At 45.4% G+C, this 57,671-nt stretch carries 58 protein-coding genes (2 of these 58 only partly in view); 26 read left to right on the forward strand and 32 right to left on the reverse strand.

Translation table 11 applies throughout. The features are described 5' to 3' along the window. The 4 genes from MSG38_RS08820 to norW form a co-directional block, all read left to right on the forward strand. Positions 1-267: the 3' end of a glycerol kinase gene (locus tag MSG38_RS08820; protein ID WP_248336358.1), read on the forward strand. The gene continues 600 nt to the left of window position 1, outside the view; the window shows 267 of its 867 coding nt (coding positions 601-867); the start codon falls outside the window, past its left edge; the stop codon is at positions 265-267. A gap of 291 nt (positions 268-558) precedes the next feature. Then, positions 559-1,215, forward strand: a complete 657-nt coding sequence (locus MSG38_RS08825; RefSeq protein WP_048610277.1) for a nitroreductase family protein — start codon at positions 559-561, stop codon at positions 1,213-1,215. 277 nt (positions 1,216-1,492) lie between these two features. Continuing rightward, entirely contained in the window at positions 1,493-2,992 is a 1,500-nt protein-coding gene (norV, locus tag MSG38_RS08830) for an anaerobic nitric oxide reductase flavorubredoxin (protein ID WP_248401636.1), read from the forward strand. Position 2,993: 1 nt separating this feature from the next. Beyond that, entirely contained in the window at positions 2,994-4,163 is a 1,170-nt protein-coding gene (norW, locus tag MSG38_RS08835; protein ID WP_248401637.1) for an NADH:flavorubredoxin reductase NorW, read from the forward strand. 201 nt (positions 4,164-4,364) lie between these two features. On the opposite strand, the gene gltS is transcribed toward norW, so the two are convergent. After that, complete coding sequence (gene gltS / locus MSG38_RS08840) at positions 4,365-5,591, reverse strand: sodium/glutamate symporter (protein WP_048610056.1); 1,227 nt, start codon at positions 5,589-5,591, stop codon at positions 4,365-4,367. Positions 5,592-5,907: 316 nt separating this feature from the next. Beyond that, complete coding sequence (locus tag MSG38_RS08845) at positions 5,908-6,264, reverse strand: YibL family ribosome-associated protein (protein ID WP_017060971.1); 357 nt, start codon at positions 6,262-6,264, stop codon at positions 5,908-5,910. A gap of 327 nt (positions 6,265-6,591) precedes the next feature. Here MSG38_RS08845 and MSG38_RS08850 point away from each other — a divergent pair, with 327 nt between their 5' ends. Then, the gene (locus MSG38_RS08850; protein ID WP_248401638.1) at positions 6,592-7,389 is read left to right on the forward strand and encodes a DUF4344 domain-containing metallopeptidase; all 798 of its coding nucleotides are present in this window, start codon (positions 6,592-6,594) and stop codon (positions 7,387-7,389) included. A 105-nt stretch (positions 7,390-7,494) separates the two neighbouring features. On the opposite strand, the gene MSG38_RS08855 is transcribed toward MSG38_RS08850, so the two are convergent. Continuing rightward, a complete protein-coding gene (locus MSG38_RS08855) occupies positions 7,495-7,881 on the reverse strand; it encodes a tautomerase family protein (protein ID WP_017070218.1) in 387 nt (128 codons plus the stop codon). A gap of 252 nt (positions 7,882-8,133) precedes the next feature. Here MSG38_RS08855 and MSG38_RS08860 point away from each other — a divergent pair, with 252 nt between their 5' ends. The 16 genes from MSG38_RS08860 (at position 8,134) to MSG38_RS08935 (ending at position 20,759) form a co-directional block, all read left to right on the forward strand. After that, positions 8,134-8,754, forward strand: coding sequence for an LON peptidase substrate-binding domain-containing protein (locus tag MSG38_RS08860; protein ID WP_248401639.1), 621 nt, complete (start codon positions 8,134-8,136; stop codon positions 8,752-8,754). Positions 8,755-8,864: 110 nt separating this feature from the next. Continuing rightward, entirely contained in the window at positions 8,865-9,512 is a 648-nt protein-coding gene (locus MSG38_RS08865; protein ID WP_017060967.1) for a sigma-70 family RNA polymerase sigma factor, read from the forward strand. Then, positions 9,505-10,185: a ChrR family anti-sigma-E factor gene (locus MSG38_RS08870; RefSeq protein ID WP_050651217.1), complete on the forward strand. Its 681-nt coding sequence runs from the start codon at positions 9,505-9,507 to the stop codon at positions 10,183-10,185. Before MSG38_RS08865 ends, MSG38_RS08870 begins: the two co-directional genes overlap by 8 nt. Positions 10,186-10,328: 143 nt before the next feature. Continuing rightward, complete coding sequence (locus tag MSG38_RS08875) at positions 10,329-11,276, forward strand: DUF523 and DUF1722 domain-containing protein (protein WP_248401640.1); 948 nt, start codon at positions 10,329-10,331, stop codon at positions 11,274-11,276. Then, positions 11,273-12,688 (forward strand): deoxyribodipyrimidine photo-lyase, encoded by a 1,416-nt coding sequence (gene phrB, locus MSG38_RS08880; RefSeq protein ID WP_248401641.1) that lies wholly within the window; start codon positions 11,273-11,275, stop codon positions 12,686-12,688. Before MSG38_RS08875 ends, phrB begins: the two co-directional genes overlap by 4 nt. 14 nt (positions 12,689-12,702) lie before the next feature. Beyond that, positions 12,703-13,134 carry a nuclear transport factor 2 family protein gene (locus tag MSG38_RS08885; RefSeq protein ID WP_009846086.1) on the forward strand — a complete coding sequence of 144 codons (432 nt, stop codon included), beginning with the start codon at positions 12,703-12,705 and terminating at the stop codon, positions 13,132-13,134. Then, entirely contained in the window at positions 13,134-13,865 is a 732-nt protein-coding gene (locus MSG38_RS08890; protein ID WP_248401642.1) for an SDR family NAD(P)-dependent oxidoreductase, read from the forward strand. The genes MSG38_RS08885 and MSG38_RS08890 overlap by 1 nt, the downstream gene beginning before the upstream one ends. Positions 13,866-13,867: 2 nt before the next feature. After that, the gene (locus MSG38_RS08895; RefSeq protein ID WP_050643592.1) at positions 13,868-15,139 is read left to right on the forward strand and encodes an FAD-dependent oxidoreductase; all 1,272 of its coding nucleotides are present in this window, start codon (positions 13,868-13,870) and stop codon (positions 15,137-15,139) included. After that, positions 15,136-15,942: a DUF1365 domain-containing protein gene (locus MSG38_RS08900; RefSeq protein ID WP_248401643.1), complete on the forward strand. Its 807-nt coding sequence runs from the start codon at positions 15,136-15,138 to the stop codon at positions 15,940-15,942. The genes MSG38_RS08895 and MSG38_RS08900 overlap by 4 nt, the downstream gene beginning before the upstream one ends. A 105-nt stretch (positions 15,943-16,047) precedes the next feature. Then, on the forward strand, positions 16,048-17,328 hold the full coding sequence (locus tag MSG38_RS08905) for a cyclopropane-fatty-acyl-phospholipid synthase family protein (RefSeq protein ID WP_048610077.1): 1,281 nt from the start codon (positions 16,048-16,050) through the stop codon (positions 17,326-17,328). Further along, positions 17,306-17,827: a DUF2878 domain-containing protein gene (locus MSG38_RS08910; RefSeq protein ID WP_017061278.1), complete on the forward strand. Its 522-nt coding sequence runs from the start codon at positions 17,306-17,308 to the stop codon at positions 17,825-17,827. The genes MSG38_RS08905 and MSG38_RS08910 overlap by 23 nt, the downstream gene beginning before the upstream one ends. A gap of 3 nt (positions 17,828-17,830) precedes the next feature. After that, positions 17,831-18,406 carry a chalcone isomerase family protein gene (locus tag MSG38_RS08915; RefSeq protein ID WP_248401644.1) on the forward strand — a complete coding sequence of 192 codons (576 nt, stop codon included), beginning with the start codon at positions 17,831-17,833 and terminating at the stop codon, positions 18,404-18,406. After that, on the forward strand, positions 18,403-18,945 hold the full coding sequence (locus MSG38_RS08920) for a DUF3833 domain-containing protein (protein ID WP_248401645.1): 543 nt from the start codon (positions 18,403-18,405) through the stop codon (positions 18,943-18,945). The genes MSG38_RS08915 and MSG38_RS08920 overlap by 4 nt, the downstream gene beginning before the upstream one ends. A gap of 246 nt (positions 18,946-19,191) precedes the next feature. Next, the gene (locus tag MSG38_RS08925) at positions 19,192-19,458 is read left to right on the forward strand and encodes a hypothetical protein (RefSeq protein WP_048610083.1); all 267 of its coding nucleotides are present in this window, start codon (positions 19,192-19,194) and stop codon (positions 19,456-19,458) included. Between the two features lie 255 nt (positions 19,459-19,713). Continuing rightward, a complete protein-coding gene (locus tag MSG38_RS08930; RefSeq protein WP_048610247.1) occupies positions 19,714-20,388 on the forward strand; it encodes an SDR family NAD(P)-dependent oxidoreductase in 675 nt (224 codons plus the stop codon). A gap of 131 nt (positions 20,389-20,519) precedes the next feature. After that, positions 20,520-20,759: an RNA-binding protein gene (locus MSG38_RS08935; RefSeq protein WP_017061273.1), complete on the forward strand. Its 240-nt coding sequence runs from the start codon at positions 20,520-20,522 to the stop codon at positions 20,757-20,759. A 144-nt stretch (positions 20,760-20,903) separates the two neighbouring features. Here the strand turns inward: MSG38_RS08935 and MSG38_RS08940 are convergent, their stop codons facing one another. The 5 genes from MSG38_RS08940 to MSG38_RS08960 all read right to left on the reverse strand — a co-directional run bounded on the left by MSG38_RS08940 (position 20,904) and on the right by MSG38_RS08960 (position 24,712). Further along, positions 20,904-21,248: a ribosome recycling factor family protein gene (locus tag MSG38_RS08940; RefSeq protein WP_048610245.1), complete on the reverse strand. Its 345-nt coding sequence runs from the start codon at positions 21,246-21,248 to the stop codon at positions 20,904-20,906. Between the two features lie 176 nt (positions 21,249-21,424). Continuing rightward, the gene (locus MSG38_RS08945) at positions 21,425-22,657 is read right to left on the reverse strand and encodes a PatB family C-S lyase (RefSeq protein WP_048610243.1); all 1,233 of its coding nucleotides are present in this window, start codon (positions 22,655-22,657) and stop codon (positions 21,425-21,427) included. 122 nt (positions 22,658-22,779) lie between these two features. Continuing rightward, a complete protein-coding gene (locus MSG38_RS08950; protein ID WP_048610240.1) occupies positions 22,780-23,247 on the reverse strand; it encodes an OsmC family protein in 468 nt (155 codons plus the stop codon). Between the two features lie 29 nt (positions 23,248-23,276). Continuing rightward, the gene (locus tag MSG38_RS08955) at positions 23,277-23,669 is read right to left on the reverse strand and encodes a GFA family protein (protein ID WP_017057647.1); all 393 of its coding nucleotides are present in this window, start codon (positions 23,667-23,669) and stop codon (positions 23,277-23,279) included. 113 nt (positions 23,670-23,782) lie between these two features. Next, positions 23,783-24,712, reverse strand: a complete 930-nt coding sequence (locus MSG38_RS08960) for a LysR family transcriptional regulator (RefSeq protein ID WP_248401646.1) — start codon at positions 24,710-24,712, stop codon at positions 23,783-23,785. A gap of 173 nt (positions 24,713-24,885) precedes the next feature. Here MSG38_RS08960 and MSG38_RS08965 point away from each other — a divergent pair, with 173 nt between their 5' ends. From MSG38_RS08965 to MSG38_RS08975, 3 genes are all read left to right on the forward strand, one after another. After that, complete coding sequence (locus tag MSG38_RS08965; RefSeq protein ID WP_248401647.1) at positions 24,886-25,569, forward strand: SDR family oxidoreductase; 684 nt, start codon at positions 24,886-24,888, stop codon at positions 25,567-25,569. Positions 25,570-25,654: 85 nt separating this feature from the next. Beyond that, positions 25,655-26,848, forward strand: coding sequence for an MFS transporter (locus MSG38_RS08970; protein WP_248401648.1), 1,194 nt, complete (start codon positions 25,655-25,657; stop codon positions 26,846-26,848). A 58-nt stretch (positions 26,849-26,906) separates the two neighbouring features. Next, positions 26,907-27,995, forward strand: a complete 1,089-nt coding sequence (locus tag MSG38_RS08975; RefSeq protein ID WP_248401649.1) for an alkene reductase — start codon at positions 26,907-26,909, stop codon at positions 27,993-27,995. Positions 27,996-28,281: 286 nt separating this feature from the next. Here MSG38_RS08975 and rlmJ read toward each other — a convergent pair whose 3' ends face one another. The 18 genes from rlmJ to MSG38_RS09065 all read right to left on the reverse strand — a co-directional run bounded on the left by rlmJ (position 28,282) and on the right by MSG38_RS09065 (position 51,916). Beyond that, positions 28,282-29,148, reverse strand: a complete 867-nt coding sequence (gene rlmJ, locus MSG38_RS08980) for a 23S rRNA (adenine(2030)-N(6))-methyltransferase RlmJ (RefSeq protein WP_050632610.1) — start codon at positions 29,146-29,148, stop codon at positions 28,282-28,284. A gap of 201 nt (positions 29,149-29,349) precedes the next feature. Further along, positions 29,350-30,273: a protein translocase subunit SecF gene (gene secF / locus MSG38_RS08985; RefSeq protein WP_017108000.1), complete on the reverse strand. Its 924-nt coding sequence runs from the start codon at positions 30,271-30,273 to the stop codon at positions 29,350-29,352. Positions 30,274-30,275: 2 nt separating this feature from the next. Further along, positions 30,276-32,075 carry a protein translocase subunit SecD gene (gene secD / locus MSG38_RS08990; RefSeq protein ID WP_248401650.1) on the reverse strand — a complete coding sequence of 600 codons (1,800 nt, stop codon included), beginning with the start codon at positions 32,073-32,075 and terminating at the stop codon, positions 30,276-30,278. 334 nt (positions 32,076-32,409) lie between these two features. Next, positions 32,410-32,874, reverse strand: a complete 465-nt coding sequence (locus MSG38_RS08995; protein ID WP_248383249.1) for a hypothetical protein — start codon at positions 32,872-32,874, stop codon at positions 32,410-32,412. Positions 32,875-33,159: 285 nt separating this feature from the next. After that, positions 33,160-35,928 (reverse strand): M16 family metallopeptidase, encoded by a 2,769-nt coding sequence (locus MSG38_RS09000; RefSeq protein WP_248401651.1) that lies wholly within the window; start codon positions 35,926-35,928, stop codon positions 33,160-33,162. Positions 35,929-36,224: 296 nt separating this feature from the next. Further along, positions 36,225-38,987: a M16 family metallopeptidase gene (locus MSG38_RS09005; protein WP_248401652.1), complete on the reverse strand. Its 2,763-nt coding sequence runs from the start codon at positions 38,985-38,987 to the stop codon at positions 36,225-36,227. 175 nt (positions 38,988-39,162) lie between these two features. Next, positions 39,163-40,011, reverse strand: a complete 849-nt coding sequence (locus MSG38_RS09010) for a response regulator transcription factor (RefSeq protein WP_248401653.1) — start codon at positions 40,009-40,011, stop codon at positions 39,163-39,165. A gap of 72 nt (positions 40,012-40,083) precedes the next feature. After that, positions 40,084-41,118 carry a sensor histidine kinase gene (locus tag MSG38_RS09015; protein WP_052879367.1) on the reverse strand — a complete coding sequence of 345 codons (1,035 nt, stop codon included), beginning with the start codon at positions 41,116-41,118 and terminating at the stop codon, positions 40,084-40,086. After that, entirely contained in the window at positions 41,118-42,410 is a 1,293-nt protein-coding gene (locus tag MSG38_RS09020) for a hypothetical protein (RefSeq protein ID WP_248401654.1), read from the reverse strand. Before MSG38_RS09020 ends, MSG38_RS09015 begins: the two co-directional genes overlap by 1 nt. A gap of 9 nt (positions 42,411-42,419) precedes the next feature. After that, positions 42,420-43,196, reverse strand: a complete 777-nt coding sequence (locus MSG38_RS09025; RefSeq protein ID WP_248401655.1) for an outer membrane lipoprotein-sorting protein — start codon at positions 43,194-43,196, stop codon at positions 42,420-42,422. Continuing rightward, positions 43,189-44,487: an FtsX-like permease family protein gene (locus MSG38_RS09030; RefSeq protein ID WP_248401656.1), complete on the reverse strand. Its 1,299-nt coding sequence runs from the start codon at positions 44,485-44,487 to the stop codon at positions 43,189-43,191. Before MSG38_RS09030 ends, MSG38_RS09025 begins: the two co-directional genes overlap by 8 nt. Further along, positions 44,475-45,173, reverse strand: coding sequence for an ABC transporter ATP-binding protein (locus MSG38_RS09035; RefSeq protein WP_248401657.1), 699 nt, complete (start codon positions 45,171-45,173; stop codon positions 44,475-44,477). Before MSG38_RS09035 ends, MSG38_RS09030 begins: the two co-directional genes overlap by 13 nt. A gap of 66 nt (positions 45,174-45,239) precedes the next feature. Beyond that, a complete protein-coding gene (locus MSG38_RS09040) occupies positions 45,240-45,920 on the reverse strand; it encodes a hypothetical protein (protein ID WP_086969089.1) in 681 nt (226 codons plus the stop codon). 199 nt (positions 45,921-46,119) lie between these two features. Then, entirely contained in the window at positions 46,120-47,565 is a 1,446-nt protein-coding gene (locus MSG38_RS09045) for a sugar porter family MFS transporter (RefSeq protein WP_248401658.1), read from the reverse strand. Positions 47,566-47,607: 42 nt separating this feature from the next. Next, positions 47,608-48,264 carry a hypothetical protein gene (locus tag MSG38_RS09050; protein ID WP_248401659.1) on the reverse strand — a complete coding sequence of 219 codons (657 nt, stop codon included), beginning with the start codon at positions 48,262-48,264 and terminating at the stop codon, positions 47,608-47,610. Further along, positions 48,243-49,097: a PfkB family carbohydrate kinase gene (locus tag MSG38_RS09055; RefSeq protein WP_061040086.1), complete on the reverse strand. Its 855-nt coding sequence runs from the start codon at positions 49,095-49,097 to the stop codon at positions 48,243-48,245. Before MSG38_RS09055 ends, MSG38_RS09050 begins: the two co-directional genes overlap by 22 nt. Positions 49,098-49,115: 18 nt before the next feature. Next, complete coding sequence (gene fba, locus MSG38_RS09060) at positions 49,116-50,168, reverse strand: class II fructose-bisphosphate aldolase (protein WP_086969087.1); 1,053 nt, start codon at positions 50,166-50,168, stop codon at positions 49,116-49,118. Between the two features lie 224 nt (positions 50,169-50,392). Continuing rightward, positions 50,393-51,916, reverse strand: a complete 1,524-nt coding sequence (locus MSG38_RS09065; protein WP_059017939.1) for a glycoside hydrolase family 32 protein — start codon at positions 51,914-51,916, stop codon at positions 50,393-50,395. Between the two features lie 223 nt (positions 51,917-52,139). Here MSG38_RS09065 and MSG38_RS09070 point away from each other — a divergent pair, with 223 nt between their 5' ends. After that, positions 52,140-53,369, forward strand: a complete 1,230-nt coding sequence (locus tag MSG38_RS09070) for an ROK family transcriptional regulator (protein ID WP_059017936.1) — start codon at positions 52,140-52,142, stop codon at positions 53,367-53,369. A gap of 83 nt (positions 53,370-53,452) precedes the next feature. On the opposite strand, the gene MSG38_RS09075 is transcribed toward MSG38_RS09070, so the two are convergent. Beyond that, on the reverse strand, positions 53,453-54,328 hold the full coding sequence (locus MSG38_RS09075; RefSeq protein WP_248401660.1) for an NAD(P)-dependent oxidoreductase: 876 nt from the start codon (positions 54,326-54,328) through the stop codon (positions 53,453-53,455). 12 nt (positions 54,329-54,340) lie between these two features. Further along, positions 54,341-55,243 carry a LysR family transcriptional regulator gene (locus MSG38_RS09080; protein ID WP_048610205.1) on the reverse strand — a complete coding sequence of 301 codons (903 nt, stop codon included), beginning with the start codon at positions 55,241-55,243 and terminating at the stop codon, positions 54,341-54,343. Positions 55,244-55,328: 85 nt separating this feature from the next. Here MSG38_RS09080 and MSG38_RS09085 point away from each other — a divergent pair, with 85 nt between their 5' ends. Beyond that, the gene (locus tag MSG38_RS09085) at positions 55,329-55,580 is read left to right on the forward strand and encodes a DUF2798 domain-containing protein (RefSeq protein ID WP_248401661.1); all 252 of its coding nucleotides are present in this window, start codon (positions 55,329-55,331) and stop codon (positions 55,578-55,580) included. A gap of 151 nt (positions 55,581-55,731) precedes the next feature. Here the strand turns inward: MSG38_RS09085 and MSG38_RS09090 are convergent, their stop codons facing one another. The 4 genes from MSG38_RS09090 to phhA form a co-directional block, all read right to left on the reverse strand. Next, positions 55,732-56,448, reverse strand: coding sequence for a YebC/PmpR family DNA-binding transcriptional regulator (locus tag MSG38_RS09090; RefSeq protein ID WP_017057670.1), 717 nt, complete (start codon positions 56,446-56,448; stop codon positions 55,732-55,734). A 96-nt stretch (positions 56,449-56,544) separates the two neighbouring features. Continuing rightward, positions 56,545-56,754: a DUF3283 family protein gene (locus MSG38_RS09095; RefSeq protein ID WP_004732615.1), complete on the reverse strand. Its 210-nt coding sequence runs from the start codon at positions 56,752-56,754 to the stop codon at positions 56,545-56,547. A gap of 254 nt (positions 56,755-57,008) precedes the next feature. Further along, positions 57,009-57,347 (reverse strand): 4a-hydroxytetrahydrobiopterin dehydratase, encoded by a 339-nt coding sequence (locus tag MSG38_RS09100; protein ID WP_004732613.1) that lies wholly within the window; start codon positions 57,345-57,347, stop codon positions 57,009-57,011. Continuing rightward, positions 57,337-57,671 carry the 3' end of a phenylalanine 4-monooxygenase gene (gene phhA / locus MSG38_RS09105; RefSeq protein ID WP_248401662.1) on the reverse strand. 460 nt of this gene lie beyond the right edge of the window, so the window shows 335 of its 795 coding nt (coding positions 461-795); its start codon lies off the right edge, out of view; the stop codon is at positions 57,337-57,339. The genes MSG38_RS09100 and phhA overlap by 11 nt, the downstream gene beginning before the upstream one ends.

The following is a 57,671-nucleotide window of genomic DNA, read 5'->3' on the forward strand; positions in this document are numbered from 1 at the left end:
TATATGGCAGGAGTGGTTCATGCGTACGAGCGTCCGCTACCAATATCAAAAGAAGTGATCAGCGATTTTTATCTACCAAGTGGCAAAGTATACATCCAGTTCTGGGGAACCGATTCTGCGCCAATCGCCGAAGATAAACGTGAAGCGACGAGAAAAATCTATGAAGATCATGGTTTTGGTTTAATCGAAATCACGCCAGAAGATATCCCCAACCTAGACAGCGTACTTCCGCCATTATTGCGCCAATATGGTATCAAGGCTTACTAAGCTACTGAATCTAGAGATTCCACCTCCATTAAGATCACATTTATCGAATCATTATGGACATTATTAACCATAGTGATTTGATATGTTCGCTATTTTTCCCGAGTCATTCTTCTATTATCTTACACCCATCGACTTGAGCTACCGCAGATACTCGATTTATTGGGGCATGTTCGATAACTATTTAGACGTTCAATCTATAGAGATTCGTTTAAATTCGTTATCCGTTTATTGTTGACGTGACTGAACATAAAACCCTACAACATTTATTATTGATAGATATTAGGATTCAACATGACTCATCCAATCATTACTGATCTAAACACTCGTTACACAGCTAAAAAATACGATGCAGAAAAACGCATCTCTGCGGAAGACATGGAAGTAATCAAAGAAGCACTTCGCTTGTCAGCTTCTTCTATCAACTCTCAGCCTTGGAAATTCATCATCATTGAGAGTGACGCAGCAAAACAACGCTTCCACAATACTTTCGAAAACATGTTCCAGTTTAACCAACCACATGCGAAAGAAGCGTCACACACGATCCTGTTTGCTCACGATCCTAAGTACACTAAAGAGAAATTCGCGAAGCGTGCTGATACAGAAGTAAGCTCTGGTCACCTGCCAGCTGAAATGTACGAGCAATTCTTAGGTGCTTACGCATTCGCAGAAATGAACACAGACGAAACAGGTTTCAACGGTAACTGGACTAAGTCTCAAGTTTACATCGCACTAGGTAACACACTGCACACACTAGCTCGTCTAGGTATCGCTTCAACACCTATGGAAGGTGTAGACGCAGCTATGATCAGCGAAGAGTTTGCTGACGAACTAGAAGGTCACATTGTTGATGTAGCGCTAGCTATCGGCTACCACAAAGACGGCGAAGACTACAACTACGGCAAACCAAAAGCGCGCCTAGCTCTTGATGAAGTCATTACTACGCTGTAATAGACACTGATCTGTAATAGCTGACACAAACAAATCGCACTGCTTTATTTGGCCAGACGCTCGTCTGGCCTTTTTTATATCTGTTATTTATCCAAGCCACTACCCACCGACAAGTCATAAAGACACATTAAAATCAATATGATTACAAAAACCAATAAGTCATAAAGACACAAACTAGAGCTCAAAAAGCAAACAAATACAAACAAAACAACTACTTAAAAACATGGCACAACTAGTGCAATGAGAGCCTTAGATATTTCAATAAGGTATTATCATTATGACTATTCACGTTAAATCAAATGTTCATTGGGTCGGCGTCCACGATTGGGAAACCGAGCACTTCCACGGTAAGGAATACCACATGAACAAAGGTACGAGCTATAACTCATACCTGATCCGTGAAGAGAAGACAGTGCTTGTCGATACTGTCGATCATCGCTTTACTGAGCAATTCCTTGCAAACCTAGAGATGGAAATCGATATCAATGAGATCGACTACATCATTTGTCAGCACGCTGAAGAAGACCACGCAGGTGCTCTTTCTGCTCTGCTTGCTAAAATCCCCAACACGCCGGTTTATTGTACTGAAGCTGGAGTGACCTCCATTGTTGGCCATCACCACCAACCAGACTGGAATTTCAGAACCGTCAAAACTGGCGATACGCTCGATGTGGGTAACGGCAAGCAACTTATCTTCGTTGAGATGAAAATGCTGCACTGGCCAGACTCAATGGCGACTTACTTAACCGGTGATGAAGTCCTGTTTAGTAACGACGCTTTCGGCCAACACTACTGCGACGAAAACCTATTCAATGACCAGCTAGACCAAGTCGAACTACATGAACAGTGTCTGCGTTACTTCTCGAACATCCTGACGCCGTTTGCGCCGCTGGTTAAAGCAAAGATTGAAGAAGTACTGAGCTTAGGCGTGCCGATCGATGTCATTGCTACTTCTCACGGCTGTATTTGGCGTGACAATGCGACTCAAATCGTTGAGCAATATTACGAGTGGTCGAAAGCCTACAAAGAAGATCGTATCACGATTGTCTACGACACTATGTCGAACAACACTCGCATGATGGCTGATGCCATCGCAAAGGGTATCCGTAAAGGCAGCCCAGAAACGGCAATCAAGGTGTTCAATATTTCTAAGCACGACAAGAATGACATCCTTGCTAATGTCTTCCGCTCAAAGGGTGTGCTTGTTGGCTCATCGACCATGAACAACGTGATGATGCCGCAAATCGCCGCGCTACTTGAAGAAATACACGGCTTGCGCTTTGCAGGAAAAAGAGCCGCTGCATTTGGATCTTCAGGTTGGACTGGCGGCGCAGTAAAACGCATCGATGCTCGCTTACGTGAAGCCAGCTTCGAGGTTAGCGCACCTCAGCACATCCACTGGAAACCAGATACAGACGCACTTCGTCAATGTATTGATTACGGGATGACACTGGCCGAGGTTTGGCGCACCGATGCGGACGAGGTTAGTGAGCCTAAACAAGTTGAGCGCAACGTTCAACGTATTGAATCAGCACCGACAAGCACCCCAACAGGGCTAAAAGACACGGCTGAGCAGAAGCCAGAAGAAGCGCAAGATAAGCCTGTACATAGCGCAGACTGCACTTGCTGGCGCTGCACGGTGTGTGAATGGGTGTATGACCCACAACTGGGTGAACCCTACCAAGGCGTTGAACCAGGAACACCATGGACACAAGTGCCGGATGATTTCCTTTGCCCAGAATGCCATTTAGGCAAAGAAGTGTTTGTGGAGAAGTAACATGTCGAACATTGTGATTGTGGGCGGTGGTTTCGCCGCCCTACAAACCATAAAGATGGTACGTAAAATTGACCAAGATGTCGCGATTACCATGATCACGGCAGATGCAGGGGTTGAGTACAGTAAGCCGAATCTTTCACACGCATTCAGCCAGGCTCAAACACTACAGTCGTTAGCCGTTAATAACGCTCAGCAATTGGCTGAGCAGTACAACGTGGTTATCAAAACCAAGGCTTTAGTCAGTGAAATCGATACCAAGCAGCAGTGTGTTCATGTTGACGGGCAAATCATCCACTATTCGAAGTTGGTATTAGCAACGGGGGCTACACCTTTCATACCACCAGCGGAAGGGCTTAAACGCAGCGCGACCATTACGCTAAATAGCTTGGAAGAGTTCGATAAACACAAGGCTCAGGTTGATGACGCCCAACGTATCACTGTGATTGGTGGAGGCTTGATTGGGGTCGAGCTTGCATTCGACCTTCAAACTGCGGGCAAAGATGTCACGATTATCGAACCCGCAAGTTATCTATTGAACAGCCTTGTGCCGCCTTTCGTTTCACTTGAGTTGGAAAGGGAGCTGGCAAAAGCAGGGGTTACCGTCGAAACCGACTCTGCGATTTGTCGAGCGACTTACCTCCACGATGGAGTCAGGCTACAAACTACCGCCTCTCGATTAATACGAGCAGATATCGTGATTGCCGCAGCAGGATTAAGGCCAAATACGACTTTAGCCACGCAAGCGGGAATAGACATCAACAGAGGCATTGTGGTCGATGACACCCTGAAAACCAGCGCCAACAATGTGTATGCGATTGGTGATTGCGCTGAAATTGAAGGTCGTGTGATGGCTTATCTGCAGCCAGCAATCTTGTCGGCAAACGTGTTGGCGAAGCAGCTGACTATGGATACAGGAGAGGTCAAAGTGGGTGAAGTAAAGCTCAGCTTGCCTCATATGATCACCAAGGTGAAAACACCGAGTTACCCGATTCAGCTCGCAGGGCGCAATATTCACACAGCTCAGAGCTGGGAAACTCGATTCGATCCTAAAGGCATTGTCGCCAAAGGCTTCAATGAAGATAACCAGTTGGTTGGATTTATTGTCACAGGAGAGCACATCAAGGCTGCATTTCCTTTACTAAAGGAGTTGCAAATAAGTTCACCATCATAAGTACAAAGGTGTAAAAGCAGTCGACTCATTACATAGTTCGGCTGTATTCAACACAAAAATGCACATCAAATTCGGGAAAATTTGATGCTTATCCTAGAGCAACTCGAGTATAAGCAAGCAATAAAAAAGCCAGTCAACAGACTGGCTTTCTTGTGTTCATCTTAGTGCGATGAGCTCATCGCATTTAAGCACAGGCGAACATTAACCGATAAACGAGATGTAACCCTGAAGGATAATCAGGTTAACGATATCGATAAAGAAGGCACCAACAATTGGCACAACCATGAAGGCTTGTGGCGATGGACCGTATCGATTCACCAAAGAGCCCATGTTCATTACCGCTGTTGGTGTTGCACCTAGGCCGAAACCACAGTGACCACCCGCCATAACCGCTGCGTCGTAGTTAGAACCCATTACTTTGAACGTCACAAAGTAAGAGAAAATACCTAGTACAACCGCCTGAACTGCAAGAATAGCCAAGAACGGAATCGCAAGGTCAAAGATATTCCAAAGCTTAAGGCTCATTAGCGCCATTGCTAGGAACAGTGACAATGACACCGTACCAAGAATATCGACCGTTTCGCTGTCAGTCTTATGCAGCTTAGTCACTTCAAACACGTTAGTGATGAACACACCGATAAACAACGCGTAAACGAAGTCAGGAATCATCAACCAAGAAATTTCAAAAGTCGCCACCCACTGCTCTAGGTACTTCGCACCCGTGATACAGATAAGAAGGATGAACAACACTTCAATCACCTTCTTCGCCGTCACTTTATCTTCTTCATACTCGTTGTAAGTAACAAGTTCAGGGAAGCGTTCGTGCGTTTGCGTGCCAGTACCGTACTCAGATTCAAGCTGGTTTTTATCAATAAGCTTTTGCGCCACTGGGCTACCGATAATACCACCGATGATCAAACCAAAGGTCGCTGAAGCCATTGCGATTTCTAGCGTATTTGCAATGCCAAACGTGTCTGCAAAGGTTTGAGACCAAGCCGCGCCTGTGCCGTGACCACCCGAAAGCGTGATAGAGCCAGCAATCAAACCCATCAAGGGTTCAAGGCCTAGTGCCGTTGCTAAGGTTACGCCTACACCGTTTTGGATAATGATGTAAACCGACGCTACCCCTAAGAATAGGAATACCTTAGCACCACCTTTTATCAGCTGCGTGTAGTTCGCCGCAAGACCGACCGTTGCAAAGAACATCAACATAAACGTGTTCTGCAGGGGCAAAGAAAACTCAAGATCAAGGCCGTTAAAGTGCAGGGCTGTAATAGCAAAAGCGACAATCAAGCCGCCGACAATGGGCTCTGGAATGTTGTACTTTTTGAGAATCGGAAGCTTTGCATTGACGAAATGACCTAGAAACAAAACACTAATCGCGATTAGGAAGGATTCTAATGGTCCAATTGAAATTAATTGATTCATATAACCTCTATTTTTTTACGTTCTCATCTTCCCTAATGAGTCTAGTTTTATCTGTAATTATTTGTGCTGCTCTACCTATATTTATACAAACTGGAGAGAAAGTGTGGATTCGAAAAGCGAACACATTACTGCGATCGCTTAGTGCCATGTTAGTAGCACGTTAACTTTTATAGGAGATAAAAGGATTTGTGACAACAATCACCTCCTAAAAGTTGAAAACGGCGTGAGTATCTATGCCGCTGACTCTGCTTTCTTAATACCTAAAAAAGCAAAAAGGAGCTATTTCTAGCTCCTCTTTCATCACCATCGCTGGTAATTAGAATTTTTTCGGTGCGTAACCAGTCATAACCTCAATGCGAAGTTCTTTACCGATCTTCGTCATTGGGTGAACAATTACGAGTCCTTTAACAGACTTTTTAAGTTTACCCATATCCGCTTGCTCAGCCTTAGTAATTTCACGGCTAAATGGCATATCAACCAGAGACTTACGCTCTTGGTTCACATCGTAGCTTTCTTTGTGTTTAAGCTGGGCAATTTTCTTAGTTAGCTTCTTAATCTCTTCCTCGAACTGACGAACAACAGGACGATCATTACGAGTTTTAGCAGCATCTAACTTGTGGCGACACTTGTCTAGACGGTTGTTAATTTGTTGAAGTTCGTTTTTAACACTCATAATAATTTCCTAAGATTAAACAAGCCAATTCGGATTGGGGCGCGGAGTATAGCACAAGGGTTCTGTTGAACCGAAATTTATCTGTTGATTACCAACAGAAACGAATCACATCGACACCGATTATTCAGCCCACCTATTCTTTGTGGCGAACCTCTAAGCGGATAATTCATTGATAGGATAGCGCCTACATCAAAAATTGCAGTTCTCGATGCATCAAAATTCCGTCTAAACTTATACTCTAACGCAATAACTAAATCAGGGTACACAGCTTGGCTGTTGTTACCCCCAGCACGACTCTGATTCACCATGTAATCACAAGGATAGCCGATGACATTATTGAAACGAACATTGACCTGCAGCCTAGCCCTGAGTGCAATGTTTGCCACAACTTATGCATCTAGTGAACAAACAACTCAAAGTAACCTGCTCGTCGAGTACTCTACACCGCAAAATACCGAAGAAGAGCAGCTCAAACGCGAGATTCAAAGCAGTGGCGTTAATGACACCGTGGTCGACCTATCAAACCAACTGTTCATGTTTGAGAAGCCATTAACCATTCAATATGGCGGGGAAGAAGGACCCCTCTACGATCCGCAAACCCATCAAGTGCTGATCCCTTATAGCTTTTACGCTGAGTCACTCAATTACTTTGAGAAGAACCAATACGAAAAAGAGTATGGAAAATCCGCGCAAACTGGCGCTATTGATACCTTGCTGCACACACTATTACACGAAGCTGGGCATGCGTATATCGAAGATCAGAACATTGCGATATTGGGTAAAGAAGAAGATGCGGTTGATAACCTAGCGACTTTAATACTGCTTAACTACGTAGAGCATGGGGCCGACGCCGCTATCAGCGCTGCAGACATGTTTGCTTTCGAGTCAGAAGACCGCCCGGAGTATTACGACTTGGGGGAGTACATCGACGAGCACAGTTTCGACCTGCAGCGTTACTTCTCCACGCTATGCTTGGTGTATGGCAGCGATCCCGATGCCTATAAGAACTTGCTCGATGAAGTGGAAAACGACTATTTGAAAGATAGAAAAGAGTTCTGCGTAGAGCACTTTGATGTGATCAATGAAAATTGGCATCAGTATTTAAAAGAGAGTGACGATGCTTAAATGCTTAAATGCTTAAAAGTTAGTGTCGAGAACTAGCAAAACGGCTTTGGCATCAAATTCCAAAGCCGTCACTCGATAGGTGTGCTTAAGCCTTACGTGTTAACCCTATACCTTCACTTTATACTTCAGATCTTGAGCTTCATCGCCGGTCATGCCTCGAAATCCCCAGCAGTGCGATGGCTGTTCCTTAATGGTGATTTCAATATCAATTGGAGAGATAGCTAACTGCTTCTCTATCTCAGAAAATATCTTCTTAATTAAGCGCTTTTTGGTGTTTACCGCTCGACCTTCCATCATATTTATCTCAATGACGGTATAGGCTTCTGTTCTTCCTTCCGGGTAAAAGAAGTCATCTCGTTCCAATGGCACAAACCGATGTGCTCGCTTGTCATCGGGTAAACCCATTTCACTGTTCAAGCACTGCTGCAACACATTAGAGAGCTGCAACTTAATTGGATTTAAGCACTCTTTGATACCATAAATAACAATCATGACCATTCCTTTGATGCGATGTTAGGTATAGAAGAACGTCAGATAGAAGCATCGTCTGGCGACTACCCACTCGCTTACTATTTGTACATATATTACCTAATGACGCGTATGAAAAAAGGTAAAAACAATGAATTTATGAACAGGTGCAACAAAATACCTATCCCTTTGCCAACATAAGCCGAAGCGAATTGATCGAACACCACCCTCCCCGCGTATATCTTCTCAAATCACATCTGAACTAAGGAGTACTATGTGCCGAATTCACCTAGGAAGACCACGCGGACAGACGCCGAACCAGAAACACCCGTAGAGTCTTCTCTAGAGCTCGCTGTGTTTCCTCTCCCCATATTCCTTTTACCGGGAGGGAGACAAAGACTGCGCATTTTTGAGCCAAAGTATCTCGCGATGGTCGCTCGCGCAGCGCAGGGCGGTGGTTTCATTATTGCCACTCAAGACAACTCTAACTCTGATCATCTCAGTTCTTGGGGAACAAAGGTGACCATCGTCGACTTCAATATGTCGGATGACCAGATCTTAGAGATTGATGTTGAAGGCGAAAAGTTGGTGCAATTGCATGGGTCGTTTCGAGACGACGATGACCTGATTAAAAGTAAGTTCAGATCGTTGCCACACTGGCCAGCCCATGAATATAAAGTGCCTAACGTGTTTACCGCTTTTTTGGTTCAGTTGTTTCGCGACCACGATTCGATAAGAACACTCTATCCCACTCCAGATTTCGAGAGCCCACAATGGATTTGTGCGCGATTGCTCGAAATGATGCCTATCCCATTGGAAAAGAAAACAGAATTTACTGAGCCAGCCAGTTTTCCGTCTCTAGTTCCTTTTTTGAATCAAATCATTACGGGGCAATAAGCACTTTTCTTCACTATAATTTTGTATAGTAGAAATTAATTTAAATTAAAGTGATCCCGACTTTCTCCTTTCACGTAGTGCCTATCAAATTCGCATGATGGTTAGTTACTATGCAAGTGGAAAGCAGAAGTTCAGGGAACGGCAAGGAGCATGTCATTATTCCCGATAACAAAGTACCTACAGACAACAAAGTACCGACAGAGCTCTCGAGCTGGTTGGTGTTGGTTGGTACAGACCGAGACAAGCAGGCATTCACCTGTTTGTTTAAGTTCTTCGCTCCTAAGATTAAGCGTTTTGGCATTAGTAAGTTAGGCGGCGAAGCTGCTGCCAACGAGCTAGTTCAAGACACGATGACTAATGTTTGGAAGAAAGCACATCTCTACAATGTAGATAAAGGCGCTGCGACCACTTGGGTCTACACGGTAATGCGTAATGCAGCGTTCGACATGTTGCGCAAAGTGAAAGCGAAAGCCGAACAAACGATAGCCGACGATATCTGGCCGATAGATGCGATGGTAGCCGAATCTCAAAGTGAAGATTTGCCATTCGGTGATCATTTGATGAGTCGACATGTAATGACTCAGATAGAGAAATTGCCTCTCGCTCAGAAAACCATCGTCAAAGGTGTCTATTTTCAAGAGCTCTCTCAAGAGCAACTCGCTCAGCAACTTGGCGTCCCACTTGGAACTGTGAAATCACGTCTGAGACTCGCTTTAGCCAAATTAAAAGTTCACATGGGGGAACAAGACCATGATTAAACATCACCCAAACGCGGCAATCTTGAAAGACTTCGTCGATGGCACGCTGGCTGATTCAGTTTCTTTGATTGTTTCTAGCCATGTAGAACTGTGTGAACACTGCCAACAACAAGTTAAGCAGCTCACTGCTGAAGCGGCGAATAGTGCATTTGACGCAGAGCCAGTCTTCTCAAATGAAGATTTAGACAACTTCTCAATGGACGACATGGACTTTGATTTTGACGCGATTGAGCAAATCACAGCCGATGCTTCACAGTCAGTTGAAGTGACTCCAGAGGTTCAGAAAGTAACCGTCGCAGACACAACATTCACAATTCCTCGCGCCCTCAACTCAGTCGCGAGAAAGGACTGGATGAACCTAGGCAAAATTTCACGAGCAAGACTCGATTTTGCTGACGAAGCACACCACACCAGCTTGTTGCACATCGACAAAGATGGACAAGTGCCTTGTCACACCCACAAAGGCTTCGAGATCACGCTTCTTCTAGAAGGCAGTTTCGAAGACGAAATGGGCGTCTACAACAAAGGTGACTTCATCTGGTTGGACGGCAATCACACTCATCAACCTGCAACAAAAGAAGGTTGTGTCTGTTTAACCGTTTCAAGTGATGCGTTGTACTTCACTAAAGGCGTGAGTCAACTGTTCAACCCACTAGGTAAATACATTTATTAGATTGAAGTATTTACTGGGCTCGTCACAAGACTCGCACAGTTGGCTAGGTAGAAAAGTAAAAACCGAACTAAAGTAATGTGGAATAAGCAACAAACCACATAATATAAGAATAACGATGAGCAATGATCGTAAGGAATTGACCAATGGATAAAAAAATAAAAATAGGCATCAGTGCATGTGTCGCCGGTCATAAAGTTCGGTTCGATACAGGACACAAACGTTCTCGCTTCTGCACAGACGATCTTGCAGATTATGTAGAGTTAGAACCGGTTTGTCCTGAAATGGGCGTCGGCCTTCCAACTCCTCGCCCAACCATTCGTCAAACAAGAATGTTAGATGACATCATTCACGTTTCTCGCCCAGATGGTTCAGGTGATGTGACCAACGAACTGATCGAGTTCGGTCAAAACTACTCAAAGAACAACCAACACATTGCTGGCTTTATTGTGTGTCAAAAAAGCCCAACCTGTGGCATGGAACGCGTGAAGGTGTACCACCACCATGGTCGCGGCTCTGAATCGACTGGCGTAGGCATGTTCACCCAACAAATTATGGACGGTAACCCGTTACTTCCCGTTGAAGAAAACGGCCGCCTTAACGATCCCATTTTGCGTGAAAACTTCATGACTCGAGTGTTCACTTACCAAAAATGGCTCGATCTCGTAGATGAAGGCATAACTAAACACAAACTGATTCAGTTCCACAGCGCCCACAAATACTTAGTCATGTGTCACCACGTTGAGGGTTACAAAAGCTTAGGCAAACTGTTAGCGGGTAATGAGTTAGACATCGACGAATTGGCGGCTCAATACATCGAAGGTTTGATGAAGGCGTTATCGCATCACTCGAATCGAGGCAGTCACGCCAATACGCTGCATCACTTGCAAGGTTACTTTAAGAAACAACTGAGTAGCGCTCACAAGCAAGAACTCACCAACCAGATAGATTCTTTCAGAGAGGGCGTGATTCCACTGCTAGTGCCGCTGACACTGATCAATCACTACCTGATGGAATACCCAAACGAGTACTTGGAATCACAGGTTTACCTAAACCCGCACCCACAAGAACTTAAGCTGAGATACGGATATTGAGCGACATTTTATGGATACGACGAGACCTGAGGATTCACGATAACCCAGCGCTCGTCGCAGCAATTGAAAACGGCGTATCTATCGCCGTTTTTATTTCAACCCCACAGCAATGGCAGCAACACCACCTTGCACCGATCAAAGCTGATTTCATCTATCGTCACCTAAAACAACTCAAATCCCAGCTCGCTGAGTTTGGGATAACGTTGCTTCACCTGAAAGCTTCCGACTTTGACGATCAATCCAGACAGCTCATCGACTTATGCCAGCAGCTTGATGCCAAGTGCGTCTACACTAACTCTGAGCCAGAGGTCGATGAACAGGCTCGCGATAAAAAGCTGATTTCAAGCGGCTTAAACCTGAAGATCAGCGATTGTGACGTTATGCTGCCACTCGGTAGCGTTCTCAATAAACAAGGCGAGATGTTCAAAGTCTTTACGCCCTTTAAGAACGCTTGGTTAAAAGAAGTTCAGGTGAAAGGCATCATCTGCAGTCCAGCTCCTGTCGAGCCGACTGAGATTTCACAAACACAGCTTCCTGACGACTTACAAACCTTAACCCTCTCCGCTGACTATGATTTCGACTTTCCGCGTGTTGATTCAAGTCGCTGGCCATTAAGCCAAGATGTATTGGGCAATGTGATCCCCAATTTCTTAGGCAATAAAGTCAACGACTACGCACGTCTGAGAGACATTCCCTCAGTTAAAGGGACATCGGGGCTATCGCCTTATTTAGCGATTGGCGCCGTGAGCCCACGTTGGTTAGCGATTCAGTTGATTCAACAACAGCCGGACTTGTTATTTGATACTCAGTTGCCAGCCTTTTCTTGGCTTAATGAATTGATTTGGCGAGATTTTTATAAGCATTTGATGTTTCATCATCCTAAATTGGTTAAAGGTGCGAACTTCCAACAAAAATACAACGGCTTAGATTGGTATCACGACAACCCTAGCTTCAAGGCGTGGTGCGAAGGAAAAACAGGCTACCCATTAGTTGATGCAGCGATGCGTCAATTGGTTGAGACAGGCTGGATGCACAACAGGCTAAGAATGGTGGTGGCAAGCTTCCTAACCAAGCACCTGCTGATCGATTGGCGTTGGGGTGAGCGTTTCTTTATGTCGCACCTTATCGATGGTGATTTCAGCGCGAATAATGGTGGCTGGCAGTGGGCCTCAAGTACTGGCTGTGATGCTCAACCCTACTTTCGAATTTTCAATCCAATCACTCAGAGTGAAAAGTTTGATCCAAAAGGAATTTTTATTCGTAAGTACATACCAGAGCTGCAAAATATCCCAGATAAACATGTGCATTTCCCACATGACTTTATCACTAAAAACGGAATAGACAGCGAATACTGGCAACCCATCGTTGAGCACAAAGAAGCACGATTGAGAGCCTTAGCCTTCTTCAAATAATTAGAGTGAATATTATGGATAACTCTCTATGGCTTGATAACTTTCTCAACATGTATCGAGAACTCGGAACCGACAATTTCGACGTGCTTAAGACGGTTTATCACCCTGATATTGAATTCCAAGACCCGCTGCATCATGTCAGCGGTATTTCGGCGCTTACGCACTACTTCGAGAACCTCTACACCCAGGTAACGAGCTGTTACTTTCATATCGAACACACTTTCGAAGTGAACGACGAAGCTTCGGTGTATTGGACGATGCAATTTTCTCATAAGCAGCTGAACGGTCAAAAGCCGATCGAAGTGCAAGGACACAGCCACCTCAAGATGCTCGACGGTCAAGTGGTCTATCACAGAGACTATCTTGATGTCGGCTCTATGTTGTACGAACACATTCCAGTTCTGGGCTGCGCCATCAAATCCATCAAAAAGAGAGCGAGCCAATAATGCGTATTATGATCACAGGCGCGACCTCAGGTATCGGCCAATCACTCGCTATCGATTACGCTCAACAAGGGCATCAGGTGATTGCTTGTGGCCGTAACCCAGACAAACTGCAAGCCTTGGTTGATTCTCATGAGACAGACATCGCACATTCATCCATTACGCCGCTCTGTTTCGATCTGACCGATTACCACAACTTCCCAGAGCTCGACCAAGACAAGCCGCTTGATCTACTGATTTTAAATGCGGGTGATTGTGAGTACATCGACGACCCAGTGAATTTTGATGCCGAGCTGTTCGAGCGCGTCATCAACATAAACCTAATTTCAATTGGCTACGCCCTTAAAGCCTGGTTAAAAAACATCAAACCCGGCGGCCGTTTGGTTTTAGTCAGCTCCAGCGCCAGCTTTTTACCTTTGCCAAGAGCCGAGGCTTATGGCGCTTCAAAGGCAGCCCTCACTTACTTAGGCAGAACACTTTCGGTTGATCTGGCAACGCACAACATTCATGTCTCAATTGTGCACCCAGGCTTTGTTGAAACGCCATTAACCGAGCGAAATACGTTCTCTATGCCTATGATTATTAGTAGTGAGGCCGCAACTCAGCGAATCGTAAATGGTATCGCTCAAGGAAAGAGTGAAATCGATTTCCCAAGACGATTCATCATGTTGATGAAGCTACTAAGAATGCTTCCAACTCCAGTTTGGCAAAAACTCGCTTCAAGGATGGTATAACAATGAAGAAAATCGCCATTATCGGTTCAGGTATCTCTGGACTCACTTGCGCGCATATATTAGATAAGCACCACGACGTAACAGTATTCGAAAAGAACGATTACGTAGGGGGGCACACCGCTACCGTTGATATTGAACATCAAGGCTCGGCGTTTTCGATAGATACAGGTTTCATCGTATTCAACGATCGAACCTACCCGAATTTCAATCAGCTTCTAGAACAACTCGGTGTCGAAAGGCAACCGACTGAGATGAGCTTCAGCGTCCACAACACCACCACTAAGTTCGAGTACAACGGTCACAGCATTAATTCGTTATTCGCGCAGAGGAGTAACATCTTCAAACCTCAGTTCTGGTCTTTAGTGTCTGACATTCTCAAGTTCAACAAACTGTGTAAGGCTCAGTTTGAAAGCAATGAATTCACACCAGACGTTACCCTTGGCAGTTTCCTACAAGATAATCAATTTTCCGATTTTTTCAGCCAGCACTATATCCTACCGATGGGCGCGGCGATTTGGTCGACAAGCTTGGAAGAGATGGAAGAGTTTGAGCTGAAGTTCTTCATCCAGTTTTTCTACAACCATGGATTGCTCGATATCGCGAACCGTCCTCAGTGGTATGTGATTCCAAAAGGATCGCGTTCTTATGTTGAAATCATTCTTTCACGCCTAAGTAAGCCTGTTGCACTCAATACATCGATTAAACAAGTGACTCGCCAAGAAACGGGCATCACGATTGAATTTGAAGATGGCAGCACACAAGACTTCGACGAAGTAATCTTTGCCTGCCACTCAGACCAAGCCTTGCGCCTGCTTGGTGACGCGACAGAACAAGAGCAACAGGTACTGGGCGAAATCCCATACAGCCGCAATGAAGTGGTTCTGCACACCGATACTCGCTTACTCCCAGATAGAAAACTGGCTTGGGCAAGCTGGAATTACATGTTGGATGGCGACAGCAAACGACCTGCTTGTGTCACGTACAACATGAACATTCTGCAAGGCATCGAAAGCCAAGACACCTTCTGTGTCACCTTGAATCAAAGCGAAGCCATCGACCCAGAAAAAATCATTCGCAGCTTTGTTTATCATCACCCGGTACTTAATTCGAACACGGTCGAAGCTCAGCACAAGCGTGAGCAGATCTGTGGCAAAAACCAGACGCACTTTGCCGGCGCGTACTGGTACAACGGCTTCCATGAAGACGGTGTCCACAGTGCACTCGATGTGACCAAACGCTTCGGTCTAGATTTGAGTACGAGTTCAGCGCTATGAACAGTCAAACCCTGACACCCGAGATGGGGATCGCATCCGAAAAGAGTGAAGAGCTCAGCGGTATCTATTGGGGTAACGTCAGACATCGCCGCTTTGGCGACATCACTCATGAGTTCAGCTATCAGCTTTATATGATGGGGTTAGATCTTGATGAGCTGCCCCAAACCACAGCGCGCAGTGCGCTGTTCGGAACTCGTTGGTTCAACCCGATTCGCTTTGTCGAATCGGATTATCTCGCTGAAAAAAAAGAAAATGTCACCACGGATGAACCAAAATCACTTAAGCAACGTATAGCTTCCAAAGTGCAACAACTTGGTGGGGTTTGGTCTGATTTAAACCGTGTGACGATGCTGGCTCAGTGCCGCTGTTTAGGCATCTATTTCAGCCCAATCAACTGTTTCTTCTGTTACGACGAAACTGGAGATTGCAAATACATGTTGGCTGAGGTGAGCAACACGCCTTGGCGAGAAAGACACTACTATCTCATCGACATGCACCAAGAGTTGAAGGTAAAAAAAGAGTTTCACGTTTCGCCGTTCATGGATTTGAACATGACTTATTTTTGGAAAATTAAGCCACCAGCGAAACGCACGTTAGTTCACATCGAAAGCCGCCGAGACGATAAGCTTTTCGATGCGACACTGGCTCTGACGAAACAGTCAGTAACCAAGACAAACATTAGACGAACGGTATTCAAGATTCCGGCGATGACGATAAAAGTCGTGATGGGAATTTATTATCAGGCTCTCAAATTATTCCTGAAAAAAGTACCGTTTGTGGCGCACCCAGACTCAACGTCTTAAGCGCACATGAAAGAACTCAATTGAAGCTTGGGTTCGCTCCAACCAAGGAGCAGAACTCAGCTTAGTTGGCACAAAATATTAGAATGAGTTATCAGCGAGGTTTACATGGAACAGCTTGCCAAACAAAACAACAACATTGAACAACAAGCTAAAGCCGTTGCTGTTTCAAGCAACTGTAAATATCGAGCTTTAATCTTCAAGGTTTTAGAAAGCCTGCAATTCGCGACGCTCGAGATCATTGAGCGCGACCAGCATTCGGTGTTCGGTGATCGAGAAGCCGAACTTAAAGGTCGAATCGTGATTCATGATGCGACCTTTTTTAGAGATGTGGTCATCAACGGCAGCATTGGGGCATCTGAAGCCTATATCGATGGTAAATGGACCAGTCCAAATCTCACGCGTGTGATTCAAATCATGGCTCGCAACCAAGCCCAATTAGATGAGCTTGATGACAAGACACAGTGGATTTCTCGCATCAAAAACCTCTTGCTGCGTCGTAAGAATGCCAACACCGAACAAGGCTCTAAGCGCAATATTCTCGCTCACTACGATATTGGCAACGAACTGTACGAGCGCTTCTTAGATAGCTCGATGCAGTACTCTTCCGCTATCTACAGCGAAGACGCAGAAACCTTGTCGAAGGCTCAGCAAAACAAAATGAAAACCATCTGTGAACGATTAGAGCTGTCGGAGAAAGATAGCGTGGTCGAGATAGGCACAGGTTGGGGCGGCTTAGCCATCTTCATGGCGCAACACTACGGTTGCCATGTCACCACTACCACGATTTCAGATGCCCAACATGCGCTTGCTGAACAGAGAGTAAAAGCGCTTGGTTTAACCGACAAAATCACCCTGCTTAAAGAGGATTATCGCAATCTCACTGGTGAGTACGACAAGTTGGTTTCGATCGAGATGATAGAAGCGGTCGGCCATGAATATCTACAAACCTTCTTTGAAAAGTGTTCGTCGTTACTTAAGCCCTCAGGCAAGATGCTGATTCAAGCAATTACTATTGCTGACAGCCGTTACGACAAATACCGCAAAGGTGTCGACTTTATTCAGAAGTACATCTTCCCCGGCGGTTGTTTACCTTCAGTTTCAGTGATGACCCAACACCTTGCGACCAGCACCGATCTTGTGGTTCAAGAAATTGATGACATTGGCCTGCACTACGCTCGCACGCTAAATGATTGGAACATCGCCTTTGAAAATAGTTGGGAAGAGTTAGAGTCCCTCGGCTATTCAGAAGAGTTTAAGCGCTTGTGGATCTTCTACTTCTGCTACTGTGAAGGCGCATTCAAAGAGCGCGTGATTAGCACTCATCATGTAGTCGCAAGAAAACCTCGTTACTTTGGAGCAAAAGATGAAGCGGTTTTGGATTATTAATCTCGTACTGTTTCAAGCGACCTGGGTTTGCAGTGCCTTCTTTACCGCGCAAGCCCCGTTCGTCACACCACTGATTGTAGTGGTTCACTTCCTTCTATCACCGACTCGCAGTAGCGATCTGAAGATACTCATTTTATTACCATTGGGGCTATTGCTTGATAGCCTCTTACTTCACTTCGGCGTGTTTGCCGTCGACTCTGAAATTGCTAATCAATCGTGGTTCCCGGTGTGGCTTGTCTGCCTGTGGATCATGTTCTTAATCAGTTTTAACCACAGCCTAAATTGGCTATTAAAATGCTCGAAAGTGATCTTGTTTGTCATAGGGTTCGTAGCAGGTACTAGTAGTTATTGGGGAGGGATCAAAGCAGGTGCTCTTCTTACTACTTGGCCAGATGCATCGGTAGTTGCTGCCCTTGCAATAAGTTGGGGGATTTTGTTGCCCTTACTCGTGGCCGCCTACTCCAACTTAATACAACCTAAAATGGCAATAACGAGGTGACTTATGGCTTATCCACGCAACCCGACACAAACGTTCGAACCTGAGCGCGGTATTGTTCGCACTCATCAGCAAGCAAAAAACACACTTCTAAGCTTTATTACTCTCTCGTTAATTTTTGCTGCGCTCTTATTTGCCGGAAGCGTTAAAGCCTCTGCAGTCGATGATCTGAACAAACGTGGGCAGGGTGAAATGAGTTACCTGTTTTGGACTCTCTACTCCGCAGAATTTTACGCGACTCCAACCAACTCTGAACGAGCTTTGAAGCTTGAGTATTACCGCTCTATCGATAGCAAAGACCTCGTAGACGCGACCGAAGATCAGTGGAACAAGCTTGGCTACTCTAACAGTAACATTCAACGTTGGTTGAAACCCTTGTACGCGATGTGGCCGAACGTGGAAGAAGGAAGCACACTCACGATTCGTGTCGCTGAAGACAACGTGAGTCGCTTTTATTTCGATGAACAACCGATCGGCATCATTCAAGACAAGCAATTTGGTGAAGCCTTTCTAGCGATTTGGTTATCTGAAAACACCTCTGAACCCGGTCTTCGTAAACAACTTTTAGGTTTGAACAAATGAATCCAAAAACAACAATAATAAAATTCGCTCTGGCATTTCTTTCTCTCACTTGGCTAGTGGGCTGTGGTTCTGCAAGTTTAGAAGACCATGTCGACACTACGCCAGAGCTCAAGCTTGAAACCTTTTTTAATGGCGAGCTCATGGCCTACGGCATGGTGCTCGACCGCTCTGGTAACCTACTGCGCCGCTTTGATGCCAAACTGATCGCGACTTGGGACGGTGACAACGGAGAGATAAAAGAGTGGTTCTCTTTTGCTGATGGGGAGCGCTCTACTCGCGTTTGGAATCTGCTCAAAACCGGCGAAAACACCTATTCTGGGACTGCCAACGATGTCGTTGGAACCGCTTATGGTGAGACCCAAGGTTCAGCGCTGTATTGGAAATATGATCTAGAAATTGAAGTAGACGGCAGCACCTATGAAGTGGTGCTCGATGATTGGATGTTCTTGATGGACGACAAACGCTTGTTCAACAAGACTGAGATGTCCAAGTTTGGCTTTAAAGTCGGAGAGGTCATCTTATACATCGAGAAGATTTGATTTAGCTGCCGTTTCTGATTCTTAGTTTTAAAACGATGACTACATCTACAGTACGTAACGAAACAGCCCATAACGAAAATTGTGGGCTGTTTTGTTTAATACCTCGAATAGCATACCTGCATGCTCAAGCCACTGTGCTAAGATGCGCCACCAGCATACAAATGGACTAGACTGACACTAAGCAGTTCCCATTTGTTTCGCTAAGCGTAGATTCCCTACCATGAATAATTGAAAAGGCTTTAAAGCATGAGCAAGTTGACCTCAGCGGAGCGTAAAGCTCGCGACAATGAACGTTTCTCACAACGCGTAAACGACCGCAGAGAAAAAGGTGAAGACGTAGTTGCTTACGCACTGACCAACAAAAAAGCTGTAAAATTCCTGACTAAGTCAGAGAAAAAACGTTTCAACGAAACGAGAGCGACTCTGCAAGAAGAGAAGCGAGTGAAAGAACAAGAAGAGCTTAACCGAATCGAAGACGCGTTCACGATCAAACAGTTCGACGACGAAAAATAATCACTTATGATTACTCAAAAGCGCTGGCTCTTATGGCGGCGCTTTTACTTGTTAGTTCTGCTACTTTTTAGTGGTATTATTTCTTGCCAAACAAGTCGATTCTTAACGACTTTCCCCACTCTCTTATCCAGCCTTACCGCTCGACCGATCACCCAAGCTATCAACCAGGCTATCGATCAACTTTAGCCATAGATCTCAGAAAATCTTAGCCTAGCCCCTTACTATCTCGAATCAACTCTACAAATTGAAGACAGTATGATTTTAATTACCGGATCAAGCAGCGGTTTAGGCGCAGCTCTCGCGAAACAATATGCTAACGCCGCAACAGACGCTCAGCGCGTAGCCATCACAGGTCGCAACGCACAACGTTTAGCAGAAGTGGCGCAAGGCCTACCTGCGAATACCATTAGCCAAGCGTGTGATCTCTGTGATCCGCACTCAGTGAGTGAGTTATTGGATGCGTTACCTGAAATGCCTAAACTGGTGATCCACAGTGCTGGCAGTGGCTACTTCGGTAAGATAGAACAGCAAGATCCAACCATCATCAGCGACATGCTGAAGAACAATATCGAGTCTTCGATCTTTTTGATTCGCGAGCTTGTGCAGCGCTACAAAGATCAATCAGTCACCATTGCAGTGGTGATGTCGACGGCGGCACAAGGTGCTAAAGCGGAAGAGTCCACCTACTGCGCGGCAAAATGGGCCGTGAAAGGCTTTATCGAATCGGTAAGGTTGGAGCTAAAAGGTCACCCGATGAAAATCGTGGCGGTTTATCCTGGAGGAATGGCGACCGAGTTTTGGAATACAAGCGGTAAAGACATGGATACCTCAAGCTTTATGACCGCGCAAGAAGCCGCTCAAATGCTGCAACAGGCATTGACCAGCACAGAGCATGGATTCGTATCAGATATTACGATAAACCGCGGCTAGCAGGTAAATAGCTCGCTTAATCAGCAAATAGAGCGACGCGTTACCAAAGAAATGATTAGAACAATTATTTGTGAGGGTGAGCATGAAAGTGTGCGACAATGCTCGGCGTAAATTCATATTCAAGGTTTATTATGAAACTTCTAGTTCGTAACCTATCACGCTCTACATCTGAGCAAGACATCCGTGTGCTATTTTCTGAGTTTGGCTCAGTAAAAGAGTGCAGCCTAGTTTTAGACCAAGAAACTGGCGACTCAAAAGGCTTTGCTTTTGTTGAAATGCCAGAGCAAGAAGAAGCTAAAGCAGCACTAAACAAGCTGAACTTGTCAAAGCTTGGCAAAAACACGATTCGTGTAAAAGTAGCGAACTCTTAATCGAGTCAATGCTTCATAAGCCGCATGGCTTAGCTTAACAGCAGCACAGATGATAAAGCCCGTAACGATATGACGTTTTCCAGCGCAATATCGTTACGGGCTTTTTGCTGCTCGCAATTCTCTTTTCACACGATTTGGATACGCCTACAGACCTTCATGTTCATCAATAGCGCGTCTTGCTTCAGCCATTGAACATCCAGATTCCATCACCAGCTGAGCCACAGTCATTGAAGGTGTCGCGGCCAACAGAGATGCCAAACACACCACAGGTTTAGGTAATACTTTGTCGATTGCAATTGCTATCCAACCGTCTTTTTCATGGGTTAGCATCGTTTTAAATTCAATGAGTTGACGCTCTTGAGCGACCAAAAGCCAATTACGCGAACGACGAACTCGTTTCAACTGACACCCACATTCCACAGCATTCGCCATCACTTGGCTTTTATCACTCACACGATGTACAAAACTATTCAATGGGACGCTAAACATAACTCTCTGCTAATCAATCTATTCCTACCATTCAAAAGCTCTCTACCTATCTCTCAGAACTTTCTAACTGTCACTCAATTAAAACCGTACGTAGGATTACACAGACACAAAAAAACCGCCAGTGATGCACTTAGCAGCCTCGCGGTTTTTCGTTCTTTAGAGCCTAACGCTCAATATCAGCAGCAGCTTTTTGAAGCGCCGCTATCACAACAAGTTGAAGAAGTCTGACTTCCTCGCTCAAAGCCATCAATCGCGTCTGCTAAAGCCGTAAATGATTGCTCGATATTGTCGCGTGAAGTGGCAATGTTCATTCGCATGAAGTGAGGGCTTTCAGCGCCAAACCAACCACCTGGGGTTAAGCCCATCTTAGCCTGCTCAAACACCACATTTTTTAGCTCTTCTTCCGAAAAACCCAAGCCTGAGAAATCAAACCACACTTGGTAAGTGCCTTGCGGTTGGAAGACTTTTAACTGAGGAATGCGCTGCTCCGCAAACTCAGTGATCCATTTCACCGTGTCTTGCAGATACACCAACATGCCATCTAGCCACTCACCACCTTTCTCAAAGGCCGCCACGGTTGCAAACGTACTGAACGCATTACCATGGTCAAGATACATCGCCACCACATTGGTTTTGAACGCTTCAAATAACTCATTATTGTTGGTGTACACATAGCCGTTTGAAATGCTGTGCATGCCGAAGGTTTTCGCCGGAGAACCAATCAAGGCAATGACCTTGTCGTAATCAAAGCTGGTTAAGCTCGTAAAAGCGTGACCTTCAAAAATAATGTCGGAATGGACTTCGTCGCTGATGATCAGCACGTCGTGGCGCTTAGCAATTTCGATGACTTGTTCAATCTCTTGAGCTGCCCACACGCGCCCAGTCGGGTTGTGCGGATTGCAGAAAATCATCGTCTTCACTTGTTGTTCGATGATCTGTTGCTCCATACCATCGAAATCAATCTGATAACGCTGTCCGTCATTAGTCAACGGGCTATTCACGACCTGACGGCCTGCCTTATTCACCAAATTAGCAAACTGATGGTAAGCCGGCGTATGAATAAGCACACCATCACCCTCATTGGTAAACTGGCGCAGTAACAACGCGATGCCTGGTAAGACTCCCGGAACCTGAACTAATTTGTCAGCAGACAGGCTTAAACCATGACGCTTTGAATACCATTGAGATAGCGCCTCAAAAACCGCCTGTTCATTGAACTCATACGAGTACACTCCACGCTCAACCAAGCGATTCAGCTCTTGAGTGATCGGTTCCGCCACCTGAAAATCCATATCGGCAACCCAGTAAGGAAATACATCGGTGGTGTTGTAAATGCTCTCAAGCATCTCTGGTTTGCTTTTGATAAACGCATTTTCACCGTAATTCGATGCACTGTTAAACGCTGTCATGGAGGTGTCCTCAAATAGTGTGTTCGGTCTTTTTGCAATCAACTGGATTGCATGAATACCCTTAAGACGATAGCGAGATAAAAAGGACGAAGCTTTTAAAGAAATCTTGTGATTGTTTTAAATTAATCTCTCATCTCGACCACAATCTCTGTTTTTACTGAGTTCGCGATAAAGCAGTTTTTGTGTGCCAAGTGATGCAGTTTGTCGAGCTGCTTGGCGGTGGGCTTTTTGGTACCTAAAAACACAATCTTAGGGCGCAGAGTCACCTTAGTGACAGACGAGCGGCCTGAATCATCTTCTTCCAACACACCAATCGCATCATCCACATAAGAGTCGATCACGTACTTCTGCTTTGCGGCAATGCCCAAAAACGTCAGCATATGACAGCTAGAAAGTGCCGCAATAAACGCTTCTTCTGGATCAACATTCGCTTCCACCGAAAACGGCAGTGGAACAACATGTGGAGAGGACGAAGCAGGCACAGTGACACCACCATCGAACTCCCACGCATGGCCGCGACTGTATTGATTGTCGCTAAAGGCTTCATCTTGCGCTTTTTGCCAGCGAATGACCGCTCCATATTCAGACATAATTCCTTCCCTTTTTAATGCTCCATAAATTAACGATCAGCTGGATGGTTAACACCATCGTTGGTCACCACATCACCAATATCAAAAGGGTTTACCCCTTCCAAACAGCCGATGTTAAAACCGTATTCATTTGGGCTAGAACGGCGTTGATGATGGGTATAGATGCCGCAGTTTGAGCAGAAGTAATGCTTTGCGGTGTTGGTATTGAATTGATAAAGCTTAAGATGCTCCGCACCTTTGAGGATCTTGATGCCATCCAGCGCAACAGAGCCCACAATCGCTCCCCTGCGACGACAGATAGAACAATCACAGCGGCGTGGTTTTTCTATCCCGTTAGGTAAGCTGAGCTCTAGTTCAACCGCACCGCAATGGCAGGTTGCCTTGTGAAAAGGTTGGATGACCGTATCTCCGACGACTTTCATTTTTCTCTCCAATCACATCCTTATGTTGGTCGTATCATAACCAGTTCAATACTCTCTGTCCGTAGCCGGGTGTTGAGTTCGAGAGATCTGTCATGCGCTGCTTCTCGGCTAATCTAACTAGACTTTTCAACCAAATTGCCAAAGCGTTCAAACAGAAAATCAAGAAACAGCCGGATACGCTTCGGCTGATACTTCTTGCTGATATACACCACATTCAAATCGGCACTCGACACCGACATCGCGGTGTTGAAGTTCTTCATGTAGCCATTAAGCAGCGTCACAAGGCGCTGGTTATTGATGTCGTCTTGCACATCCAGCACCGATTTAAGCGCAATGCCCTCGCCTTTTAATGCCCAATAACGAATCACTTCGCCATCGTCTGAAAATCGCTTCGGAACAACGGTAATCGACTTCTTCATATCATGATCTTGGAAGTGCCATGTCTTGAGCTCTTCATTGCTGCGCAGCATGGCTAAACAATCGTGATCAACCAAATCTTGTGGTGTTAACGGTGTTCCATGCTTGGCAAGATATTCAGGAGAAGCACACAGCACACGTCGGCTTGGTGACAAGCGTCTGGATATCAAACTGCTGTCGACCAATTCACCATAACGGACCACGATATCCATGCCAGATTCAGCAATGTTCGACAGGTTATCGTTCAAGTAGAGGTAAGGGATCACGTCGGGATATTGCTGACAGAACTCAGAGAGAATCGGAAGAATGTACTGTTTCCCGATGTCTTTCGGCGCGGCGATTTTGAGTGAACCTTTGACCTCTTTGACGCCATTTTGAATCAGGTTTTCGGCCTCACCGACATTATCTAATATCTCCAGACACGCCTTGTGATACAGCTCGCCAGAGTCGGTTAAAGACACATGGCGCGTGCTTCGATTCAACAACTTCACACCATAGCGCTCTTCAAGTGCCTGAAGCCTTGCTGTCATGGTCGCAGGTGATAAACCCAGTTCGCGCCCCGCCGCCGCTAACCCGTGATGCTTAACAATACTGACGAACATCGCCATATCTGAAAACTTATCCATACGATTCTCGCTTCCGCCTCTTCGTCTTACTTCTCGCTCTTAATGCTCGATCTCAACACTTAGCCACATTATTCATATTATCCGAATAATGAATTTATATTTTAGCCAATTATCAAATTTAGTCGAATACATATAATGACAAACATCAACAGAACAACGCAGGAATTCAGAGCATGACTAACGAATCGACTAATCAAGAGCAACGCACTTTCGTCATCATTGGTGGCACATCAGGCATCGGTAATGCACTCGCGATGAAATTGAGAAACGAAAACAACACAGTGCACGTCGCTAGCCGACATACAGGCCTTGATATCAGCAATGAAAAGTCAATTTGTGAATACTTCGAATCGATTGGCGTGTTTGACCACTTAATCGTAACGGCTGGCTCATCCGCTCCCGCAGGAAAAGTAACAGACGTCGCAACCGCAGACGCTAAGACAGCTTTTGACACTAAGTTTTGGGGCAGCTTAAACGTAGCCAAACATGCCGCACGCTACATGACGCCAAACGGCTCTATCACGCTCACGACGGGCATGTTGTCACGCAAAGTAGTGGCTGGCACTTACGTAAAAACCGCCATCAACGCCGCACTTGAAAGCGTCACTAAAGTGCTTGCGAAAGAGCTCGCACCAATTCGAGTGAACGCCGTAAGTCCGGGCTTAACCATGACAACAGCCTACAAAAACATGGACGACACAGCTCGCTCAGCCATGTACGACAACGCAAAAAACAATTTACCTGCAGGCAAGGTTGGCGAAGCCTCAGAAATCGCTATGGGTTACCTGTTCGTGATTACTAACCCATACGTGACTGGCTCAATCATCGACATCGATGGCGGTGCGTTGCTCGGCTAAAACATCTCGCCAAGACACAAAGAACAATCGTTAGGACGTGTCTCTAAACGTCCTAACAAACAAGAATTTACACAGGTAACTCATCATGAAACAAGAAAAGATTCCATTCCAAGTTTGGATACTGACACTCGCAGCTTTTGCCATTGGCACCGCTGAATTTGTTATCGCAGGCATTCTTCCACAAATTGCGACTTCCCTTTCAATCACTGAAGGCCAAGCGGGCTATCTAATCAGTGCGTATGCGCTAGCTATCGTTATCGGCGGGCCAATCTTAACCATCTACCTTGCGCGCTTTAATAAGAAGGTGGTGCTAATTGGCTTAATGGCACTGTTCATTATTGGCAACGTCTTATCCGCCTTAGCGCCAAGCTATCCGCTTCTACTGGCGAGTCGTGTTATCGCAGGCTTAGTGCAAGGCCCTTTCTATGGCATCGGTGCGGTTGTCGCAACCAACTTAGTGTCTGAAAAAATGGCAGGTCGCGCGGTCGGTCAAATGTTCGCAGGCTTAACGCTCGCTAACGTTCTTGGCGTTCCAGCTGGTACATGGGTGAGCTTGCAATTCGGTTGGCACACCACCTTCTTTACCGTTGCGGCACTTGGCACGATTGCGATGATTTCTATTCTAACGTCAATCAAATCGAATGGTCACAGTGAAGCAAAAGACATCAAAACTCAGCTGTTAGCGTTCAAAAATCCAATGCTGCTGATCAGTTTGGCAATCACTGCTTTTGCTTGGTCTGGCTTCATGACGCTATACGGATACCTTGCGCCAATCGCTATGCACATCACCGGCTACGGTCAAGAGTCTGTTACTTGGATCTTAGTGATTGTGGGTGTCGGCTTAATCATCGGTAACACCTTGGGCGGACGATCTTCAGATAAAAACCTAGGCAAAGCTTCAATGTTTTGGGCAGTCGCAATGATCGTTTCATTGGTGGTGGTTGGCCTTGTGGTAGACAACAAAATCCTATTCGTTGTAGCGGCATTTGTCTTTGGTATTGCATCATTTGCTAACGTTCCAGCCATGCAACTTCGAGTAATGAGCCACGGTGGCGAAGGCCAAGAGCTAGCAGCAACCGCGAATATCTCAGCGTTTAATTTAGCCAATGCCTTCGGTGGATTCCTTGGCGGCATGGTTCTCGACAGCCAACTAGGCGCAGGCATGATTCCATTCGCAGCCGTTGTTGTCCCAGTGATTGGTTTGCTGCTTATCGCCAAAGCCAACCGAGCGGGCAAGCCACAAAGCAACTCTATTTTCAGCCCAGCAGAAAGCAAATAACACGGCTATAGCCCCAATAAAAAACGAAAGATCACAGCATTAAAACAAGGTAGAAACCATGAACAAATTATTCGAAACATCAGAACTGAAAGGCCTAGAACTGCAAAACCGCGTGGTTATGGCACCTATGACACGCGCTCGTACTAGCCAACCTGGAAACGTGCCAAACGACATGATGGCAACCTATTACCAACAACGCGCAAGTGCAGGGCTTATCATCACTGAAGCGACCCAAATTTCAGATGACTCTCAGGGTTACTCTTTCACTCCCGGCGTTTACACCGATGCACAAATCGAAGGTTGGAAGTCAGTAACCACAGCAGCCAAAGAGCAAGGTGCCGCGATATTCTGCCAGCTATGGCATGTAGGCCGAGTATCACACCCTACCTTTCAAAAAGGCGAGTTACCGATTGCACCTTCTGCATTAGCTCCAATAGAAACGCAGGTTTGGATCTCTGATGAAAATGGTAACGGCAACATGGTCGATTGCATCCAACCAAGAGAGATGACCCAAGCAGACATCGATCGTGTTGTTCAAGATTTTGCTAACTCAGCGAAAAAAGCGGTCGAGGCAGGGTTTAACGGCGTCGAGATCCACGGTGGTAATGGCTACCTGATTGACCAGTTCTTAAGAACTAACTCAAACAAGCGCACCGACAACTACGGCGGTAGCCGCGAGAACCGACTTCGCTTCCTAATCGAAGTGGTGGATGCAGTGATTGATGTAATTGGCGCAGACAAAGTAGGTGTACGCTTGGCTCCGTTCATCACCTTCAAAGACATGAACTGCCCAGACATCGTTCCAACGATTTTAGAAGCGTCAAAGGAACTGCAAGTTCGTAATATCGCTTATCTGCACCTGTCAGAAGCCGACTGGGATGATGCTCCAGTTATCCCTGAAAGCTTCCGTGTCGAACTAAGAGAGTTGTTCTCTAACACCATCATCGTCGCTGGCAGTTACACACCACAACGCGCCGAAGAAGTGTTAAGTAAAGGCTACGCCAACCTCGTCGCATTTGGTCGCCCATTCGTCGCCAACCCAGATCTCGTATCACGCCTACAAAACGGCAGCGAACTATCCGAACTCGATGGTGCCACCCTATTCGGCGGCAACGAAAAAGGCTATATCGATTATCCAGCGTTGTAGTGGATTTTGAAGTGATAGTGATGCCTTGAGTTTTACGACAGGCAAAAGAAAGGCTCGCATGACTAGTGCGAGCCTTATGCAGTTTAGGGGGTAAACCACAATCTAGTTTAATTATTTAACTTATGAGCCATTATGCACTTGTGCGCATTGATATTCTATTTTTAAATGATTCACTGCAATTAATCAATCGATAAAAGTTAGCGTTTGGTCAATTTAAACCACATAGATAACAGTGATTTAGTGATTGATGTCTAGAAAACCATCATAAAACCCATAAAAATCAGATCTATAAGCTTCTCATTTGCCAGTAACCTTCACCATTAGTCGCGAGTTGGCTGTGTAAATAATCGAGCGTATCTGCGACCGTTCCCGCAATGCCTTGTGGTGGATTAAACAACAGCAAACCACTGCCGATCAGGCGATCATCACCCTTGGGATCTCGAAGGCGAAGCTCCGACTTAATCGGACTGGGTAGCAAGCCATCTTTCACCGCTGTCACACAGTGGTTCAGAATCAGTGAGCTCTTATCATCCGTGTAAAGCGGATACCAAATTAATGCTGATACCTTCTCAGACTGCTGATACGCCTTAACCAAAGCATCGATCACTGCGAGATATTCAGAATCGGTTTCATAGGGTGGATCGATAACAATCAGGTGATGATTGTCGTGCTTTGCTATGTCGTCAGGCAGTGCTTTCAAGCCATCGCCCGCGGTAATGGTGAGCTTACTTGAGACATCAAGATCGCGTTGCAGCTTCTCAATGTTGGTTTGTAATAAGTCGGCTTCATCTTGCTGAATGTCTGAAAAATAGAAGCTATCTTGGCTGCGGCCTTGTTGGTAGGTGATGGCTGCAGAACCCGGATAAAGAGAGATAAGTTGATTCGGATTGTAGTATTCCAGCACCGACATAAAAGAAGCAAATGCCGGAGGAAGATAAGCCTTGTTTCGCCACAAGTACCCGACCCCTTCAGCAAACTCACCAGCATGATTACTGGGTGCAGTAGTGAGGTCATAACACCCTGTACCAGAGTGCGTGTCGATAACATTGAGGCGTGAATGTTGCTGCATTAATGACTGAACAAGTGCACTCAATACTGGATGCTTTAGCGCATCCCCATGGTCGCCTACATGACATTGATGTCGATATTCCATTCCTTTGCCTCATTTCTACTGACGTCATCTAAACATACTTCATATCATGGGGGCTTGCCTGCTGAATCCATCGTTTTTTGAAATAGGCTCTCTTTTCTGTAACTGTTTGACTCTTATCAAAAATAAAGCCCCTCGTTTTGTTATAAACGAAGGGCTTTATTGACGTTACTGACTCAGTCGTCTTGTGAACGAATAGATAACCTAAGGGTACTCACCCTCAACTTCTACTGGCGCTTTCACTTGGTAGTGACAAGGCTGTAGGCCAAGTAACTTAGGCAGTGTGATACCTACAGAAACAGAAGACCACGTACCGCTGACAATGCCGACAACCAATGCAATAGCAAAACCTTGCAGCGCAGCGCCACCAAGTAGCCAAAGCGCAGATACGGTGATTAGCGTTGTTCCTGAAGTCACCATGGTGCGTGAGAAGGTCGCTTTAACCGATTCGTTAAGTAAGTTGTCAGTGTCACCGTTTGGATTGCCGCGCAGCATTTCACGAACACGGTCAGCAATGATGATCGAGTCATTCAATGAATAACCGAGAATCGCTAGTACGGCCGCTAATACAGTCAGGTTGAACTCAAACTGAGTAAACGCGAACAGACCTAAAATAAGCGTCACGTCATAGATGATCGCGGCAAGAGCACCAAGTGCCAAACGCCATTCAAAACGCACACTCAGGTACAGCATGATCATTAGGAAACACACCAATACCGCCAAGCCACCTTGGTCAACCATGTCTTGACCCACTTGAGGGCCAACCACGCTGCTGTTAAGCACTTTTACTTGATCACTCACCGATGACAAAGCATCCACTAGGTTTGGCTGTGGCGCGTCTGTCAGTTGGCTGTAACGGATTGTCCAGCGATCTTGCTCTGCCATACCAACCACTTGCACGTCTTGTTGGAAAGCCGTATCAAGTTTGGTTTTTAACGCATCTTTGGTGACTTGATCAGAGAGCTGAACCTCGGCAACCACACCGCCGGTAAAGTCCAAGCCCCAGTTAAAACCTTTCACCGCCACCAGCATCACAGAGCTCATGAACAGCACAATAGAAATCACAGACATCACCTTACGAAGGCGAGTCATGCTGCTGTTTGAAATAGTCATATTTGAAATACTCATGCTTAAATCCTTACATCGTGGCGTTGGTCACGCCCCCAAACCAAATTGATGATCGCTCGTGAAGCAAAGATGCCCGTGAACATACTGGTTAGAAGACCTAAGCCCAGTGTCAGAGCGAAGCCCTGAATCGGTCCATTACCAATGGTATATAGAGCCACAGCAACGATCATGGTGGTGACGTTAGCATCGAAAATAGAAGAGAACGCACTGTCAAAACCACGGTCGATGGAGCTAGCAAAGCTGCGGCCTTCTTTCATCTTGTCTCGAATACGTTCGAAGATAAGCACGTTAGTATCCACCGCCATACCGACGGTCAGTACCAAGCCTGCAATACCTGGCAGAGTTAAGACGGCACCCGGTAGCAAGGCAATCAAACCAAACAATGTGGTCATGTTGACGACCAATGCAGCGTTCGCAACCCAACCAAGGCGGCGATACCACAGCGCCATAAACGTTAGAGTCAGACCAAGGCCAAGCGCCAAAGCAGCAAAACCGTTAGTTACGTTTTCCGCACCCAAAGACGGACCAATGGTACGTTCTTCAATGATGGTCACTGGCGCAGTCAATGAACCCGCACGCAGCAGTAACGCAAGCTCTTGTGCTTCTGCCATGCTGCCTGCACCTGTGATTCTGAAACGGCTACCCAGTTGAGATTGGATGTTCGCAACACTGATCACTTCACTGGTTTTTTCGCTGTTACCGGCTCTGTCACGGCTGTATTCGCTGTAAACGGTCGCCATTGGCTTGCCGATGTTATGGCGAGAAAACTCAGACATTTTCTTACCACCAGAAGAATCCAACGTGATGTTTACTTCTGCACTGCCCATCTCACCAATGCCACTGCGTGCATCGATAATGTGTTCACCGCTCAGCACTGCTTTGCGCGCAACCACGACACGATTACCATCTGAATCTTTCAGAGTTTGAGTATTGCGCGTTGCGTTGTCGTACACAGAGTAGAACGCAAGCGAAGCAGTAGCACCAATCACATCTTTCGCGGCTGCAGGGTCTTGTACACCCGGTAATTCGATACGGATACGGCTTTCACCTTGGCGTTGAATCGATGCCTCAGTGATGCCTAGCTCTTCAATACGGCTGCGCATGATTTGCAGGTTTTGTTGAACCGTTAGGTTGCGTAGCGTTCTTTGTTCTTCTTCAGACTGAGTTAACGTTAGCGATTTATCTGAACGGTCACGTTGCCATTGTGGGAACTCTTCACGAATCAGTTTCTGTGCTTTCTCGAAATCTGCATCAGTACGGAAGTTAAATTCAACTTGGTTGTTCACCACTTTACCGCGTGCATAACGCACTTGGCTGGTGATCTCGTCGACCACAGATTGCGCTTGTGCGTGGTAAACCGGTTCCATGTCCACTTCTAGTAGGAACTGCACACCACCGCGTAAATCAAGGCCTAACTGAATCGGTGCGAAGCCCATGTCAGTCAGCCATTTTGGAGCTGCTGGCTCCATCGCTAGTGCAACCGTCGCGTTGTCCAATAGGCGCTCATTCAGCACCTCTTTAGCTTTCGCTTGTTGTTCTGCGTCTTCCAAGATCACGACTAAACGTTGGTCTTTTTGAAATGCCGATTTAGCTTGGATGCCTTCGCTCGCAAGGTATTGGGTAATTTGACTCGCATCGATGGTCTGTTCGGAACGATTGTTAATTTGAACCGATGCATTCTCGCCATACCAAGAAGGTAAAGCACTCAGAACCATGATGATGATAGTGGCGATAAGCACTACGTATTTCCACTTTGAGTAGTGGTTTATTTGTTTTCTTTGAATGCGTTTTTTCACAGTCAAGATCTCTTCTTTTTACCAATCACGGTGAATAAATGATCGACACTAGCGAAGGAAAAAGGCTTGAGAACAAGGCAGGATTTTTCGATAAGTAGCTATTCTACAATCAAAAATTCTAACGCAGTTATCGAGCATTTTAACCAGCTAGGGTGTTCAGTTATTTACTACGATTGGTATGTCTAATGTTTTGCAAACACGAGCAATGGCTAATCGCAACCAGAACAAGCTGATTGAACGGTAGTGATGCTAAAGCTGATGTCGCTATGTTTGTTTTGGTTAATTGGCGAGTTCAACGGGCACAAGTGACCATCGATACAACCAATTTAGGGTCAAACGATTAGCTAAGAAGTTCTCGGAAATGCGAGTATTGGATGTTGCCCTCTTTCCACCCAGAAAGCCGGGAGGACGGAGAACTCACAATACTGGTCCAGTGCTGCTTGGAATCCAACAACGGCGTGTTGAAAAGCAGAGAAGCCAGTAATGAAGGGGGAGAGAAGTCGATCAGTAGGTGATAAGCTGGCTCAAGATCGGCCACGCTTTCTTGCTCGTTACTGAGCATACGTCTGAAGTTTGCTGCTTGAAGGCTTGATTCGGTGTCGTGATAGTTAGAACTGTCACCAGAAGGCACAGTGCCAAACTGAGCCTTATCGCACTCTAAGTAGCTCGACGGATTATCCGTATCAGCTTGTTTACAAAGATTAGTCTGCGAAGATTGCTCTTGAGCCGAATGAATTTGAAATGGCTTAGAAGGAAACGAATAGCCGTTAGAATTCACTAAGCCAAAGCTCAGTAAAAACAACATTAAGACTAATCGGGTACCCAGTTTAAGCAATCTAATATCCAAACAACATTCTCGTAGATCGTCAATCTACAATACAAATGAAACGCTGTCTTGATTTAAAACATTTTTTTAGGAAATGATACGATGCAACTGATTAAGCGTTCTCGAAATTTAGATTTACATAGATCTAAAACGGCTTAACAACAGATGATACATAGACGTTATGAATGGTGAAAAAACAAGAAAGCCAAGCGATACTCGCTTGGCTTTGAGTTGTCTCTTTCTGTTGGTTTCAAGCTTTAGGCTTTAGGCTTTAGGACGCATGATGTTCTTAACCTTACGGCTATTTTCACCAAAGATGCTTTGCACTAACGCATTCATCTCTTCTACAGAGACAGATCTCGCAACACGCTCAACTTGAGACAAAGCTTCGATACCGTAATCATGGAGCAAGTAGCGAGACACATACCACGCTTGGTCGATAGAGCTCTTCTCGAGAGGCGAGAAGTCAGCTTCAAACTGTTTCACGACTGCGTGCATTTCCTTTTCGGAGACGCCTTGTAAAAGGTCTGCAATCACTTTATCGATCGCCACTTCGACTTGGTCAACGTTCTCCGGCGCTACCATCGCCCCGATAACCCACTCACCACTCAGCTCACTATCTGCGGATGCTGAATACGTATATGGCGAGTAATCTAAGCTCAACTCTTCACGAATATAAGTATCTAAACGAGCCGCCAGCAAGCGCTGCAGTAAGTCTTCCATGAAAACATCTTTTGCCGACACTTTAACTTCAATACTAGGCTCAGAGATAACTCTTAGGATGTACTCTGCACTATTCACATTGTTGATCGCTAAATCAATGCGTGATTCAGATGGCTGCTTGTAAGCCACCTTAAAGTCCGGAACCTCGGCTTTGTCTAATGGAATCGAAGCCAGGTATTGCTCAACCAAAGGCTTTAATTCACTTGGGTCGATGTCACCCACGACCACCAATTGGTTATGTCTCATTTGACCAAACAGCTGCTGATGAAGATTAGCGACGTTTTCCACAGAAACCGCTTCAACGCGTTCTTTATCTACAAGATAATGACCACTTTCCTGACGATAGATATTATGGTTTACCGCTCGTTCAAACTGACCAACAGGGCTACTCAAGAAAGATTCTTGACCTTGTACAAACTCCTGCTTCACTGCCTCTAACTGCTCGGGAACAATTTTAGGCGCAGTTATGAAGGTATAAAGCGCAGCAAACGTATCTTTAAGTCCGTCTTTATTGATATTAAATTCAATACCATGGCGGGTATTACCAATAAAAGAATCGGCGCGAATATTTTCACGATCAAAGTACGCTAAAAGCTCAGAGCCCGTAAACTCACCGACACCGCTTCGAGCGAAGGTAGGTAACGCAACCTCAACTGCCGGGTACAAGCTCGGATCCAAAGCAGCTTTTCCGCCGAGGCTCATGTACATCACCCCAACATCATCACCTGCCACATAATCACGCAGGTACCACATGTCGATACCATTGCTTAACGTCCACTTTTGGATGTATGGGTCAACGGACATTTGTTCAGCAAGTACAACCTCGCCTTGCGAGCTAGGTACAGCAAAAGCACTGGCTGTTCCAATCGCAAGCGGCGGAACTCCCGTCTCGCTGTACGTGGTTTTTAAACTATCGAGAGAGTTGATGGCCGCTGTTCTGTCTTCAGAGTCGTCCATCCCAATAACAATAAAGTAATCATCAGAAAGGAGATTCTTGATGTTGTCGTTAATCACTTCAAGGCTCAAGTTAGCGATGAAAGCTTCCAAGCTGACTTGATAGTCTTTCTGTGATTGGACAATTCGATCAGTGACTAACGCACTCGCTTTGTAGTTCGCGTGTTCAACGCTGTCCATTTTATCCCAGTCACGCTCGATATTATCCAGCAAGTCTTGGTAGTAGTGCTGTTCGCCAACAATATCCGCTTCCGAAACACCAAAATCACGCAATGACGCCAATGTAGAAAGCAGATCTTGTTGGATAACTTCACGGTCTCCAGCCGGAAACCCAACACTTATTGACGAATAGTGCAGAGCGCCCATCTGATAGCCATCAGACGCTATCCATTGAGTCGGCAGCGCAGCATCATTGAACACCGCTTCTAATCGTTGTCGAATCAATTGTTGAGCGGTTTCATCTAACCAACGTTGATGCTGCTGAGCATGATTTTCAACTCTATTTAAACCTCGGTTAAACGTCAGAGTGATGCTTGGCGCTTCTCTTCCTGCGTACTCAACATAATCACCTTCATTGAATGACGTCGTTTTCTGTTTCTCTGGTCTCGGCGTATCACCACGCTCCCAGCTAGAAAACTTTTCTTCAATGAGTGGAATCACGGTTTTGATGTCCACATCACCAGAAACGACCAGCTCAACTATTTGAGGTTGATACCAAGTCTGATAAAAGTTGGTGATGCCTTGAGGAGTAGCATTCACAATCGACGATTTAGTGCCTAATGCATCTTGCGATTCGTATGGGCTGCCTTCAATGAAGTGGTCAAAGAATTTCTCTCCGAATGACTTATCATCGAGGCGAGCCATACGAAACTCGCCAAGAACCACGCCTTTTTCTTTTTCAACTTCTGAACTTGATAGATCCAGACCGTCACCAATGTCACGCATCCACGTCAGGGCAGACTGCAATTGGATGTTATCTGGCAAATCTAACTGGTATACCGTCTCTTCATAAGAGGTGTAAGCATTAATATCAGCGCCAAAGCTAGCGCCTGCATCTTCAAATAAGCGAATCACATCATTTTCAGAGAAATTTTTACTGCCATTGAATGCCATGTGTTCCAAGAAGTGCGCATAGCCTTCTTGTTGAGAAGTCTCTTGAATTGAACCGGCGTGCACGACTAAACGCACAGATACGGATTCTTCATGATCTGGATAAACATGATAAGTAAGGCCATTTTCTAGTTGGCCTGAAGTCCATGCCGGATCCGGCTGGATTGGCGTTTCGGTAGTTTTTGATGTTGAGCTACAGCCAACTAAGGTGAGGCATAGAGCCGTCGCTAAATAATATGTTTTCATAACAACCTCTTAATGTCATTCATCGACAATATACAGATTGAGCCAACGATTATTATTTAATATTGAACCTGATGAGTATCTTTGTGATCTAGATCTTTATTTTATAAATCATCAATCGTTATGTAAGATCACTGTACTCATTTAAAGCAGGGTTTTGATAAGAGCCTATTACATCGATTTTAGACTCACTTGTCAGCGCAATAAAAAAGCCAAATGCTTGAACATTTGGCTTCTAAGTGAATCCACGTATAGAGAGTAGAAGCGGCTTTCATGAAAAACCACTTACCTCAATAGACTTACCCTTGTGGTCTTAACAAGTTCTTCAATTGATAGCTGTTATCACCAAAAATTTCTTCAGCGTACTCTGTCATGTCTTGACTAGAAATTGAGTCTGCCGTTCCCTGTAGGTCGAACAACGCCTCAAAGCCATAATCATGAATCAAATAACGAGAAATAAACCAAGCTTGTTGAGTGGGCTTATATTTTAGTGGAGTGAGGTCTGCTACTAGCTGTTTAGCCGCTGTGCGAGTCTCATCTTCAGAGATCCCTTTTGCCGCTTCAGCGATGACCTTATCAATCGCCTGTTCAATTTTATCTGAGTTTTCTGGAGCCGTTAAAGAGCCGATTAGCCAATCATAACTAGGCTCACTGTCTTGCGCGACCGAGTACACATAAGGCGCATAATCCAAACCTAACTCTTCACGAACATAAGCCGTTAGACGACTCGACAATACACGCTGAAGCATGTCGTCCATAAACACATCTTTTGCGGTTTTATCCCGAGCTTGCTGGGAAATCACACGCAATAAATACTGACTGCTGTCTTCATTATTGACGGATATATCCATTCGTTCTTTCGAATCAGTACTATAAGCCACCTGATAATCAGGAGACACAGCGGCTTCTAATGGCAATGATGCAACATATTGACGCACAAGAGGCTTAATTTCAGCGGGGTTAATATCAGCAACAATAACCAATGTATTGTCTCTTAATTTTTGAAAGAGTTGATGCTGTACGTCTAGTATATCTTGCGACGTGACAGCTTTGATATCGTCACTTTCAAGCATCATATGGCGGCTGCTTGTTTGATAGCTATTGCGATTAACCATCTGAATAAACTGACCAACTGGTGTTTCTAAATATGCTGTACGATCTTGAGCAAATTCAGACTTCACAGCCTCAAGCTGGGCACTGTCTATTTTAGGTTCGGTTACAATGGTGTGGAGCGCAGCTAAACCCTCTGCAAGCGTCTTTTTATTGGCGCTTATTTCTAAGCCATGATGAGTAAAGTTGATGAAGGGGTAGATTTCAATGTCTTCGCGTCTCAAGTGAGCGGTTAACTCCGAACCACTAAATTTACCAACACCACTACGAATCGAAGCTGGCAGGGCAATCTCTACAGCAGGAAACAGCGAAGGATCCAACGCCGCTTTTCCCCCTTCACTTGCATAGTAAACCCCGACACTATTACCTGCCTCAGAGTTACGGAGATACAAAACTTCAATACCGTTGCTTAATGTCCACTGCTTCAAATTAGGATCGTCACTCACCTGAACTTGTTTTACAATTTCGCCTTGAGACGTTGGCACACTAAACGCCGAGCTTGCAGTAACGAGCAATGGCCTGTTGCCTGTTTTTTTATAGGCTTTTCTGACACCTGTTAGCTCGTTATTCATTGCCTGCAAGTCTTCTTTAGACGATAAGCCTAATCCCAAAATATATGGGCTAGAAAGTAAATCATCTAAATTATCATTTACGGCTTCCAGATCCGTACTCGAAAGAAATTCTTTCAAGCTCGACTTATAATCAAGCTGTGATTGAACCGTTTGGTTAATCACCAGTGCCGTCGACTTACCGTCAGCATGAGCTACTGCGTCCATTCTCTCCCAGTTAGCTTGAATGTCATCAAGGTTCGCTTGGTATTGCTGTATCACACTCGTAAATTCATATTCGCTCACACCATGATCACGCAATGAGGCGAGAGTAGAGATAAACTGCTGCTGGCTTTGCTCTCGACTATCGATAGGAAAGCCAACCGTAGTAATGGAATACCTTTGGTACTCTAAGAAATAGGGAGTCGAAGCAACCCATTGCACTGGCAATGCAGCGTCAACAAAATCTGAATTCAACCTTTGCTGGATGAGTTGTTGAGCAATATCATCTAGCCAAAGCTGATGTTGTTGCTCATGGCTCTGTGTCACTCTTTGCCCACGCTCAATCACTATCCCGATGCTCGGTGGCTCGCTCCCAGCTCCATACGCCACAAAATCTTGAGTATTGTAATCCGCTGACGTGTTCTTCACGGGAACTGGTGTTGTGCCTCTTTGCCAATCAGAGAAAGTATCTTCAATCAAAGGGATCACTTCTGCCAGAGTGATATCACCAGAGACAATCACCTCGGTTAACTGAGGTTGATACCAGATTTGGTAATAGTTATTTAACTCTTGAACATTCGCATTAGAAACGGATTCTTTATTGCCAATGGGATCGTTGGTTTGGTAATTCGTGCCTTCAACCATATGATCGTAGAATTTAAATGAGAGAGGCTTATCTTCAACTCGTGTGTGTCGAAATTCCCCTAATATCACTCCTTTCTCTTTTTCGATCTCAGCTCCGGACAGCAGTAAACCATCGCCAATATCTCTAAACCATGCCAACGCTTTATCTAGATTCTTGTTGTCGGGTAGATCTAACTTATAGAGGGTTTCTTGATAAGAGGTATAAGCATTTAAGTCAGCGCCAAAGCTAGCACCAGATTGCTCAAATAACTCTACTACATCATTCCCTGAAAAATTGTTGCTGCCATTAAACGCCATGTGCTCAACAAAATGGGCATAACCTTTTTGTTGACCGCTCTCTTGAAAAGAGCCGGCATGCACAAGTAAGCGTACCGATACTGGTTGTTCTCGGTCAGGGTAAACATGGTAGGTTAAACCGTTATCTAATTCACCGGTGACCCAATATGGATCGGATTTCAATAACGTTTGTTGCTGAGGAGTAGAACTGCAACCTAGCAATGTGGAGCTCAATACGACGACTAAATAGTATGCTTTCATAACGATCTCTTTGAAGGGCTTTCCTCCAATATATCCGATCGCCAAAGTGTAATAATTCGCCATTAAATCAAACGACTAAAATTTTAGAGTCACTCGATATAAGTATGAAAGTGTTTAATTTATAAATTACATGAATTAATTGTAAAGCCGATATGTAGCGCCTTTTATTTGTTCGCTACATCCCTTTAAAGAGCCCTTGCGAGGCACGGCTGATCGGTAGCTTTTCCCCTGACACATACGCCGACATCTGACCTGAGAGTCCTTTCTTCACCTTATCAATGGCCGACACTTTCACCACCACCGAGCGGTGGATCTGCCAAAACTCATCCGGGTTAAGCTGCGCAATCAGCTCTTTTAATGACACGCGAAGAATAAACTCCTCTAGCGATCCCCCTTGGCCTTTTTTGAATATCGAGACGTACTTGTCTTCCGCTTTGAAGTAAGCGACATCATCGACGGCGATTAGGTGAATGTCTTCTCCGACACTGGCTTTGAGCCACGTTAGATGCTTTTTCTGCGATAGATAAGGAGGCTGCGTTTGCTGGGAAGACGATTGGGATAGTTGTTGAAGCTGAGCCATTAACGCTGTGATATCGGGCTGTTCCGGAGTGCTACCTGTTTGCGTTTGGTTGCTCGACAAACGCGCTTGCACCTTCTGACATGTGGCCAGTAAGCGCTCTTCATTGATTGGCTTAAGTAGATAATCCATCGCATTGTGCTCAAAAGCTTTGACCGCGTATTCGTCATAAGCCGTAATGAACACAATCAATGGCGGCGAATCTAGCTTGTTGAGTTGTTTCGCTAGTGAGATACCATCCAGCTCTGGCATACGAATATCGAGAAAAGCCACGTCGGGCTTAAGCTGCTGAATACTCTGCATCGCCTCCAAACCGTTTTGTGCCTTGCTTACGATCTCTAGCTCCGGCCAAACCTCAGCAAGGCTCTTGTCTAGGTGGTGTCTTAACAGTGCTTCATCGTCTGCGATAATCGCCGTTACGCTCGACTGTATTGCTGGGTTGTTCATGGTTAGTCCTTTAAATTCACACTGTAAATCGTCTATTTTTCGTCACTGTTCGGTGTTTTCTGATCTGTAATTCTAGGCGGCTGCGTCAATCAGCGGTAACAAGATCGTCGAGACTACCCCGCCTTTAGCGTGTTCAGTAATCGTTAGACTCGCCTTATCACCATAAAGAGTTTCGATTCTTTGACGAATATTGCTCAACCCAACACCGTGACCCGTATTCGCAGAAGGCGTTTTCAACCCAGCGCCATTATCAGCCACTTCAATTTTTAGCTGCTGTGCTTGTTGAGTAATACGAATATTCACTTGGCCACCAGCGGCTTTAGGCTCGATACCGTGCGTGAGTGCATTCTCGACCAAGGGTTGAATCAAGAACGGTGGAATCACCTGCAAATCACTAATCTCGTGTGTTTCAATCGAAAACCCTAAGCGTTCACCCAAACGTATCTTTTGGATATTAAGATAAGCGTCTAGCAAGTCGACCTCTTGTGCGATGGTCGATTGCTCGGTGCGGCTGTTTTTCAGAGTTACACGCAATAAGTCAGTCAGTTTTTCGAGCATCAACTTGGCTTTCGCGCTGTCACTCTCAATCAATACATTGATAGTCGCAAGCGTGTTGAACAAGAAGTGCGGTTCAATTTGGCTCTGTAGTTGTTTAAGCTGACTGAGCACCACCACCTTCTCTTGATCGGCCTGACGACGCTTGGCCACTTCCAATTCGTTATCGGCACGTAACTGCTGCTCTCGTGTGTAGAAATAGTAATAGCAAACCGAACAGAAGATCACACCTAGCAACACGACAGATTTTAGGTCCGAGATATTGGCCCCGAAATACCCGTTCAGCCAATAGTGCGCGTTCAAGGTACCAAAGGTCATCGCGAACACCATTGAGATACCCACTTCAAGCGTTCGGGATGTCCTCTTAAACAACTTCACCAAGATGAAAGAAGAACCTACGGCGCTGTAACCAAAGCCAAAACTGATTGCCAGGTTAACCGTTAATCCGCCGCCCCAAATCGTATGGGTTGTAATCGCAATAAGAACACAAAATAGCGTGGTGAACGCGAAGCTTTTTATCCATGAAAACCGACTGTTTGAAGAAGTGTCCATTAAAATCGTCCTTTGATATTTAAAAGAATCATATGACTATCGGGTAAGTTGGCGTAAGCAGAATCACTTTTACCGCCTAGAAAGCGTGCAGCAAGTTCCAAATCCAACGATGAATCGCCATTATCTAAAGCCTGATAGTTGAGCCACTGAGTCGCAATAAAACCGCCATCTTGAGGAGACAACATCACATCAAATGTTGGCGTGATATCTTCGAGCCAACCATGTGTCGAATCCAGAGACCAGTGAAACATGATGTTGTGTTGAACCAAATTAGCGTGCTGATAGCCTTGCGCGTAAGAAGCAGCCAGTGATGCTGTCATCGGATTAATTGACAAAGACTCGGCACTTTCTATTGCGCTTTTCCACTCAGAATGACTCCAAGCACGGCTATCAAACCAGTATTCCAACACCACATTGTGGCCCGTATCATTGGCCCATGTTAATCCTGCTAACGCTTGATAAGCCTCGCCCTGCTCTTCAAGATAAACCGGTTTAAGCAGTGAGTTAGGCTGACTGTAGCCAAAGCTTTGTCGTTGATAGACCACCGAGCCATGAAACTCCCAAGCGAGATTGAGCACGGACACTAAACTCGCCCCAAGTAAACCATGGCGCACATCGTCGTAATAAGCGATCCATTGATACTCATGATCGCCCACTAGATTGTAACGACGTATCCCAAAGCCTTGTTGCTGATTCTGCTTTTCGAATTCATTTACGTCTTGGGAAGTCCATGACGAATCGCTGTAAAGCAGTGTCCACTCACCCGTCATATCGAACAGTGACGCCGAGGCAACACCCGCGCCCTCCTCTGCGACAATGCCTACTGGGTTTTGTCGATACGGCTTGATGATGTCTAACAGTCGATAGCCATAACCCACGCCCCAATCCAAACGAACCTTGCCGAGCGTGACATCGAGGTAATGGTCTCCGAACGCTGAATTCGACAGCTCAACGCCACCTTGCCAGAACAACTCACGCACAATGAATTCCGATTCAAAGCTCACGTCTTGTTGTTGAAGGTTATTGCTCAGAATATCATTGGCTTTCACTGTAAACAGACCAAGCCAATTGCCATATCCAACCTCAAGATCCAACAGGCCATTCAAAGACTGACGATGATCAGATGGTAAAAGGCTAAATGGCGACTCTCGCGATTCAATCGCTTCTGCACTGAGTTGCCAATCCCACGCCAAACTCAGATCGTCCGCTTGAATCGTGTGACTCACACAAGACAAGGCAAGCAAAGTAGCGATTGAAGACTTGATGTGGAATCGGCGATTGGAAGCTTTCATGACGCTCACCTACAGCCCAGACACGCTGTTACGCGATAAGTAAGCAGGGTTGTAATACTTGTCTGCCAAGGCTTGCTCAGTCACTTCGCGATACTCAATTACAGTTTTCTTGCTTGGTTGAATCTTATCGAGCAAAGTCATCGACACAACGGTTGGTAATCCATCTCTCACGCCTTCGGTAAACCACGCTTGCTTCGCCAGTTTTCCCGAATGCAGATACATATCCGCTTTAACAGGGAATGCTCGGTCTGCCGTTAACCACAGATCAATCGATTGATAGCTGGCACCCTTGGTTTTCGCCGCAAGCTTTAGGTGATGGGTATCGAGTGTCTCGCCAGTCGGCATCTCAACTTGTTGTTCGGCACCCCACTCCCCTTGGTAGTCTTCGCTCCACGTCAGCGTCGAGATATCCCCTACCGAGGCTTCGCCCAATAGCTTTTGCATCGGTGTAATACGAATTGGGCGACGAGATTTCGGCATCAATAGCCAATAGTTGTCTTCAATCATCAGCATCTTTTGCCCTGCCTCAACAGCTGATTTAAAGACCACTAATGACTCTCGGTTTGGCCTTGTGTAGACGTTGTATTCACGGGTTTTGTCGAGTTGGTCGTCTTGATACAGCGCCACCAGAGACACTACCTTAGAGGCTTGTGCGCTGTTCAATCGGTAACTATCCGCCTTAGCGATCATCTCTGTGACTTGTTGTGAATCGACTGCCCAGCTTGGTGTCGATGCTAGAACCAATACAGAACCTAAAACAGTGAGTGAACGAGTAAATTTATACATAAACCAGCGCCTCCGTGATTGGCTTATTCACGCCTTTGCGAGCAGAGAAATAAGCAGCCAGCAAACATATCGTCAGCACACCTAAAGTGGCGTAACCAACTAGTTCCAAAGAGAAGTAAATGTTGAGTGGGTAACCCTCGGTTCTGCCGGGAGGTGGTGGCATTTGTATATCAACCACCAGCAATAACACCGACACCAAACCACTCACTAACGCGCCGATCGCGCTGCCAATCACAGCCAACAATCCCGCCTCTTTTAAGAAGCCTGCCACGATTTCAGACGGGTAACTGCCGAGTGCTGACAAGGTGCCAATCTCACGAGTGCGCTCGGTCACCGACATGGTCATGGTGTTGAACAGCGACACGAACACCACTAATGCCATCACCGCGCCCATGATGCCGAAGATCCGGTCGTAAAGATCTTTAACCTTGGTGTAGAAAAACGCGCGATCTTGCCAAGGGGTAATCTCGATCTCTGTGCCTTGTTCGCTTTGGCTCGCACTATTTCGATCTAAAGTCGCTTGAATACGCTGTTGAACGGTCGAGGTCTTGCTTGTCTCAAATAGGAACACCGATAAGGTACTGACTTTGTCTGATGCCAGAAGCTCTTGAGCGGCAGTGATATGAACATACAGTTGACGCTTATCCAACTCTGGCACGCCTGTCGAGTAGATGCCCTGCACCTTAAAATCAAAAGCGTTCAAAGCACCGTCACTTGTTGTAGCGAGCAGAGTCACCCAATCTCCTACCGCAACTTTAAGGTTACGAGCCAAGTCAGTACCCAGCATCACTTGTGCTTCTTGACTGTCGTATCTTGGGGATTTCACATCAGAGAGAGTCTGACCACTGCGCACATCAAGAAACGGTCCTTTCATGTCGAACTCGCGCTCATTGACACCTGTTCCCATAAAAATGGTCGATTTGCTGCCGTTAGAAACCAGACCACTGAAATAGACTCGCGGCTGCACACCACGCACGTCACTATCACCGATAATGCTCTTGGTTAGTGTTTGTACGTTATCCAGACCATTGCTCAGCGGCATGTCTTCATCTTGTTCAAAATACCCCGGCGTACTCAAAGTAAGGTGGCCAGTATCACGCGCAGTCGATTCACGCAGAGATTCATAGGTGTAAAGCCCATAGCCTCCAGCACTGGTCAATGCAAATACCGCGATGGCGATAATCAATACCGACAACAAACTGCGGCGACCGTTTCTCAATAAATTAAGCCACGCCAAACGCACCGAGGTAGGAAGCAGAACAGTGCTCATTCTTTGTGTTAACTTGCCCATGAGATCGCCTCCGTTGCTGTGGCTTGTAGTGCCAGTTGACCGTCGATAAGTTCAATTACTCGGTCACAACGCTGCGCCATTCTTGGGTCATGTGTTGCGATGATAAAGGTGGTGCCCATTTCATGGCCGAGCTCTTTCATAATGTCGATCACAAGGTTGGCGGTGTGACTATCTAGGCTTGCGGTCGGCTCATCGGCAATCACTAAGCTTGGGTTGTGGATCAGCGCTCTGGCTATCGCGACACGTTGCTGCTGGCCACCTGAAAGGTTGTCTGGTCGGTGATGAACGTAATCCCCTAGCCCAACACGCTCTAACATGTCTTGCGCTCTGCTCTGCTGTTCTTGTTTCGAACATTGGTTCAACATCAATGGATAAGCGACGTTTTCTAACGCTGTCATTACAGGAACCAGATTGAAGCGCTGAAACACAAAACCCAACGACTGACGACGAAAACGCGCAGCGGCGATTTGCTCTGTCGGATACGGTTGGTCATCAATATTGATCTGCCCTCGATAGCTCATATCCAACAAACCAAGAATATTCAAAAGTGTGCTTTTCCCTGAACCCGACGGGCCACACAAGGCCACCATTTCACCGCGCTGGATATGTCCGTCGACCCCGTTTAATGCATCAACACGTTGACCGCCCGTGACATATGCTTTGCCGATATCTTTAAATTCAATCATTCCTTTGTCCTCCGCTGACCCATCATTCTTAAGCATTCGCAGTTATTAATGAGCTTTAGTAAACCGCTATTTGGCTTTCGCTATTAGGGCTTTAGCCGTCATTGTCTCGATGTTGCCAGCATCTGTGTTTTCCATCTTTTCAAGCCACACCTGTGCTTGCTCGAAGTCCTCAGCACGAATCGATGCAGTAATGGCGTAACGGTAAATCCACGATGTCGCAGCGAAATGCTGTTGTTGGAAATCATCTTCCGCGAGTAACGAGAGGAACAAGTCATAACCACGATCGAAATGGTTAAACATGTCTGGCAGAGAGGTGTAAGTAACGGCGGCCATTGCGCGAGTTAGGTAAGAATCTGGCAGCCCTTGAACACGAGGTTGCTCATGAATCGGTTGGTCTTCGTCTTTCAGCAGCACCAGTGATTTATCAATGGTTGATAAGCCTTTCTCAACATACTTCATCTTGTTCCAAGGCAAGAATGCATCACGTCCCATCAAGGTCTCTGTGCTTCCGAGGTAAACCAAAGTCAGTGGTGTCGCACCGTCTTGTTGCAGCGTGTCATTCAGGCGTTCATACGCCACCTCAACCAAATCTTCATTGCCTTGCGCCGCTTGGTTGTAGATATCGAGCACGTCTGAACTTGGGTTCGCCAAAGCTAACGACGGTGCAAACGAAACAAGAGCAACCAGTAATGAACGCTTAAGCAGAGAAGTGGTAGAGCCTGAATTAAATGAGTGTGAAGTAGTCATGATTTCTAATCCCTTTCAAATGTTGACGTTGAAAGGTTAACTAGAATTTGTCATGCCGTTTTATCAATGCGACGAATGGTAATAATGAGGAGTGAATGGTTGAGTTGGGGCGTGAGTGGGGAATATACGTGATAAGTTTCGTGAAAGTAAAAAGCCTCCACATACTGGAGGCTCTATCTATATTAACAACAACTAATCGCTATACTTGCTTTGGCTGAAGTTCTTTTTCTTCGACCTCTTTTATATCAAATCGTTGCTTTAACTCTTTCTCGATACTTTCTAAACTACGATTTGCTGTCTCAGGAAGGATTTTTATCGCAAACCAAACTTGGCCAAGCAGGATAATCGCGAACATGATGAAGAGTGCCGATGTTCCAAATGATTCTCTAAAAGCTGGTGTAAATGAGTTCAAGATAACACCTTGAATCCAGATTGCTGCCGTTGTTATTGAGACCGCGCGGCCACGGACTGAAGTTGGTAAAATCTCAGCTGAAATCGTGAACTTCAGAGGACCTAAACCTAGTGCTGTGAAGGCAACAAAGAACGCCATTAAACCAACTATCAACATAGGTGGAGTATCAGGTCTGTCGAAGAATATTGCCAAACCAATCAAACAAGTGAAACAACCAAGTGCAGAGGTTATTAGCATTTTTCTGCGACCCACTTTATCGATGAATACCATTGATAAAGAGGTAAATATAACGCTTACTAAGCAGATCCAACCAAAACCTCCCAGTGCAGAACCTTGGTTGCCCATTATCTCTTCTAGCATTACAGGGCCGTAGTACATCACAACAGTTACGCCAGACCACTCTGACCATATTGCTAGTAATACACCCGTCATCAAGCCGAAACGCATCACTGGATTTTTGACTAATTGTTTATATGACCCTGCTTTCTCTGAGCGAATTACTTGACGACATTCAATAATCGCTTCTTCTGCTTCACCCTTGGTTAAGAACTTTCTCAGAATGTTAGCCGCTTCCTTTTCTCTAGCTTTAGATATCAACCAACGAGGTGATTCCGGAAAAAATGCTACCAAACCAAGGAAAATAACTGCAGGCAAAAATTCAACAGAGAACATGCCACGCCAGTTTTCAGTAATAAAGAAATGGTCAAGGTAATGACCCGTAACAACGGCAGCCTGGCTGTAGTTAACAATCAATGTGTTGGTGATCACTGAGCAAGTTAAACCGATCACAATGGCAACTTGAAACAGATTACTGAGTTTTCCTCTATGCCTTGCTGGAGCTACTTCGGCAATGTACATAGGGCAAACCACGGTCGCGATACCAATGCCAAAGCCACCAATGATACGTGCCCAGATCAGTAAGTTGAATGAGTTTGCGTACATACAGCCAAGCACCGATACGATAGCTAGTAAAGCACCTAGCATCAGAGGTTTTTTACGCCCAGCATAGTCAGCAATAGGACCTGCGATTATGCTACCAAATAAGCAACCCACAAGCGCTGATGATACATACCAACCTTGTTGTAAGGTCGATAATTCGAACTGTAGTGTGATTTGCGTGATCGTGCCGCCAATAACAATGGTGTCCATTCCAAATAGGAACCCACCAATCGTTGCCGCAGCGCAAATGAATGTTAAAAAGAACATCTTCTTATTGTTTTCGCTAAGAATCATTTGATCTCTCCATGAGAATTGTAGGGTACATGGGACGCTGTTCTAGTGCGTCTGGATTACGTAGTCTGCGTTTGATTCGTATTGTTTTATTTTTAACGCATTGACTAGATCCACGCGCTCGGTTTTATCGAGCGCCTCTTGTTTCGACTTTCCACCAGCTAGGTGTCTTGATATTAATCGCTCTCTGAGTACTTTTTCATTTGCTGTGAGAAAGATCTTCAAGTCAATTAAATCGCTGACTGGTCGCCAGTCTTCGTCGGTTGAGTAGATGTAATTGCCCTCGAGTAAAATAATTTGAGTGTCTGGCTCAATTAAAAAACCTTTTGCAATGGGATCGTGTAACTCACGACAGTATTTCGGCCAAAAAAATGCGTCAGTGTTTGGCGTCACCGCTTTGGAAAGCAAATGTGCCAATGAGGTTACATCAAATGTTTCGATGCTACCTTTGACTGACGTCAGTCCTTTCTCTTTCAGTACCGAATTGGAGTAGTGAAAGCCGTCCATTGGACACAGTTGGGCTTTAAATCCTAACAGTGACAGTCCAGACAGTAGGGATTCAGACAATGTTGATTTACCCGTCGCTGGAGCACCAGAGATACCGATGACAAGAATTTGTTTCCCAGACTCTTGGTAGGTATTGGCGACCAGTTGAGGAACGCTTGCAATGTCATCAACCGTTAACGAATGTGTTTTAGCCATGATCTGGTTCCTAATTCGGTACATGATAATGCCGCTATGTGACTGGCTTTCTTCAGAGAGTCACGGAAATCTTGACTCTCCAAGTAGTAATGGCAAAAAGCCCCATGGAAAATATCTCCAGCACCTAGCGTATCGATAGCATCCACTTTAGGTGCAGGGATTAACCCGCTACCGGACTCATCACTATAAAAAACACCTTTGTCGCCCAGCGTCATTGCCCACTTTTTGATCCCGTGTTGGTCGCAAAGTGCCTGCATTTTATCTTTGTCACCATTGGTGAATTCCTCTGAAACAATAGGAATAGTACAGAGAGATAAAAACTGTTCGCTGTGCGATTTCCAAGTACCGGCGTCTAACACAATATCCCCAGTAAACTCAGCCAAAGCTTGTACGTTTGCGCTAACAAACGGATGCTCGTATTGATCAAGTAATACGAGCTTTGCATTATCTAGCCATTTCGGGTCTAAACTCATCACCTTTTCGCAATCGGGCTGACTAGCGTTGACGATGAGCCTAGATGCCGTTTGCTTTGCAGAGATAATGTTCGATAGTGGTAGCTGGTATTCATCGTCTAAACTTAAATCCACAACCGAAATTTCGTGTTCATTAAGCTCTGCTGTCACTATCGATTTATAGAGGTGCTCTTTACCTAAACATGTCCAAAGGTGTACATCAGAGCCTAATGCGTTGCATGCAATGGCAGCATTGAGTGCAGACCCACCACCACCAATAAAATCAGCAATTGCATTCACCTTTTGATCAGGATCAGGCATCACTTCAACAAAGCTCATCAAATCAATCGTGCTTCTGCCTATAAATACACAATTTCCCATACGTAGAACTCCTTTGAATTACAGCTCACCGCTAGCGTAGCGCGTAGCCATATCATCCATAGAAACTGGTGTAATCTTGTCACCGTGACCAGCACAACCAAATCGTTCAAATCGGTTTAAACAAAGCTTCGTTAATTCGTCCATTCCAGCTAACAGGAACTTACGTGGGTCAAACTCTTGCGGATTTTTCATCGCGAGTTCACGAAAGCGACCAGACATCGCCATACGACAATCAGTATCGATATTTACCTTACGAACACCATGTTTGATACCGCGCTCAATTTCTTCGATTGGCACACCATATGTTTGAGGCATTTCACCGCCATTCTCATTGATCATATCCTGAAGGTATTGAGGAACCGATGAGGCACCATGCATAACTAGATGAGTCGTTGGGAGCTTCGAGTGAATTTCTTCGATAACGTTCATCGCTAAGATATCGCCATCCGGTTTGCGAGTGAACTTGTAAGCACCATGGCTTGTACCACAAGCGATAGCTAGTGCGTCAACCTTTGTTCTTTTCACAAAATCAACGGCTTGATCTGGGTCTGTTAGCAATTGGCTCTTTTCAAGGATACCAACAGCACCAACGCCATCTTCAGCTTCCGCTTCGCCAGTTTCTAAAGAGCCAATACAACCCAACTCACCTTCAACTGAAGCACCTACCCAGTGCGCAGATTGAGCGATACGAGAAGTAATATCTACATTGTAATCGTAGCTGCTTGGTGTTGAAGCATCACGCTCCAATGAGCCATCCATCATTACCGATGTAAAACCGTGGCGAATTGCTGACAAGCATGTTTCTTCGCTATTGCCATGATCTTGGTGAAGAACGATTGGTGTTTTCGGGAACATTTCAGCGAGAGCGCAAACCATCTTATAAAGCATCACGTCACCAGCGTAGCTTTTACGAGCATTGATGCTCGCCTGCAGAATGACACCTGAATTACATTTTGCTGCAGCGCGAACAATAGCAAGCCCTTGCTCCATGTTGCTGATGTTGAATGCTGGAACTGCGTAACCATTTTCTGCTGCGTGATCCAGTAATTGTCTTAGTGTAACGATAGCCATTTTCTTCTCCAAAGTGATTTAATTGTTTCTCGCAATTAAACTTACTTAATTTAATTGCAAGAAACAATTAAATAGAATTTAGAATGTGAAAAGGATCGTGTTTTTGTTTTGAGGATCGTTATTTGAGTTGGATAACCAGAACTTTTATTAGGGGATACTTTTTGAGGTACAAAAAAGCCCAGCAATAAGCTGGGCTAAAAAGAAGAAGGAGAAAGCTGAATCAGTTACTCAGCAACACTTTTCATACCGAATGTTTTTAGTGTCTCAATTCTTGCATTACCGTTCTGAGCGTAGACATAGAGACCTGCACTGTCTTCATCAGAGAAGATGTTATTGGTCATCACAGTACGGCCGCCATCGGTAAAGATTTCAACAGAAATACTGTCCATAAAGATACGGATGTTTGCTCGATCTTTACTCGCACACTCTAGTGGACATGTTCTACGTAAGGCTGAACGACTGCCCGATTGAGTGCGATCGAAAGCCAGTTCGCCTTTCTTTAGATCCAACTCAATCAGTGTTTTCTGCTCACCTTTACTGCGAATTTCAAATACAACGCTGTCACAATCGCTTGCAGCTAGGTCAATGTCCGCAATGATTTCACAGTGAACATTATCACCAGCTTCAAATGCGAATTTTTCACCATCGTTTAACTGGAGCTCTGTATGTCTTTTGGGAGAATGGCGCAATTTTTCAACTTCTTGCACAGGCGTGAACTTCAGTTTCCCATCGTGACATAAAGAGACTTCTCGGGCCAAAGTGATACTACCGTACCAACCCAGTTCACTGGTATCGTAAGTGCCATCACACCATGGCATGAATGGCCATGAACCAATCCATGCTTGGATTAGGGTACGCCCATTTTCATCATCGAATACTTGTGGTGCGTAGTAGTCGAATCCCCAATCTAGAGAGCCCATCGTAGACCAATGGAACTTACCGGTTCGGTAATCAAGGTCACCAACAAGGTAAACTACTTGACGTTGCTGCATACCCATAGGTGAATACATAAGGACGTGTTTGTCACCCAATTTGAAGATATTTGGGCACTCAAGCATTGTCCCGAGTTCGCCCATACTCTCTACACAATAACCTACGAATTCCCAATCGGTTAAATTGTCTGATTTGTGAAGGCAGACTTTACCGAATCCATTGGTCTCGTAGTTTGATGGGTTAATTAGATCGCTCACGCCATCTGTTACACCGGTCACCATGTACCATGAGCCTTCATGCTTCCAAACCTTTGGGTCGCGGAAGTCATGTAGGTTAATTCCCTCTGGTGGATCAGATAAAATTGGGTTCCCGTCATATTTGTCAAAGTTAACGCCATCAGTCGACGTTGCCATACATTGAACTTGGCGAGCTTGTGCACATCCCGTATAGAAAAGAGTCATCACACCATCGTTATTCACAGCACTACCCGTGAAGATACCTCCGCCATCCCAACCGTCATATTCTTCGCTTGGTGCTAAAGCTTCTGGCAGTGTTTCCCAGTGAATGAGATCTTCGCTGACTGCATGCCCCCAGTGCATGGTTCCCCACTTACCAGTGAAAGGATGGTGTTGATAGAAAAGGTGATATTTACCCTGATATTGAATCAGTCCATGCGGGTCATTGATCCAGCCTACCGGTGCTTGGTAATGGTAATGCTCACGCCAATGGTGCTGCTTAACCGTATCTTTATGCTCAGCGATGTATTCTTCAACTTGATCAATAATTGCCTGATGCTTCTTCTTATCGAATACCACAAGGACCTCCAATGTTATCGAAATATATTTAATTGCAACCTGCAATCAAATATATTTCATTTAATTGCAGCTAACAAATATAGTATGATGAACTTGAGATTGCGCTCACATAAGTAAAGTAGACTCAATTTCTAACTATATGATTTTATTGAAACTTAACTTTTTCTATATATTGTGTAGATCCATTGGAACGTTATTGCAGATCAAATTGGTCAGGAGAACTATGAATAAGCCTATGAGAAGCGGACTGGGCGTTTCGTTAGATGATGTACAAAATCATAATAAGCGCGTCATTCTTAATGCACTTCACAATAGTGGTAGTTGCTCCAGAAAAGAGATCAGCCAATTGGTTGGACTTGACCAAGCGACGGTGACTAGAGCGATAAAACCTTTAATTGAACAAGGGCTTATTGTTGAAACTGGTGTGCGAAAAGCGGCACGTGGTCGAAGCTCTATCTATCTGGGGTTCAATACCCAACATCTACGAATTGTGTCCGTTCGAATACAGCGTACTAACTTCTCAATTGATACCTACGATCTCAATGGTGTTTCGCTAACCAGCATAGTCAAACCAATTAATACTGATAATAGCCCAGAAGAGCTGATCGAGTATTTGACCAAGCAAGTGAGCGATGTTCTGAAAGATCAGGAAGGTGACATTTTAGGGATCTCGGTTGCGATGCCCGGCCCATTCTTAGAGCAAGATAATAAAATTATACTGATGACTGACGCAAAAAATTGGCAAGATGTTGATTTTATTTCCCACATGCGAGAGCAATTTCCAGACTATCCAATTTATGCAGGCCATGATGCAAAATTGGCTGCGCTCGCGGTTTGGCGCCAGCTACAAAGCACTTATGAAGCAAGCGTTTTACTGTATGTCTCTCTTGGGCAGGGTGTAGGTTCGGGCTTAGTAATTGAAGGGCAGGTTTATCACGGTAGTTTAGGGACGGCTGGAGAAATTGGTCACACATCGATCAATTTTCAAGGGCCGCAATGTAAGTGTGGCAATCTAGGTTGCCTTGAGCTGTATAGCTCAACAACAGCCTTGGTTGAACGTTACAAGGAAGAGGCCTCATTAGAATCCGCGGACTTTGAAATGGTAATAAATGCATTTCATGACAGAGAATCTGCTGCGATAAACGCGGTTGATTACTTAGCTAAGTGCTTAGCACATGGATTAGTGAACAATATTAACCAATTAAACCCTGATTTAGTGGTAATTGGTGATGAACTGACGCAATTAGGGGCTGATTTCTTAAATCGTGTAAAGGAATACACATTTCGTTTATTACTTCCGGATCTGGCAAGCAATATAGAACTGGTTCTTGATGAAAGTGATGAAGATTTGGTTCATAAAGGTAACTATCACAACGTGATGTCAAATGAGCTACTTCTGCCTTTGGCACATCTAGGGATTAAAGCCACCAACACACCTGAAAGTTCTAAATAAAGTTAGCTAACACAAACAAAAATAGCCGCTAATCAGCGGCTATTTTTAATTATCTAAACGAAGCTTCTGTTACTTCGATCTTTCTACTTCTTTGTCTCTTCAACCACGGCTTTCATCAATACTGATGTATCCATGCGGCCTTGTCCTTCGGCAGACAGTACCTTGTAGGCGTTGTTGGTCTTTTCAGTCAGTGGAAGCTGGATGCCTTGGCGCTCAGCTTCATCTAGGCAGAAACCTAAGTCTTTGATCATCCAATCAATGGCGAAACCGAAATCGAACTTGTCTTGCGCCATTGTGGTCGCGCGGTTCTCCATCTGCCACGAGCCAGCAGCGCCGTTTTTAAGGCAATCAACCAGAGTTTGGATATCCAAACCTGACTTTTCAGCAAGTACCAAGCCTTCAGACAAGCCATTTAGTACTCCTGCAATGCAGATCTGGTTAACCATCTTCGCGCGTTGGCCTTGGCCGACTTTACCCATAAGAACTGATGACTTACCGTAAGCTTCGAACACAGGTTGAAGGTCGTTGAAAAGCGCTTGTTCGCCGCCACACATGATGGTTAGCACACCATTTTCTGCGCCCGCTTGGCCACCAGATACAGGTGCATCCATAAAGCGAATACCGGCTTGCTTCGCTGCCACTTCAAGCTCTTCAGACAGAACTGCAGACGTTGTAGTGTGATCGACAAGAATTGCGTTTGGCTTCATTGCTGCCAATGCGCCTGTGTCGCTGGTTGTCATGCTGCGTACGTCGTCATCGTTACCCACACAAACCAATACCACGTCAGCTTCCGCTACACACTCAGCCACAGATTCTGCCGCTTTACCTTGGTGTTTATCAGCCCAGTCTAGCGCTTTGCTGTGAGTACGGTTAAATACCGTTACCTCAAAACCGGCTTTGACTAGGTGGCCTGCCATTGGGAAACCCATAACGCCTAGCCCGATAAAACTTACTTTCATTTCTTTCTCCTTTTATTTGACCAAACCATCGCTATGAAAAGATCGAACACTCTCAATCAATGCATCAATAAGCAGGGTCAAAGCCTTTGGCTGATATTTTCTTTCTTTGTACACTAAATACGCTTGGCGATCACCCCGATGATACTCAGGGAGCACTTGAATCAGATTCATCTCAGGGGATACATGACGAAAAGGCAATGACGCGAGCCCCAAACCTTTTTGTGCTGCGGCCGCCACTGCATGAATATCGTTGACGATGAACTTAGGTTTAATCGTGATCATTTGCTCTAAGCGGTCGGATTTGTAGAGCGGCATATCAAACACATCATCGACGTTAATCCAGTCTTGTAGCTCTAGGTCGTCCGGTTTTTCTATTGTTGCACGCGAATCTAAGTATTCTGGGCTTGCATAAAACCCGTGTTTGGCTTTAAACAGCGGTCGAGCAATCATGCCTTCCATGTCCGAGATCTTAAACGTGATCAGTAAGTCACGATCGGTCTGTGGAATGAGCTGCTGCTGGCTCAGAGTAAGGTCGAGCTGAACGTTTGGATACTGAGTGAGGAATTGCTCTACCGTCGACCTTAGAAAGCCACTGTAGAAGTTATGAGGCACGGCGAGCTTTATCTTGCCTTGGATAGCGTCACGCTCTTCCAGCAAGCTATTAAAGCCGTGATGAATCGACTCCATGCCGCTGCTCAGTGCAGAAAAGGCCGCCTCACCGTCTTTGGTGGCCACCAGCTCACGACCTTTCTTTTCTAAAAGTCGGATATTGAGGCGATCTTCCAATGCGGTTAGTCGACGCGACATAGTCGACACAGGGAGTTGCAGCCGTTTCGAAGCCGATAGCAAAGAGCCCTCTTCAACCACTGCACAGAATAAAAACAGATCATCAATGTTTCCAAATATGGAATTCATACTTCTACATGTGCCTATTTTTCTCATTAATGGATAAATATAACCTTATCTCATCAACATCAGAAAATCACGGGAGAAACACAGTATGAGCAACAAACAATTTTGGGTAACCGCGATTTTATCTTCACTGACCATGGCGACCATCATGTCAGGGTTAATTTCTGGCTACAAAATGGGATTTAGCCCCGAATGGCCGCCAATCTGGATGCAAAGCTTTTTCATCGCTTGGCCGTGTGCCATCGTGCTCAACCTCACCGTGCTCCCTTTGATCAGAAAACTATCAGCATGGATTTGTCGCCCAAGAACGCTTTGCGCACCTGAGATCACGGAACGATGATCAAGGACTTATGACCAAGGCGCTATAACCTAGGTTCTGCCACCAAAGAGCTCGATCAAAAAACTCGGTTCATGGATAAACGCCTGAATTACGCCCATAAAAAAACCGAGCACTAGGCTCGGTTTTTTAATAACTGTTGTTACTGTAAAGATTACAGCTCAGCGTTGTGGTAAACCTGCTGAACGTCATCACAGTCGTCAAGCATGTCTAAGAACTTCTGGAATTTCTCAGAATCTTCTTCAGCTACTGGCGTAGTTGTTTGAGGTACGAAAGTGATTTCCTCAACGTCTAGCGTTAGCTCTGGGAACGCAGTGTTTAGTGCAGTCTTCGTTTTGAAGAACTCAGTCGTTGGAGCGAATACAGTGATAACACCGTCTTCTAGCTCAACGTCAGTCACGTCTACGTCTTCCATCATTAGCGTTTCTAGGATGATCTCGTCATCTTCGCCTTTGAACTGGAATACAGCTTGGTGAGCGAACATGTGAGAAACAGTACCTTCAACACCGATTTTCGCGCCAGTTTTAACGAAACATTGGCGAACGTCTTGGAAAGTACGGTTGCCGTTGTCAGTTAGACAGTCAACGATTACGCTTGTGCCACCTGGGCCAAAACCTTCGTAACGAGCTGGTTGGAAGTCTTCACCGCCGCCGCCGTTCGCTTTATCGATCGCTTTGTCGATAACGTGAGCTGGTACTTGGTCTTTCTTCGCTTTAGCAATCAGGTGCTTTAGAGGTAGGTTCATGTCTGGGTCAGAGCTGCCGTTCTTAGCCAGTACGTAAATCTCTTTACCGTATTTAGAATAAACTTTAATTTTTGCGCCTGCAGTTTTCGCCATTGAGGCCTTGCGCACTTCAAAACTTCTTCCCATCGGGATCTTCTCTCTGATTCAATTAACGGTGCAAATTCTAGCAAATTACTGTGTCATTTCAATTCTACAGCACTGCTGGGCAAGGTTTGTCTGCGTTTATGCGACACCCATTACCCGTTTGTATTTTTCTACAGACTGATCAAACCAAGCCTTTTCTTCTGGGTCACCTAGCTTCATTGCTTCTTCAACAATGGCTTCAGGGCCACATTTCGCTTGCTTCAGTTTCCATACAAGAAACGATGCTTGCTTATCCAGTTCGATTTTATTTTTCTCGCTGGGTGGAAGGAGTGAAAGGTTGATAGACATTATTAGCCTTCGTCTGTAATACACTTGGCCGAGAAATATATCATAGAGCAGCCTCATAAAACCAATACTATGAGTAACAGAAAGGGTTTATGAGACAAGAAACCAAGCAAGTCGCTGATGCAGGTCAAGCTAGTTTGAGAGAAGTTGCGCCCCATGATGAGAAAGTATCACGTATTCGACTCACCTAATGAGCTGAATAATCAGATAATCGCATCACAGAGATAAGAAAGGCAGCTCCTCTAAACTCAAAAAGTCTATTCACTCACGGCGAACACATCGCAGCGTGAGGCGCAGATGAAGTCATTTTTGTGTAGGCCTTTGATTGAGTGGCTCCACCAAGTGACGGTGACTTTGCCCCACTCCAATAAGATCGAAGGGTGGTGGAACTCTTCTTCTGCCAACTCTGACACTTTGTTGCTGAATGCCCACGCTTGTTTGTAGTTCTTAAACTTGAACACCTTCTCAAGCTGCGGGATGCCGTCTCTTTCGATGATCTGCCAATCAGACAACTCCAACAGTAAAGATTGTTGCTCATCTTTACTTAGAGCAATCGCGTCGATACTGCAGGCTTCGCATTTTTGTTCATTCAACATGTGTTGGTTCCTTGGGTTCAAAAAGTGGTGGTAGTAACCCCGCGTCGATGGCGAGATCAGCTTGCTGTAATAGGTTTTCCTGACTGATTTTGAAGAGCTCAGATAGCTCGGTGATCACGTAATATTTCGGCTGCATGATGTCGATGCGATAAGGGGTTCTCAAAACCGTTTGCAGATCGAACCGCTCACGAACGGCCAAATCCCCTCCCAACGCATACATGGTTTCCGCCGGAGACGAAAGAATGCCACCGCCATAGATTTTCAGCCTATCGCCTTCTTTTACTAAACCGAACTCAACCGTAAACCAATACAAACGGGCCAGAT

The organism is Vibrio sp. 1CM24A (assembly GCF_023161725.1).
Lineage (GTDB): Bacteria > Pseudomonadota > Gammaproteobacteria > Enterobacterales > Vibrionaceae > Vibrio > Vibrio coralliirubri.

Excerpts from the sequence above, each read along its gene's own strand:
- MSG38_RS08825 (WP_048610277.1), top strand. The coding sequence starts at position 559 with ATGACTCATCCAATCATTACTGATCTAAACACTCGTTACACAGCTAAA.
- norV (WP_248401636.1), top strand. The coding sequence starts at position 1,493 with ATGACTATTCACGTTAAATCAAATGTTCATTGGGTCGGCGTCCACGAT.
- norW (WP_248401637.1), top strand. The coding sequence starts at position 2,994 with ATGTCGAACATTGTGATTGTGGGCGGTGGTTTCGCCGCCCTACAAACC.
- gltS (WP_048610056.1), bottom strand. The coding sequence starts at position 5,591 with ATGAATCAATTAATTTCAATTGGACCATTAGAATCCTTCCTAATCGCG.
- MSG38_RS08845 (WP_017060971.1), bottom strand. The coding sequence starts at position 6,264 with ATGAGTGTTAAAAACGAACTTCAACAAATTAACAACCGTCTAGACAAG.
- MSG38_RS08850 (WP_248401638.1), top strand. The coding sequence starts at position 6,592 with ATGACATTATTGAAACGAACATTGACCTGCAGCCTAGCCCTGAGTGCA.
- MSG38_RS08855 (WP_017070218.1), bottom strand. The coding sequence starts at position 7,881 with ATGATTGTTATTTATGGTATCAAAGAGTGCTTAAATCCAATTAAGTTG.
- MSG38_RS08865 (WP_017060967.1), top strand. The coding sequence starts at position 8,865 with ATGCAAGTGGAAAGCAGAAGTTCAGGGAACGGCAAGGAGCATGTCATT.
- MSG38_RS08870 (WP_050651217.1), top strand. The coding sequence starts at position 9,505 with ATGATTAAACATCACCCAAACGCGGCAATCTTGAAAGACTTCGTCGAT.
- MSG38_RS08875 (WP_248401640.1), top strand. The coding sequence starts at position 10,329 with ATGGATAAAAAAATAAAAATAGGCATCAGTGCATGTGTCGCCGGTCAT.
- MSG38_RS08885 (WP_009846086.1), top strand. The coding sequence starts at position 12,703 with ATGGATAACTCTCTATGGCTTGATAACTTTCTCAACATGTATCGAGAA.
- MSG38_RS08890 (WP_248401642.1), top strand. The coding sequence starts at position 13,134 with ATGCGTATTATGATCACAGGCGCGACCTCAGGTATCGGCCAATCACTC.
- MSG38_RS08895 (WP_050643592.1), top strand. The coding sequence starts at position 13,868 with ATGAAGAAAATCGCCATTATCGGTTCAGGTATCTCTGGACTCACTTGC.
- MSG38_RS08900 (WP_248401643.1), top strand. The coding sequence starts at position 15,136 with ATGAACAGTCAAACCCTGACACCCGAGATGGGGATCGCATCCGAAAAG.
- MSG38_RS08905 (WP_048610077.1), top strand. The coding sequence starts at position 16,048 with ATGGAACAGCTTGCCAAACAAAACAACAACATTGAACAACAAGCTAAA.
- MSG38_RS08910 (WP_017061278.1), top strand. The coding sequence starts at position 17,306 with ATGAAGCGGTTTTGGATTATTAATCTCGTACTGTTTCAAGCGACCTGG.
- MSG38_RS08915 (WP_248401644.1), top strand. The coding sequence starts at position 17,831 with ATGGCTTATCCACGCAACCCGACACAAACGTTCGAACCTGAGCGCGGT.
- MSG38_RS08920 (WP_248401645.1), top strand. The coding sequence starts at position 18,403 with ATGAATCCAAAAACAACAATAATAAAATTCGCTCTGGCATTTCTTTCT.
- MSG38_RS08925 (WP_048610083.1), top strand. The coding sequence starts at position 19,192 with ATGAGCAAGTTGACCTCAGCGGAGCGTAAAGCTCGCGACAATGAACGT.
- MSG38_RS08930 (WP_048610247.1), top strand. The coding sequence starts at position 19,714 with ATGATTTTAATTACCGGATCAAGCAGCGGTTTAGGCGCAGCTCTCGCG.
- MSG38_RS08935 (WP_017061273.1), top strand. The coding sequence starts at position 20,520 with ATGAAACTTCTAGTTCGTAACCTATCACGCTCTACATCTGAGCAAGAC.
- MSG38_RS08940 (WP_048610245.1), bottom strand. The coding sequence starts at position 21,248 with ATGTTTAGCGTCCCATTGAATAGTTTTGTACATCGTGTGAGTGATAAA.
- MSG38_RS08945 (WP_048610243.1), bottom strand. The coding sequence starts at position 22,657 with ATGACAGCGTTTAACAGTGCATCGAATTACGGTGAAAATGCGTTTATC.
- MSG38_RS08950 (WP_048610240.1), bottom strand. The coding sequence starts at position 23,247 with ATGTCTGAATATGGAGCGGTCATTCGCTGGCAAAAAGCGCAAGATGAA.
- MSG38_RS08955 (WP_017057647.1), bottom strand. The coding sequence starts at position 23,669 with ATGAAAGTCGTCGGAGATACGGTCATCCAACCTTTTCACAAGGCAACC.
- MSG38_RS08960 (WP_248401646.1), bottom strand. The coding sequence starts at position 24,712 with ATGGATAAGTTTTCAGATATGGCGATGTTCGTCAGTATTGTTAAGCAT.
- MSG38_RS08965 (WP_248401647.1), top strand. The coding sequence starts at position 24,886 with ATGACTAACGAATCGACTAATCAAGAGCAACGCACTTTCGTCATCATT.
- MSG38_RS08970 (WP_248401648.1), top strand. The coding sequence starts at position 25,655 with ATGAAACAAGAAAAGATTCCATTCCAAGTTTGGATACTGACACTCGCA.
- MSG38_RS08975 (WP_248401649.1), top strand. The coding sequence starts at position 26,907 with ATGAACAAATTATTCGAAACATCAGAACTGAAAGGCCTAGAACTGCAA.
- rlmJ (WP_050632610.1), bottom strand. The coding sequence starts at position 29,148 with ATGGAATATCGACATCAATGTCATGTAGGCGACCATGGGGATGCGCTA.
- secF (WP_017108000.1), bottom strand. The coding sequence starts at position 30,273 with ATGAGTATTTCAAATATGACTATTTCAAACAGCAGCATGACTCGCCTT.
- MSG38_RS08995 (WP_248383249.1), bottom strand. The coding sequence starts at position 32,874 with ATGTTGTTTTTACTGAGCTTTGGCTTAGTGAATTCTAACGGCTATTCG.
- MSG38_RS09000 (WP_248401651.1), bottom strand. The coding sequence starts at position 35,928 with ATGAAAACATATTATTTAGCGACGGCTCTATGCCTCACCTTAGTTGGC.
- MSG38_RS09005 (WP_248401652.1), bottom strand. The coding sequence starts at position 38,987 with ATGAAAGCATACTATTTAGTCGTCGTATTGAGCTCCACATTGCTAGGT.
- MSG38_RS09010 (WP_248401653.1), bottom strand. The coding sequence starts at position 40,011 with ATGAACAACCCAGCAATACAGTCGAGCGTAACGGCGATTATCGCAGAC.
- MSG38_RS09015 (WP_052879367.1), bottom strand. The coding sequence starts at position 41,118 with ATGGACACTTCTTCAAACAGTCGGTTTTCATGGATAAAAAGCTTCGCG.
- MSG38_RS09020 (WP_248401654.1), bottom strand. The coding sequence starts at position 42,410 with ATGAAAGCTTCCAATCGCCGATTCCACATCAAGTCTTCAATCGCTACT.
- MSG38_RS09025 (WP_248401655.1), bottom strand. The coding sequence starts at position 43,196 with ATGTATAAATTTACTCGTTCACTCACTGTTTTAGGTTCTGTATTGGTT.
- MSG38_RS09030 (WP_248401656.1), bottom strand. The coding sequence starts at position 44,487 with ATGGGCAAGTTAACACAAAGAATGAGCACTGTTCTGCTTCCTACCTCG.
- MSG38_RS09035 (WP_248401657.1), bottom strand. The coding sequence starts at position 45,173 with ATGATTGAATTTAAAGATATCGGCAAAGCATATGTCACGGGCGGTCAA.
- MSG38_RS09040 (WP_086969089.1), bottom strand. The coding sequence starts at position 45,920 with ATGACTACTTCACACTCATTTAATTCAGGCTCTACCACTTCTCTGCTT.
- MSG38_RS09045 (WP_248401658.1), bottom strand. The coding sequence starts at position 47,565 with ATGATTCTTAGCGAAAACAATAAGAAGATGTTCTTTTTAACATTCATT.
- MSG38_RS09050 (WP_248401659.1), bottom strand. The coding sequence starts at position 48,264 with ATGGCTAAAACACATTCGTTAACGGTTGATGACATTGCAAGCGTTCCT.
- MSG38_RS09055 (WP_061040086.1), bottom strand. The coding sequence starts at position 49,097 with ATGGGAAATTGTGTATTTATAGGCAGAAGCACGATTGATTTGATGAGC.
- fba (WP_086969087.1), bottom strand. The coding sequence starts at position 50,168 with ATGGCTATCGTTACACTAAGACAATTACTGGATCACGCAGCAGAAAAT.
- MSG38_RS09070 (WP_059017936.1), top strand. The coding sequence starts at position 52,140 with ATGAATAAGCCTATGAGAAGCGGACTGGGCGTTTCGTTAGATGATGTA.
- MSG38_RS09075 (WP_248401660.1), bottom strand. The coding sequence starts at position 54,328 with ATGAAAGTAAGTTTTATCGGGCTAGGCGTTATGGGTTTCCCAATGGCA.
- MSG38_RS09080 (WP_048610205.1), bottom strand. The coding sequence starts at position 55,243 with ATGAATTCCATATTTGGAAACATTGATGATCTGTTTTTATTCTGTGCA.
- MSG38_RS09085 (WP_248401661.1), top strand. The coding sequence starts at position 55,329 with ATGAGCAACAAACAATTTTGGGTAACCGCGATTTTATCTTCACTGACC.
- MSG38_RS09090 (WP_017057670.1), bottom strand. The coding sequence starts at position 56,448 with ATGGGAAGAAGTTTTGAAGTGCGCAAGGCCTCAATGGCGAAAACTGCA.
- MSG38_RS09095 (WP_004732615.1), bottom strand. The coding sequence starts at position 56,754 with ATGTCTATCAACCTTTCACTCCTTCCACCCAGCGAGAAAAATAAAATC.
- MSG38_RS09100 (WP_004732613.1), bottom strand. The coding sequence starts at position 57,347 with ATGTTGAATGAACAAAAATGCGAAGCCTGCAGTATCGACGCGATTGCT.